General features: G+C 52.7%; 54 protein-coding genes, 2 pseudogenes and 1 riboswitch (1 of these 57 running past the window's edge). Of the genes and pseudogenes, 29 read left to right on the top strand and 27 right to left on the bottom strand.

Annotated features, from left to right (window positions below; genetic code table 11):
- Positions 1-46: 46 nt before the first annotated feature.
- Genes OGV38_RS21565 through ttdA form a run of 3 tightly spaced genes read right to left on the bottom strand, consistent with a single transcriptional unit; the run spans position 47 to position 3,069 of the window.
- On the bottom strand, positions 47-1,510 hold the full coding sequence (locus OGV38_RS21565; protein ID WP_049283285.1) for an anion permease: 1,464 nt from the start codon (positions 1,508-1,510) through the stop codon (positions 47-49).
- 48 nt (positions 1,511-1,558) lie between these two features.
- Entirely contained in the window at positions 1,559-2,164 is a 606-nt protein-coding gene (ttdB, locus tag OGV38_RS21560) for a L(+)-tartrate dehydratase subunit beta (protein WP_016154539.1), read from the bottom strand.
- Positions 2,161-3,069, bottom strand: coding sequence for a L(+)-tartrate dehydratase subunit alpha (gene ttdA, locus OGV38_RS21555; RefSeq protein WP_047358656.1), 909 nt, complete (start codon positions 3,067-3,069; stop codon positions 2,161-2,163). The genes ttdB and ttdA overlap by 4 nt, the downstream gene beginning before the upstream one ends.
- A gap of 212 nt (positions 3,070-3,281) precedes the next feature.
- On the opposite strand from ttdA, the gene ttdR reads away from it, so the two are divergent.
- Positions 3,282-4,223, top strand: coding sequence for an L-tartrate utilization transcriptional activator TtdR (gene ttdR / locus OGV38_RS21550; protein ID WP_016157496.1), 942 nt, complete (start codon positions 3,282-3,284; stop codon positions 4,221-4,223).
- A 31-nt stretch (positions 4,224-4,254) separates the two neighbouring features.
- Here ttdR and plsY read toward each other — a convergent pair whose 3' ends face one another.
- Entirely contained in the window at positions 4,255-4,872 is a 618-nt protein-coding gene (plsY, locus tag OGV38_RS21545) for a glycerol-3-phosphate 1-O-acyltransferase PlsY (protein ID WP_016154536.1), read from the bottom strand.
- 106 nt (positions 4,873-4,978) lie between these two features.
- On the opposite strand from plsY, the gene folB reads away from it, so the two are divergent.
- Both folB and bacA read left to right on the top strand, forming a co-directional pair.
- Entirely contained in the window at positions 4,979-5,347 is a 369-nt protein-coding gene (gene folB, locus OGV38_RS21540) for a bifunctional dihydroneopterin aldolase/7,8-dihydroneopterin epimerase (protein ID WP_003828442.1), read from the top strand.
- 86 nt (positions 5,348-5,433) lie between these two features.
- The gene (gene bacA / locus OGV38_RS21535; protein ID WP_016154535.1) at positions 5,434-6,252 is read left to right on the top strand and encodes an undecaprenyl-diphosphate phosphatase; all 819 of its coding nucleotides are present in this window, start codon (positions 5,434-5,436) and stop codon (positions 6,250-6,252) included.
- Positions 6,253-6,304: 52 nt separating this feature from the next.
- Here bacA and OGV38_RS21530 read toward each other — a convergent pair whose 3' ends face one another.
- The gene (locus OGV38_RS21530; protein ID WP_047414044.1) at positions 6,305-7,540 is read right to left on the bottom strand and encodes a multifunctional CCA addition/repair protein; all 1,236 of its coding nucleotides are present in this window, start codon (positions 7,538-7,540) and stop codon (positions 6,305-6,307) included.
- Positions 7,541-7,601: 61 nt separating this feature from the next.
- Positions 7,602-8,222 carry a TIGR04211 family SH3 domain-containing protein gene (locus tag OGV38_RS21525; protein WP_016154533.1) on the bottom strand — a complete coding sequence of 207 codons (621 nt, stop codon included), beginning with the start codon at positions 8,220-8,222 and terminating at the stop codon, positions 7,602-7,604.
- Positions 8,223-8,463: 241 nt separating this feature from the next.
- Between OGV38_RS21525 and OGV38_RS21520 the strand changes: the two genes are divergently transcribed.
- The 4 genes from OGV38_RS21520 to glgS all read left to right on the top strand — a co-directional run bounded on the left by OGV38_RS21520 (position 8,464) and on the right by glgS (position 14,738).
- Positions 8,464-9,765, top strand: a complete 1,302-nt coding sequence (locus tag OGV38_RS21520; protein ID WP_049268736.1) for a CYTH domain-containing protein — start codon at positions 8,464-8,466, stop codon at positions 9,763-9,765.
- Between the two features lie 125 nt (positions 9,766-9,890).
- The gene (glnE, locus tag OGV38_RS21515; protein ID WP_286474878.1) at positions 9,891-12,731 is read left to right on the top strand and encodes a bifunctional [glutamate--ammonia ligase]-adenylyl-L-tyrosine phosphorylase/[glutamate--ammonia-ligase] adenylyltransferase; all 2,841 of its coding nucleotides are present in this window, start codon (positions 9,891-9,893) and stop codon (positions 12,729-12,731) included.
- A 59-nt stretch (positions 12,732-12,790) separates the two neighbouring features.
- Positions 12,791-14,224: a bifunctional D-glycero-beta-D-manno-heptose-7-phosphate kinase/D-glycero-beta-D-manno-heptose 1-phosphate adenylyltransferase HldE gene (gene hldE, locus OGV38_RS21510; RefSeq protein ID WP_016157492.1), complete on the top strand. Its 1,434-nt coding sequence runs from the start codon at positions 12,791-12,793 to the stop codon at positions 14,222-14,224.
- Between the two features lie 307 nt (positions 14,225-14,531).
- Positions 14,532-14,738 carry a cell surface composition regulator GlgS gene (gene glgS / locus OGV38_RS21505; RefSeq protein ID WP_019077704.1) on the top strand — a complete coding sequence of 69 codons (207 nt, stop codon included), beginning with the start codon at positions 14,532-14,534 and terminating at the stop codon, positions 14,736-14,738.
- A 34-nt stretch (positions 14,739-14,772) separates the two neighbouring features.
- Here glgS and ubiK read toward each other — a convergent pair whose 3' ends face one another.
- Entirely contained in the window at positions 14,773-15,069 is a 297-nt protein-coding gene (ubiK, locus tag OGV38_RS21500) for a ubiquinone biosynthesis accessory factor UbiK (protein WP_003024618.1), read from the bottom strand.
- Positions 15,070-15,201: 132 nt separating this feature from the next.
- Positions 15,202-15,351: riboswitch (FMN riboswitch) on the top strand.
- 106 nt (positions 15,352-15,457) lie between these two features.
- Here ubiK and ribB point away from each other — a divergent pair.
- Positions 15,458-16,111 carry a 3,4-dihydroxy-2-butanone-4-phosphate synthase gene (gene ribB / locus OGV38_RS21495; RefSeq protein WP_016154529.1) on the top strand — a complete coding sequence of 218 codons (654 nt, stop codon included), beginning with the start codon at positions 15,458-15,460 and terminating at the stop codon, positions 16,109-16,111.
- A gap of 83 nt (positions 16,112-16,194) precedes the next feature.
- On the opposite strand, the gene dsbI is transcribed toward ribB, so the two are convergent.
- The 3 genes from dsbI to assT are packed head-to-tail and all read right to left on the bottom strand — an operon-like array spanning position 16,195 to position 19,375.
- Complete coding sequence (gene dsbI, locus OGV38_RS21490) at positions 16,195-16,872, bottom strand: protein-disulfide oxidoreductase DsbI (RefSeq protein WP_104651865.1); 678 nt, start codon at positions 16,870-16,872, stop codon at positions 16,195-16,197.
- Between the two features lie 14 nt (positions 16,873-16,886).
- Positions 16,887-17,555 carry a thiol:disulfide interchange protein DsbA/DsbL gene (locus OGV38_RS21485; protein WP_019077701.1) on the bottom strand — a complete coding sequence of 223 codons (669 nt, stop codon included), beginning with the start codon at positions 17,553-17,555 and terminating at the stop codon, positions 16,887-16,889.
- A 23-nt stretch (positions 17,556-17,578) separates the two neighbouring features.
- Positions 17,579-19,375, bottom strand: a complete 1,797-nt coding sequence (gene assT, locus OGV38_RS21480; protein WP_286474877.1) for an arylsulfate sulfotransferase AssT — start codon at positions 19,373-19,375, stop codon at positions 17,579-17,581.
- Between the two features lie 397 nt (positions 19,376-19,772).
- On the opposite strand from assT, the gene OGV38_RS21475 reads away from it, so the two are divergent.
- On the top strand, positions 19,773-19,949 hold the full coding sequence (locus OGV38_RS21475) for a hypothetical protein (RefSeq protein ID WP_016154525.1): 177 nt from the start codon (positions 19,773-19,775) through the stop codon (positions 19,947-19,949).
- 65 nt (positions 19,950-20,014) lie between these two features.
- Here the strand turns inward: OGV38_RS21475 and zupT are convergent, their stop codons facing one another.
- Positions 20,015-20,788: a zinc transporter ZupT gene (gene zupT, locus OGV38_RS21470; protein ID WP_016157488.1), complete on the bottom strand. Its 774-nt coding sequence runs from the start codon at positions 20,786-20,788 to the stop codon at positions 20,015-20,017.
- Between the two features lie 147 nt (positions 20,789-20,935).
- Between zupT and ygiD the strand changes: the two genes are divergently transcribed.
- On the top strand, positions 20,936-21,724 hold the full coding sequence (ygiD, locus tag OGV38_RS21465) for a 4,5-DOPA-extradiol-dioxygenase (RefSeq protein WP_016154523.1): 789 nt from the start codon (positions 20,936-20,938) through the stop codon (positions 21,722-21,724).
- An 87-nt stretch (positions 21,725-21,811) separates the two neighbouring features.
- On the opposite strand, the gene OGV38_RS21460 is transcribed toward ygiD, so the two are convergent.
- The 3 genes from OGV38_RS21460 to tolC form a co-directional block, all read right to left on the bottom strand.
- Positions 21,812-22,972, bottom strand: coding sequence for a glutathionylspermidine synthase family protein (locus tag OGV38_RS21460; RefSeq protein ID WP_104651866.1), 1,161 nt, complete (start codon positions 22,970-22,972; stop codon positions 21,812-21,814).
- A 5-nt stretch (positions 22,973-22,977) separates the two neighbouring features.
- Positions 22,978-23,655 (bottom strand): DUF1190 family protein, encoded by a 678-nt coding sequence (locus OGV38_RS21455; RefSeq protein WP_016154521.1) that lies wholly within the window; start codon positions 23,653-23,655, stop codon positions 22,978-22,980.
- Positions 23,656-23,802: 147 nt separating this feature from the next.
- Positions 23,803-25,281, bottom strand: coding sequence for an outer membrane channel protein TolC (gene tolC / locus OGV38_RS21450; protein WP_286474871.1), 1,479 nt, complete (start codon positions 25,279-25,281; stop codon positions 23,803-23,805).
- A 199-nt stretch (positions 25,282-25,480) separates the two neighbouring features.
- Between tolC and nudF the strand changes: the two genes are divergently transcribed.
- The 5 genes from nudF to parE are packed head-to-tail and all read left to right on the top strand — an operon-like array spanning position 25,481 to position 29,886.
- Positions 25,481-26,113 carry an ADP-ribose diphosphatase gene (nudF, locus tag OGV38_RS21445; RefSeq protein ID WP_016154519.1) on the top strand — a complete coding sequence of 211 codons (633 nt, stop codon included), beginning with the start codon at positions 25,481-25,483 and terminating at the stop codon, positions 26,111-26,113.
- Entirely contained in the window at positions 26,110-26,532 is a 423-nt protein-coding gene (locus OGV38_RS21440; RefSeq protein ID WP_016154518.1) for a DUF1249 family protein, read from the top strand. The genes nudF and OGV38_RS21440 overlap by 4 nt, the downstream gene beginning before the upstream one ends.
- A 24-nt stretch (positions 26,533-26,556) precedes the next feature.
- Positions 26,557-27,384 (top strand): 3',5'-cyclic-AMP phosphodiesterase, encoded by an 828-nt coding sequence (gene cpdA / locus OGV38_RS21435; protein WP_016154517.1) that lies wholly within the window; start codon positions 26,557-26,559, stop codon positions 27,382-27,384.
- Positions 27,384-27,965, top strand: a complete 582-nt coding sequence (yqiA, locus tag OGV38_RS21430) for an esterase YqiA (RefSeq protein ID WP_019077695.1) — start codon at positions 27,384-27,386, stop codon at positions 27,963-27,965. The genes cpdA and yqiA overlap by 1 nt, the downstream gene beginning before the upstream one ends.
- 28 nt (positions 27,966-27,993) lie before the next feature.
- Positions 27,994-29,886, top strand: a complete 1,893-nt coding sequence (gene parE / locus OGV38_RS21425; RefSeq protein ID WP_003024571.1) for a DNA topoisomerase IV subunit B — start codon at positions 27,994-27,996, stop codon at positions 29,884-29,886.
- A 100-nt stretch (positions 29,887-29,986) separates the two neighbouring features.
- Here parE and OGV38_RS21420 read toward each other — a convergent pair whose 3' ends face one another.
- The 4 genes from OGV38_RS21420 to qseB form a co-directional block, all read right to left on the bottom strand.
- Entirely contained in the window at positions 29,987-30,301 is a 315-nt protein-coding gene (locus OGV38_RS21420) for a putative quinol monooxygenase (RefSeq protein ID WP_016154515.1), read from the bottom strand.
- A gap of 30 nt (positions 30,302-30,331) precedes the next feature.
- Positions 30,332-30,913, bottom strand: a complete 582-nt coding sequence (locus OGV38_RS21415; RefSeq protein ID WP_049041413.1) for an NAD(P)H-dependent oxidoreductase — start codon at positions 30,911-30,913, stop codon at positions 30,332-30,334.
- Between the two features lie 109 nt (positions 30,914-31,022).
- Complete coding sequence (gene qseC / locus OGV38_RS21410) at positions 31,023-32,372, bottom strand: quorum sensing histidine kinase QseC (protein ID WP_053388755.1); 1,350 nt, start codon at positions 32,370-32,372, stop codon at positions 31,023-31,025.
- Positions 32,369-33,028, bottom strand: a complete 660-nt coding sequence (gene qseB, locus OGV38_RS21405; RefSeq protein ID WP_047358644.1) for a quorum sensing response regulator transcription factor QseB — start codon at positions 33,026-33,028, stop codon at positions 32,369-32,371. The genes qseC and qseB overlap by 4 nt, the downstream gene beginning before the upstream one ends.
- Positions 33,029-33,180: 152 nt before the next feature.
- On the opposite strand from qseB, the gene OGV38_RS21400 reads away from it, so the two are divergent.
- The 4 genes from OGV38_RS21400 (at position 33,181) to ftsP (ending at position 38,370) form a co-directional block, all read left to right on the top strand.
- The gene (locus tag OGV38_RS21400) at positions 33,181-33,576 is read left to right on the top strand and encodes a YgiW/YdeI family stress tolerance OB fold protein (protein WP_016154511.1); all 396 of its coding nucleotides are present in this window, start codon (positions 33,181-33,183) and stop codon (positions 33,574-33,576) included.
- Positions 33,577-33,694: 118 nt separating this feature from the next.
- On the top strand, positions 33,695-35,953 hold the full coding sequence (gene parC, locus OGV38_RS21395; protein ID WP_016157479.1) for a DNA topoisomerase IV subunit A: 2,259 nt from the start codon (positions 33,695-33,697) through the stop codon (positions 35,951-35,953).
- 195 nt (positions 35,954-36,148) lie between these two features.
- Entirely contained in the window at positions 36,149-36,886 is a 738-nt protein-coding gene (gene plsC, locus OGV38_RS21390; protein WP_016154509.1) for a 1-acylglycerol-3-phosphate O-acyltransferase, read from the top strand.
- Positions 36,887-36,957: 71 nt separating this feature from the next.
- Positions 36,958-38,370: a cell division protein FtsP gene (ftsP, locus tag OGV38_RS21385; protein ID WP_286474864.1), complete on the top strand. Its 1,413-nt coding sequence runs from the start codon at positions 36,958-36,960 to the stop codon at positions 38,368-38,370.
- A 16-nt stretch (positions 38,371-38,386) separates the two neighbouring features.
- Here the strand turns inward: ftsP and OGV38_RS21380 are convergent, their stop codons facing one another.
- Entirely contained in the window at positions 38,387-39,862 is a 1,476-nt protein-coding gene (locus OGV38_RS21380) for a TrkH family potassium uptake protein (RefSeq protein WP_286474861.1), read from the bottom strand.
- Between the two features lie 199 nt (positions 39,863-40,061).
- On the opposite strand from OGV38_RS21380, the gene OGV38_RS21375 reads away from it, so the two are divergent.
- Entirely contained in the window at positions 40,062-42,233 is a 2,172-nt protein-coding gene (locus OGV38_RS21375) for a YgiQ family radical SAM protein (protein WP_286474859.1), read from the top strand.
- Positions 42,234-42,318: 85 nt separating this feature from the next.
- Here the strand turns inward: OGV38_RS21375 and OGV38_RS21370 are convergent.
- The 3 genes and pseudogenes from OGV38_RS21370 to yqhD form a co-directional block, all read right to left on the bottom strand.
- Positions 42,319-42,459: pseudogene (locus OGV38_RS21370) on the bottom strand (hypothetical protein); the annotation flags it as partial.
- A gap of 88 nt (positions 42,460-42,547) precedes the next feature.
- Positions 42,548-43,375: pseudogene (gene dkgA, locus OGV38_RS21365) on the bottom strand (2,5-didehydrogluconate reductase DkgA).
- 306 nt (positions 43,376-43,681) lie between these two features.
- On the bottom strand, positions 43,682-44,845 hold the full coding sequence (gene yqhD, locus OGV38_RS21360; RefSeq protein WP_003838168.1) for an alcohol dehydrogenase: 1,164 nt from the start codon (positions 44,843-44,845) through the stop codon (positions 43,682-43,684).
- Positions 44,846-45,039: 194 nt separating this feature from the next.
- Between yqhD and OGV38_RS21355 the strand changes: the two genes are divergently transcribed.
- Entirely contained in the window at positions 45,040-45,939 is a 900-nt protein-coding gene (locus OGV38_RS21355) for an AraC family transcriptional regulator (protein ID WP_029139662.1), read from the top strand.
- A gap of 77 nt (positions 45,940-46,016) precedes the next feature.
- Here OGV38_RS21355 and yghB read toward each other — a convergent pair whose 3' ends face one another.
- Both yghB and metC read right to left on the bottom strand, forming a co-directional pair.
- Positions 46,017-46,676, bottom strand: coding sequence for a DedA family general envelope maintenance protein YghB (yghB, locus tag OGV38_RS21350; RefSeq protein ID WP_016154504.1), 660 nt, complete (start codon positions 46,674-46,676; stop codon positions 46,017-46,019).
- A 131-nt stretch (positions 46,677-46,807) separates the two neighbouring features.
- Complete coding sequence (gene metC / locus OGV38_RS21345; protein WP_016157474.1) at positions 46,808-47,995, bottom strand: cystathionine beta-lyase; 1,188 nt, start codon at positions 47,993-47,995, stop codon at positions 46,808-46,810.
- Between the two features lie 250 nt (positions 47,996-48,245).
- Here metC and exbB point away from each other — a divergent pair, with 250 nt between their 5' ends.
- Positions 48,246-48,980 (top strand): tol-pal system-associated acyl-CoA thioesterase, encoded by a 735-nt coding sequence (gene exbB, locus OGV38_RS21340; RefSeq protein WP_016154502.1) that lies wholly within the window; start codon positions 48,246-48,248, stop codon positions 48,978-48,980.
- 6 nt (positions 48,981-48,986) lie between these two features.
- Positions 48,987-49,412: a TonB system transport protein ExbD gene (gene exbD / locus OGV38_RS21335; RefSeq protein ID WP_016154501.1), complete on the top strand. Its 426-nt coding sequence runs from the start codon at positions 48,987-48,989 to the stop codon at positions 49,410-49,412.
- 71 nt (positions 49,413-49,483) lie between these two features.
- Here exbD and OGV38_RS21330 read toward each other — a convergent pair whose 3' ends face one another.
- Positions 49,484-49,891 carry a hypothetical protein gene (locus OGV38_RS21330; RefSeq protein ID WP_016154500.1) on the bottom strand — a complete coding sequence of 136 codons (408 nt, stop codon included), beginning with the start codon at positions 49,889-49,891 and terminating at the stop codon, positions 49,484-49,486.
- A gap of 1 nt (position 49,892) precedes the next feature.
- The gene (locus tag OGV38_RS21325) at positions 49,893-50,297 is read right to left on the bottom strand and encodes a hypothetical protein (protein WP_286474856.1); all 405 of its coding nucleotides are present in this window, start codon (positions 50,295-50,297) and stop codon (positions 49,893-49,895) included.
- A 104-nt stretch (positions 50,298-50,401) separates the two neighbouring features.
- On the opposite strand from OGV38_RS21325, the gene OGV38_RS21320 reads away from it, so the two are divergent.
- Positions 50,402-50,905, top strand: a complete 504-nt coding sequence (locus OGV38_RS21320; protein ID WP_016154498.1) for an ESA_00282 family adhesion-associated protein — start codon at positions 50,402-50,404, stop codon at positions 50,903-50,905.
- Positions 50,906-50,973: 68 nt separating this feature from the next.
- Here OGV38_RS21320 and OGV38_RS21315 read toward each other — a convergent pair whose 3' ends face one another.
- Entirely contained in the window at positions 50,974-52,014 is a 1,041-nt protein-coding gene (locus OGV38_RS21315; RefSeq protein ID WP_286474851.1) for an aldo/keto reductase, read from the bottom strand.
- A gap of 155 nt (positions 52,015-52,169) precedes the next feature.
- Between OGV38_RS21315 and yghX the strand changes: the two genes are divergently transcribed.
- The 5 genes from yghX to hybA all read left to right on the top strand — a co-directional run.
- On the top strand, positions 52,170-53,057 hold the full coding sequence (gene yghX / locus OGV38_RS21310) for a YghX family hydrolase (protein ID WP_286475043.1): 888 nt from the start codon (positions 52,170-52,172) through the stop codon (positions 53,055-53,057).
- Positions 53,058-53,271: 214 nt separating this feature from the next.
- On the top strand, positions 53,272-54,912 hold the full coding sequence (locus tag OGV38_RS21305) for a methyl-accepting chemotaxis protein (RefSeq protein ID WP_047499232.1): 1,641 nt from the start codon (positions 53,272-53,274) through the stop codon (positions 54,910-54,912).
- A gap of 85 nt (positions 54,913-54,997) precedes the next feature.
- Positions 54,998-55,285: a DUF2623 family protein gene (locus tag OGV38_RS21300; protein ID WP_016154494.1), complete on the top strand. Its 288-nt coding sequence runs from the start codon at positions 54,998-55,000 to the stop codon at positions 55,283-55,285.
- 189 nt (positions 55,286-55,474) lie between these two features.
- A complete protein-coding gene (gene hybO, locus OGV38_RS21295) occupies positions 55,475-56,593 on the top strand; it encodes a hydrogenase 2 small subunit (RefSeq protein WP_016154493.1) in 1,119 nt (372 codons plus the stop codon).
- A gap of 2 nt (positions 56,594-56,595) precedes the next feature.
- Positions 56,596-57,142 carry the 5' portion of a hydrogenase 2 operon protein HybA gene (hybA, locus tag OGV38_RS21290; protein ID WP_003828357.1) on the top strand. It continues 440 nt past the right edge of the window, so the window shows 547 of its 987 coding nt (coding positions 1-547); its start codon is at positions 56,596-56,598; the stop codon falls past the right edge of the window.

The raw sequence follows: 57,142 nt of genomic DNA, 5'->3' as shown, positions 1-57,142 counted from the left end.
GAAGCTTATGGATGAAGGGGCGACAATATGCCGCCCCAATGGGGTTTTACAGTAAAACGAGGGGCATCCAGACCAGACCGGTAATCACCAGCAGCACAAGGAAAATCAGGCCAAAAATAGCACCGAGTCGCCAGTAATCTACCGTCGGCAAATAGCCGCTGCCGTAGTAGATAGGGCTAGGACCGGTGGCATACGGGGTCAGAATGCTGCCGAGACCAATGGCTGCGCCGACCATCAGGCAGAAGACCGGGAGTGGGATTTCCGGCATTGCCAGTGCGGCGGCAATCATCATCGGCGCCAGGGCGGAGGTATACGCCGTGGCGCTGGCAAAGAAGTAGCGCAGCAAATAGAACACCACAATGAGCGCCACCATCACCATCATCGGCGAATAGCCGCTCAACCCGTTTGCCAGCAGCTTGCCGAACCAGGTAATAAAACCGGTGTTATTGAGCCCGGTCGCCAGCGTTATCAGCGAGGCCAGCCAGAAAAAGACGTTCCACGCGGCTTTATTACTGACGATGTCATCCCAGCTAATGATGCGCAGTACCAGCATCAACGCCACTACGCTGTATCCGACCATCGCGGCGTCAATGTAATCGCCGCCGAAAATCCACAGCACCAGTGCGCCGACCATCAGCACCAACATCTTTTTCTCGCGTGCGCAGAGCGGTCCCATTGCTTTTAGCTCTGTATCCGCCCAGCGCGGAACCTGATCACCGGATTTCAGCACCGGTGGATACAACACGTACGCCAGCCAGGGCACAATCAGCACCAGTAAAATACTCAGCGGCAGCATGCCTAAGAACCAGTCGCCCCAGCTCAGCGCCGTGTGGGACGCGCCTTTCATCAGGCCGATTAACAGCAGGTTCGGCGCCATCGCCGTTAAGAAAATGGCGCTGGTGACGCAGTCGGCGACAATGCCCATCCACATAATGTACGAGCCAATGGAGCGAGAACTGGCGCTATTGGGCTGCGAGTTATACAGCGGCGGCAGGTTGCGGATAATCGGGTAGATTATTCCGGCCCCGCGCGCGGAGTTGGACGGCGTGACGGGAGCGAGGATAAGTTCAGAGAACATCACCGCATAGCCGAGAAACAGCGTCCGGTGCCCCATCTTTTTCACCAGCATCAGCGCGATACGTCGACCGAGCCCGGTTTTCTCATAGCCGGTACCAAACATAAAGGCCGCGAAGATAAGCCAGATTACCGAGTTTGAAAAACCTGATACCGCCCATGACAGCGATTTGGCGGTAAATTTAAAACCGTCCTGCGCGAGTTGCTCCGGGCTGAACAGCAGCCACGGTGAAAGGACGGCGATGATCGAAATGCCAATCATCGCTACCACCGCGCCCGGTACAGGTTCCAGAATGAGCCCCACAATCACACCGGTAAAAACGGCAAAATAGAGCCAGGTGTGGCTCTCAAGGCCGTTGGGGACGGGCAGTACAGCTATAATGGCGATGACCACCAGCGGAGCCAGGTATCGCCACCAACCAGCTAAAGGTGCCATTGTTGTATCCCTACGAAAAGGGAGAGGCGCAGCGCCTCTCCGGGAGGGTTATTTGATGTAGTGCACGTGCTCGCAGATTTCATCGACGATAGGATCGCGACGTTCAGCAAACAGTTTTTTGTTTTCGGCGATCAGGTTATTGCCGTGGGTATCGATGGAAACGATCAGCGGGCCGAACTCTTTAACCCGACATACCCACAGGGATTCCGGCATGCCAAGTTCGGTCCAGTGTACCTCTTCGATCTCTTCAACCTGGGTTGCCGCCACGACCGCACAGCCTGCCGGGAAGATTACGTGCAGCGCTTTAAACTGCTTGCAGCCTGCTTCCGTTAGCGGTCCCATGCCGCCCTTGCCGACCACCAGTTTGACGCCCGTCTGCTCGATAAAGTCTTTCTCAAACGCTTCCATACGCATGCTGGTGGTTGGGCCAACGGAGACCATCTCCCATTTTTCACCGTTCTTACGTACGATGGGCCCCGCGTGGAAAATGGCTTTGCCGTTCAGGTCATAAGGAATCGGGCGCTTCAGTTCGATCAGGCGGCGGTGACACACGTCACGGCAGGTCACCAGCGTACCGGTCAGGTAGATGACATCGCCAACGCGAATGTCGGCCAGATCTTCGGCTTTGATCGGGGTTGTGAGGATCTTTTTCATAACGCGCTCCGGGTGTGAGACAGGTTTTCGAAGGAGAGGTCAGCATGAACCAACAGCGTGCCGCGACGGTGTGCCCAGCAGCCGGTAGAAACGGCAACGCCGATAGTCGACGGATGGCGTGCGGCGGATTCGATATGCACGCCCATCACCGAGCTATTCCCGGTCAACCCTTGCGGGCCAATGCCCAGACGGTTCAGCCCTTCTTCCAGACGCAGTTCCAGTTCGGCCGCTTTTGGATTCGGATGACGTGATCCGATAGGACGTAGCACCGCTTTACGAGAAAGGACGGCGGCGGTTTCCACGGAGGTGGCAATACCTACGCCCACCAGCACTGGCGGGCAAGCGTTGACTGCCAACGTGGAGATATTTTCGAAGACAAATTTCACCACGCCCTCGTAGCCTTCAGAAGGCATTAACACTTTTGAACGTCCCGGCAGCGTACAACCGCCGCCTGCCATGTAGACTTCGATTTCCGCGTCGTCGTTATCAGGGATGATGTCCCAGGTGACCCACGGCACACCGGTACCGGTATTTTTGCCGGTATTCACTTCGTCAAAAATCTCGACCGCGTTATGGCGCAGCGGCGCTTTTACCGTGGCGTCTTCAACGGCCTGTTTCAGGATGCTTTGCAGTTCGCCCAGCAGCGGAAAACGGGAGCCGACCTTCACAAAGAACATAATCTCGCCGGTGTCCTGACAGGCCGGACGGTTCAGGTCGATAGCTTTCTGCATGTTGTCAAACATGGTGTGGTAGATGATTTTACCCATCGGCGAAGTTTCGCCTTCACGCAGCTGTGTTAATTTATCTACGACGTCGTCAGGCATGCGGGTAGAAATCATGGCGGTAAAATCGGCGACAATGTTTGTCAGCGTAGTTATCGCATTTTGGTTATTTTGATTGCTCATCTTGTTAACTCCAGTTCTTTTATTTATCTGGAAATAAATTCTCCGCCACAAACTACCACTAAAAATGTGGGTTTATATTATTTGCCACTGTGAATATCCAATTAACAGATCGTGAATGATGTTCAGATAAGCAATAAAAATTGCGCAAAGGCAGGGTTTAATACGCATGAGGGAATTACACTGCGGTTAACAACTTTACGGATATACCTATCATGCTGAACACGTATCCCCTCGCGAAAGACCTGCAGGTCCTGGTTGAAATTGTTCATAGCGGCAGCTTCAGTGCCGCCGCCGCGGCGCTGGGCCAAACACCCGCGTTTGTGACGAAACGCATTCAGATCCTTGAGTCCACGCTGGGGACGACGCTGCTAAGCCGCTCCGCGCGCGGCGTGATACTCACGGAGAGTGGTCAACGTTGTTATGAACATGCGCAGGCTATTCTTGCGGGCTATCAGCATCTGGTCGATGACGTCACGCAACTCAAAACGCGCCCGGCAGGGATGATTCGTATCGGCTGTAGCTTTGGCTTTGGGCGCAGTTATATTGCACCGGCTATTACCGAACTGATGCATAGCTATCCTGAATTACAGGTGCATTTTGAACTTTATGATCGGCAAATTGATTTGGCGCAGGATAATATCGATTTGGATATTCGTATTAATGACGAGATTCCGGATTATTATATTGCGCATTTGTTAACGAAAAATAGAAGAATATTATGTGCAGCGCCGACGTATTTACAAAAATACGGTGAGCCGACAACGCTGCAGGAATTAAGTCGTCATGATTGCCTGGTCACTAAAGAACGCGATATGACCCACGGGGTGTGGGAGCTGGATAACGGCCAGGAGAAAAAGTCGGTCAAGGTGGCGGGACATCTTTCCTCTAACAGCGGCGAGATTGTGTTGCAGTGGGCGCTACAGGGAAAAGGGATTATGCTGCGTTCCGAATGGGACCTGCAGCCGTTTCTGGCAAGCGGTGAACTGGTGCGCGTGCTACCGGACTATGCGCAAAGCGCCAATATCTGGGCGGTTTATCAGGAGCCGCTGTATCGCAGCGTGAAGCTTCGGGTGTGCGTGGAGTTTCTGGCGACGTGGTGCCAGCACCGATTAGGCAAACCGGTAGAGGGGTATCACATTCCCCACGCCGGATAAGACGCTGTTGCGTCGCTATCCGACATTAAAATCACTCTGGGTCTCTTTCGCGTTTTTTCTTCAGCTTGGTCCAGATCTTTGGCTCCTGACGACGCCACAGACGCTGAATGTTGTCATGGTGGCGTAACAGAATTAAGCACGACAGCATGGACACCGGGAAAGTGAACTGGGGATTGAACCACCAGACGTAAAAGGGGGCGATCAGCGCGCTGACGATAGCGCCTAGTGATGAATAGCCGCTTAATAAGACGGTCAGCAGCCAGGTTCCGGCCATCACGCCGGTTAAATCCCAACCAATCGGCGCAATTGCGCCAAAGGCGGTGGCAACGCCTTTCCCACCTTTAAAGCCGAAGAAGACCGGCCAAATGTGACCCAGACAGGCGGCGATCGCGATCAATCCCAGCCAGAAGGGGCTAATGCCTAGCGCATAGGCACCCCAGACGGGTAACATACCTTTCAGGACGTCGAAAATCAGCACTGCGACGGCGGCTCCTTTGCCACCGATGCGCAATACGTTTGTCGCGCCCGGATTCCCAGATCCGCTGTCACGCGGGTCCGGTAATCCAGCAAGGCGGCATACCAGAATAGCACTGGAAATTGAGCCACAGAGGTACGCGAAGATAATCATTCCAGGCGCGATTGCACTCATAAGCTGTTCCGTTTTGAAAATGTCGTGTAAAACGCTACTTCTGTGGATAATACGCATATTTCGCCGGAAGTGGTATCCGGGTTAGCCAAAAAGCAGGCAGGTCGTGATGGATATTGTATTTATAGAGCAACTTTCTGTAATCACCACTATTGGTGTTTACGACTGGGAACAAACGATCGAACAACAGTTGGTGTTCGATATCGAAATGGCGTGGGACAACCGTAAATCGGCTAAAAGCGATGATGTGGCTGATTGCCTGAGCTATGCTGATATTGCTCAAACGGTTGTTAATCATGTGGAAGGCGGGCGCTTTGCGCTGGTCGAACGCGTGGCGGAAGAGGTGGCGGATCTGCTTCTTAGCCGTTTTAATTCTCCATGGGTGCGGATCAAACTCAGTAAACCTGGCGCGGTAGCCCGTGCGGCGAACGTCGGGGTTATCATTGAGCGTGGCAATAATCTGAAAGAAAATAATTAAAATAATAATATCTAAACCAAACGGGTATAAAAGGGTCTTTATGTCGGCTCGTTTTCGCCGTGGTTTATCTATCTAGAGGTTCATTAATGAGTGATATGCACTCGCTGCTGGTGGCGGCAATTTTGGGTGTGGTCGAAGGATTGACGGAGTTTTTACCCGTTTCCAGTACCGGCCATATGATTATTGTTGGTCACTTGTTGGGTTTTGAGGGTGATACCGCAAAAACATTTGAGGTGGTTATCCAGTTGGGCTCTATCCTGGCGGTCGTGGTGATGTTCTGGCGACGCCTGTTTGGCCTGATTGGCATTCACTTCGGTAAGGTCCCACATGAAGGCACTGGCAAAGGTCGGCTGACGCTGGGCCATATCCTGTTGGGGATGGTTCCTGCCGTCGTACTGGGACTGATTTTCCACGACATCATCAAATCGCTGTTTAACCCGATCAACGTGATGTATGCGCTGGTGGTAGGGGGCGTGCTGCTGATTGCCGCAGAATGCCTGAAGCCGAAAGAGCCGCGTGCGCCGGGTTTGGATGATATGACCTATCGCCAGGCGTTTATGATTGGCTGTTTCCAGTGTCTGGCGCTGTGGCCGGGTTTTTCTCGCTCCGGGGCGACGATTTCTGGCGGTATGCTGATGGGAGTAAGCCGTTACGCGGCCTCCGAATTCTCCTTCCTGCTGGCCGTGCCGATGATGATGGGCGCAACGGCGCTGGATCTCTACAAAAGCTGGACGTTCCTCAGCGCATCAGATATTCCGATGTTTGCAGTTGGTTTCGTGACGGCGTTTATCGTGGCGTTGGTGGCGATCAAAACCTTCCTGCAGCTGATTAAGCGCATCTCGTTTATTCCGTTTGCGATTTACCGCTTTATTGTGGCGGCTGCCGTTTACGTCGTGTTCTTCTGATTTTACTAGCTTGCCGGATAGCGGCGTTAACGCTTATCCGGCAATGCACTGTCTACGCTTTCGGGCAACGTTGTTCTTTCCAGGCGGCCACCGCCGCGATCCGACGCCGGGTCAGTTCCTCGCGAATAGCCTGACCTTTGAATCCCGCCTCAACGACGTCTTTCGTTGGTACCGCCTGCGCAACCTGCCAGGCTTCACGCAACAGCCTGCCTTGCGGATAATCCGCCGCTTCAAAACCGGTTCGCCCACGCACGTCGGCCTCGCTGGTCAGGGCGATTTGCTCCACGCGCTGCGGTTTGCGCCAGGCATCGATGGAATCAAACAGCTTAACGATGGTTTTCGGCTGCAGGATCGGGAAGGTATGAATGAGGTCGTGGAACTCGGCTACCAGTTTGGCTAAATCACGGATGTCATTCGGCACGCGCAGGCGTTGGCACAGTTGCTCGACCAGCTTCACGCCAGCCGGACCGTGACCGTGGTGGCGTGGCCACAGCGCTTTTGGCGTCAATGCCTTGCCAAGATCGTGGCACAGCGTGGCGAAACGCACGTCGACCTCCGGACTTAACATGGCCGCCATCGACAGCGTCATCAGCGTGTGAATACCTGTATCAATTTCCGGATGCCATTGCGCGGGCGCGGGAACGCCAAACAGAGCATCTACTTCCGGAAACAGGACGTGCAGTGCGCCGCAGTCGCGCAGGACCTGAAAAAATACCTGTGGGTTGCGGGTGGTTAAAGCACCTTCTGTTTCTTTCCACACCCGCTCTGGCGTCAGGTGCTCCAGTTCCCCTGCGGCGTTCATATCGCGCATCAGCGTCATGGTTTCTTCAGCGATACGAAAACCGAGGTGCGCATAGCGGGCAGCAAAGCGCGCCACGCGCAGCACGCGCAATGGATCTTCGCTAAAGGCGGGGGACACATGGCGTAGCAGACGGTTTTCCAGATCGTCGCGTCCGTTATACGGATCGATAATCTCGCCGTCGTCATCGCGGGCCATTGCGTTGATGGTCAGATCGCGACGCTGAAGATCAGCCTCCAGCGTTACATCCGGCGCGGCGTAACAGGTGAATCCGGTATACCCCGAGCCTGATTTGCGTTCGGTACGCGCCAGCGCATACTCTTCCCGGGTTTGCGGATGCAGAAACACGGGAAAATCGCGGCCTACCTGCTGGTAGCCCGCGTCGAGCATCTCTTGCGGCGTGGCGCCGACAACAACCCAATCTTTATCTTTAATCGGTAGCCCTAATAACGCATCCCGAACAGCACCACCGACCAGATAAATCTTCACGCCACTTTCCTTTTGAAATTATGATCCCTTAATCATATGTCAGTGCGGCGGAGAAGGCGATTCAGTTCATCCAGCGATCTTTGCGTTTACGGCTGGGGATCATGTGTGGCAGAACCAGGCCGAGCAACAAACCAAGACCAAGCACGCCGCCGCCATACATAAACCACTGCATGATGATGGTGCGCTGTTTGTCATCAAGCTGAAGGTTGGCTGCGCTGACCTTCTTTTGCGCCACGATAAGCTCGTTCCTCAGCTTCTGGTTTTCTTGTTTCAGCCCGTCGATTACGCTGTCGCTTTGCGACACTTTTTGCTGCATATCGGCGGTGCGCTGATTCCACGTGGTGTCGATATTATTGAGCTTATCGGTCAAGGTCTTAACCTGGTTTTCCAGATCGGGAACGCGGGTACGCAGGCTCGGCGTACTATTCAGCTCTTTCAGTGGGATCCAGGCGGTACGTCCGGTGCTGTCTTTCACCTGGGCATAGTTAGTGTTGGCATCGGTCTGTAATAGCGTGACTTCCTCGCCGGCGTTAACCGTACCCACGAGGCGATAATTATCTCCCGGACCGCTGCGGACCCAGGTGTTCAGTTCGTCAGAAACATAGCGCTTTTCTTCGGCATGAGAGACTGCAGTGGCGCTAAGTGCGAGTAAAGTTAATCCAATCAGGCGTAATTTTGGCATCAGGCTGTCGTTATTGTCATAGAAAGTGGAACGATAGTAGTGGCATCAGTGTCTCTACGCAAAGCATTCGACATCAATCGGAATCATCTGTGTCCTTTTTGCCACCACTCGAAACTTTTACGCCCGTCAAATTGCTCGTTGCATGGCAATTTGGCGCAAAATACTATCTACTGACCATAAAGAACGAGCTTAGTTCGCAGTCAGTTTTCTCAACTGTGACATAACCCATAAGTACAAGACCATGGCCCAGGAAATCGAATTAAAATTTATCGTCAATAGTGACGCTGTAGATGCGCTACGTGAACGTCTGAATACGCTGGGGGGAGAGCATCATGCGCCCAGCCAGTTGCTGAATATCTACTACGAAACGCCGGATGCGTGGCTGCGTGGTCACGATATGGGGCTGCGTATTCGCGGTGAGAACGGTCATTACGAAATGACCATGAAAATTGCCGGACGAGTGACGGGTGGCCTGCATCAGCGGCCGGAGTTTAACGTTGCGCTGAACGCGCCAGAGTTGGATCTCTCCCTGTTTCCAACGGAAGTCTGGCCTGATGGCAAACTGCCCGCTGAACTTGCCTCTCAGGTACAGCCGCTCTTCAGCACCGATTTTTACCGTGAGAAATGGCACCTTGATATCGACGGTAGCCGCATTGAAATGGCCCTCGATCTCGGGGAAGTGAAAGCGGGCGAGTTGGCTGAACCTATCTGTGAGCTTGAACTGGAGCTGTTAAGCGGCGATACCCGTGCGGTATTGAAGCTGGCAAACCAGCTGGTATCGCAAACCGGTTTACGCCAGGGCAGCCTGAGTAAAGCGGCGCGCGGCTATCATCTGGCTCAGGGGAATGCACCGCGTGAACTCAAACCGACGCGCATTTTGAAGGTTCCGGCAAAAGCAAGTATTGAGCAAGGGCTGGAAGCGGCGCTGGAGCTGGCATTATCACAGTGGCAGTACCATGAAGAGCTGTGGGTGCGCGGCGTCAAAGGGGCGAAAGCCGAGGTGCTGGCTGCGATGGGCCTGGTGCGTCACATTCTGATGCTGTTTGGCGGTAATGTTCCACGAAAAGCGAGTGCTCACTTACGTGATTTGCTAACCCAGTCGGAAGCGATCATTGCGTCTGACGTTTCTGCCGTTTCCGCGGTTTACAGCACGCAAACGGCGATGGCCAAGCTGGCGCTGACCGAATGGCTGGTGACCAAAGGGTGGCAGCCGTTCCTTGATGCGAAGGCGCAGGGTAAAATAGCCGACTCCTTTAAGCGTTTCTCAGATACCCATCTCTCGCGCCATGCCGCTGAACTGAAAACAGCTTTTGCTCAGCCGCTGGGCGATCAGTACGCCGATCAGCTTCCGCGCCTGACGCGCAATATTGATAGCATGCTGATGCTGGCGGGATACTACGACGAAAATGTCGCATCGGAATGGATCGCCACCTGGCAGGGTTTACGTCACGCCATTGCGGCCAACCAATACATTGAAATTGAACACTTCCGCAACGAGGCGATAGCTTTGGAACCGTTCTGGCTGCACAGCGGAAAACGATAATCAGGGTGAGGCCGGGATGCCTGATGGCGCTGCGCTTATCAGGCCTACGCGATGGGCGGAAGCGGCATACAGGCTGGATAAGGCAACATGCCGCTGCCCGGTACTATTCAAAGGATAATCCATAAATGAAGCAGCTCTCTTCACCGTTACAGCAGTACTGGCCGACCGTTGTTGAGCGGCTGCCAGCAGCAATATCTGAGTCCTCGCTTAGTATTCAGGCGAAGTCAGTGCTTACATTCAGTGATTTTTTTCGCGACAGCATTATTGCCCATCCCGAATGGCTGGTCGAACTGGAAAGCACGCCACCCGGGGCGGATGAATGGCAACACTATGCTGATTGGTTACAGCAAGCATTGGTCGACGTTAGCGATGAAAACACGCTGATGCGTGAGCTGCGCCTGTTTCGCCGTCGCATCATGGTGCGTATCGCCTGGGCGCAGACGCTGTCGCTGGTGACGGAAGAGAGTATCTTACAGCAGCTAAGCCATTTGGCTGAAACGCTGATCGTCGCCGCGCGTGACTGGTTATACGCCGCCTGCTGTCGTGAATGGGGTACGCCCTGTAATCCACAAGGTGTTGCGCAACCGCTGCTGATTTTAGGTATGGGGAAACTGGGCGGCGGCGAACTGAATTTTTCCTCTGATATCGATCTGATTTTTGCCTGGCCGGAGCACGGTAGTACGCAGGGCGGACGTCGCGAGCTGGATAACGCCCAGTTCTTTACCCGTATGGGCCAGCGGCTCATCAAAGTGCTGGATCAGCCCACAATGGATGGATTTGTCTATCGGGTAGATATGCGTTTACGCCCGTTTGGCGACAGCGGCCCGCTGGTGCTGAGCTTCTCCGCGCTGGAGGATTATTACCAGGAACAAGGGCGCGACTGGGAACGCTATGCGATGGTCAAGGCCCGCATTATGGGCGATTGCGAGGGTACCTACGTCAGTGAGCTTCGCGCTATGCTGCGGCCTTTTGTTTTCCGCCGCTATATTGATTTCAGTGTGATCCAGTCTCTGCGTAACATGAAAGGAATGATTGCCCGCGAAGTGCGCCGCCGTGGTCTGAAAGACAACATTAAGTTGGGCGCGGGCGGTATTCGTGAAATCGAATTTATCGTGCAGGTATTCCAGCTTATTCGCGGTGGGCGCGAGCCGTCATTGCAATCCCGCTCGCTGTTACCCACGCTCAGCGCCATCAATGCGTTGCACCTGCTGTCAGACACCGACGCGGAACAACTGCGCGCAGCCTATCTCTATTTACGTCGTCTGGAGAACCTGCTGCAAAGTATCAATGATGAGCAGACCCAGACGTTGCCAGGCGATGAACTGAACCGCGCGCGGCTGGCGTGGGGGATGAACGTCGATGACTGGCAGCAGCTAACCGATGTGTTGGCCAGTCATATGGACAACGTGCGCCGGGTGTTTAACGAGTTGATTGGCGATGACGAAGCAGAAACCCAGGAAGAGTCGCTCTCAGAACAGTGGCGTGAACTGTGGCAGGACGCATTACAGGAAGATGACACCACGCCGGTGCTGACGCATCTGGCGGATGACGATCGCCGGCGCGTGCTGTCTCTGATTGCCGATTTTCGCAAAGAGCTGGATAAACGCACCATTGGCCCACGCGGACGCCAGGTGCTGGATCACTTAATGCCACATCTGCTGAGCGATGTCTGTTCGCGTGACGACGCCTCAGTCCCACTGTCGCGCATCACACCGCTGCTGGTAGGCATTGTGACCCGTACGACCTATCTGGAGCTGCTGAGCGAATTCCCCGGAGCGCTTAAGCATCTGATTTCGTTATGTGCCGCCTCGCCGATGATCGCCAGCCAGCTGGCGCGGTATCCGCTGTTGCTCGATGAACTGCTGGATCCGAACACCTTGTATCAACCCACTGCGACGGATGCCTACCGTGATGAACTGCGTCAGTATTTGCTGCGCGTGCCGGAAGATGACGAAGAGCAGCAGTTGGAAGCGCTGCGTCAGTTTAAGCAAACGCAGTTGCTGCGCATTGCCGCGGCAGATATCGCTGGTACGCTGCCGGTGATGAAGGTGAGCGACCACTTAACCTGGCTGGCGGAAGCTATTATTGATGCGGTAGTCCAGCAGGCGTGGATGCAGATGGTCGCTCGCTACGGGCAACCCACTCATCTTGACGAGCGCGAGGGGCGCGGTTTTGCCGTCGTCGGGTATGGCAAACTGGGCGGCTGGGAGCTGGGCTACAGTTCGGATCTTGATTTGATCTTCCTGCATGACTGTCCTATGGACGTGATGACGGATGGTGAGCGTGAGATTGACGGGCGACAGTTCTATTTGCGTCTGTCGCAGCGCATTATGCACCTTTTCAGCACCCGCACCTCATCCGGTATTTTGTATGAAGTGGATGCGCGGTTGCGTCCGTCCGGCGCGGCGGGAATGCTGGTGACCTCAACCGAGGCTTTCGCTGATTACCAGCGCAACGAAGCCTGGACGTGGGAGCATCAAGCGCTGGTGCGCGCTCGAGTGGTGTACGGCGACCCACGGTTGACCTCTCAGTTTGATGCGATTCGTCGCGATATCATGACCCTCGTCCGCGATGCGAAAACCTTGCAGACCGATGTTCGCGAAATGCGTGAGAAAATGCGGGCCCATTTGGGCAATAAGCATCGCGATCGTTTTGATATCAAAGCGGATGAAGGCGGCATCACCGACATTGAGTTTATTACGCAATACCTGGTGCTGCGCTATGCGCATGAAAAACCGAAGCTGACGCGCTGGTCGGATAACGTGCGCATTCTGGAGTTACTGGCGCAAAACGACATTATGGATGAGCAGGAAGCGCTGGCGCTTACCCGTGCTTATACGACGCTGCGCGATGAACTTCATCATCTTGCATTGCAGGAACTTCCGGGCCATGTGGCGCCGGAGCACTTCGACGCTGAACGTACGCTGGTGCGTGACAGCTGGCAGAAGTGGCTGGTTGCCGAGTGAAGTGTGCTATTATCGCGCGCAAATTTTAAGACCCTCAGAGAATCTCTCAGGAGACAGGAATGAAAGTAACGCTGCCAGAGTTTGAACGTGCAGGAGTCATGGTTGTCGGTGATGTGATGCTAGATCGCTACTGGTACGGTCCTACCAGCCGTATTTCACCTGAAGCGCCGGTTCCGGTGGTGAAGGTTGATACCATTGAAGAACGTCCCGGTGGCGCAGCAAACGTGGCGATGAACATTGCCTCTCTGGGAGCGAATTCGCGTCTGGTTGGCCTGACTGGGATTGACGACGCGGCGCGTGCGCTGAGCAAAACGCTGGCGGATGTGAACGTAAAATGTGACTTCGTTTCTGTGCCAACTCATCCGACGATCACCAAACTGCGCGTGCTTTCCCGCAACCAGCAACTGATTCGCCTGGATTTCGAAGAAGGTTTTGAAGGCGTGGATCCGCAGCCGCTGCATGAGCGTATTAACCAGGCTCTGGGCTCCATTGGCGCTTTGGTGCTCTCCGATTACGCCAAAGGCGCGCTGGCAAGCGTGCAGCAGATGATTGCTCTGGCGCGTAAGGCTGGGGTGCCGGTGCTTATCGATCCGAAAGGGACCGATTTTGAACGCTATCGTGGCGCAACGCTGCTGACGCCGAATTTGTCTGAATTTGAAGCGGTGGTCGGTAAGTGCAAAAGCGAAGATGAACTGGTTGAGCGCGGCATGAAAGTGATTGCAGATTTCGACCTTTCCGCGCTGCTGATCACGCGTTCCGAACAGGGTATGACGCTGCTGCAACCGGGCAAATCGCCACTGCATATGCCGACGCAGGCGCAGGAAGTGTATGACGTGACGGGGGCGGGCGATACGGTGATCGGCGTGCTGGCAGCGACGCTGGCGGCGGGGAACACTCTGGAAGAGGCGTGCTATTTTGCTAATGCCGCAGCGGGTGTTGTCGTCGGTAAACTGGGGACTTCCACCGTTTCCCCGATTGAACTGGAAAACGCCGTGCGCGGTCGGGCCGACACTGGCTTTGGCGTGATGAGCGAGTCTGAGCTGAAACAGGCCGTTGCCAGCGCCCGCAAGCGCGGTGAGAAAGTGGTGATGACCAACGGCGTGTTCGACATCCTACATGCTGGCCACGTTTCCTATCTGGCGAATGCGCGCAAGCTGGGCGATCGTCTGATCGTGGCGGTAAACAGCGATGCTTCGACCAAACGTCTGAAAGGCGAAACGCGTCCGGTCAACCCGCTGGAACAGCGCATGATCGTGCTGGGCGCGCTGGAAGCCGTCGACTGGGTGGTCTCTTTTGAAGAAGACACACCACAGCGTCTGATTGCCGGCATCCTGCCGGATCTGCTGGTAAAAGGCGGCGACTATAAGCCGGAAGATATTGCGGGCAGCAAAGAAGTGTGGGCGAACGGCGGTGAAGTGCTGGTGCTGAACTTTGAAGATGGCTGCTCAACGACCAATATCATCAAGAAGATCCAAAAAGACAGCGATAAATAACAAATGCTGGAAACGTATCGAACTTTTGGATGCGATACGTTTCTTGCTATTGATGCTGCTGTTTTCTTCAACCCAGAGTAAAGGAATAAGGGGAGAGGGGATTTCTCCCCCCGATTTACTTTTACATGACGTTACAATAAGCGTGCGTCACGCTGACCTTAAATCCGACCCCTCTTAGATTTCGTGGGAAACTGTGAACCAGCGCAGTGGTTTTGCGCACAATATGTACAGAATAACTTCGCATCCAGGGAAATACTGAAATTAGAAAAAGCATATGGCCTTAACAGATATTCAATAACTGGAGGGTATGCTCATGAACAGCAATATGTATTCAATGAACAATTTCGATTTCCTGGCCCGTAGTTTTGCCAGGATGCAAGCTGAGGGCCATCCCGTAGATATCCAGGCGATAACTGGGAATATGGATGAAGAACATCGTAGCTGGTTTTGCAAACGCTATGCGCTGTACTGCCAGCAGGCGACGGAGGCCAGGAAGCTAGAACTGGAACACTAACAGAAAAAACGGGCCTTGCGGCCCGTTGTCGTTTTTACTCTTGCGGATCGACTGACGGGATCGCGGGAGCAGGTTTAACTTCTGCCGTTTTTTCACGCGATTCCAGCTCAGTCAGACGTTGCTCAAGCAGCGCCAGCTTTTCACGGGTACGCAGCAAAACCTGAGTCTGTACATCAAACTCTTCACGGCTTACCAGATCCAGACGGGTCAGCTGTGACTGCAGCGTTTGACGAATTTTCTTCTCGACGTCTTCGCCAAACTCGCGGATCCCTTTCGGCATCGACTCGTGAACCTGACGAGCAATCTGCTCAATTTTTTTCGGGTCAATCATTGTGGTTTCCCTGAACTGGTACGTGTTGTTGCCTATTGTAGTGCGAACTGGCACAGGCATAAACCAGAATTGTGTGAAGCTAAGACGAGCAAAGGCGTTGATGAAGGTAATCAATAGCGTTATAGTTAACCCGCTTATTCTCAGGGCGGGGCGAAATTCCCCACCGGCGGTAAATCAACTCAGGTTGAAAGCCCGCGAGCGCTTTGGGTGCAAACTCAAAGGTCAGCAGATCCGGTGTAATTCCGGGGCCGACGGTTAGAGTCCGGATGGGAGAGAGTAACGATCCAGTCGGGCATGGACCCGCTCACGTTATTTTTTTGCCGCTTAGACGGTACTCCTAAGACTGCCCTGATTCTGGTAACCATAATTTTAGTGAGGTTTTTTTACCATGAATCAGACGCTACTTTCCTCTTTTGGTACGCCTTTCGAACGTGTTGAACTTGCGCTGTCTGCGCTGCGTGAAGGACGCGGTGTGATGGTGCTTGACGACGAAGATCGTGAAAACGAAGGCGATATGATTTTCCCGGCAGAAACCATGACCGTTGAACAGATGGCTCTGACCATTCGTCACGGCAGCGGTATTGTATGCCTGTGCATCACTGAAGACCGACGCAAACAGCTCGATCTGCCAATGATGGTGGAAAATAACACCAGCGCTTACGGTACCGGTTTTACCGTCACCATTGAAGCCGCAGAAGGCGTGACCACCGGCGTTTCCGCTGCGGACCGTGTTACTACGGTGCGTGCGGCAATTCAGGATGGCGCTAAACCTTCCGATCTTAACCGTCCGGGGCACGTTTTCCCGCTGCGTGCTCAGGCAGGTGGCGTGTTGACCCGCGGTGGTCACACTGAAGCAACCATCGACCTGATGACGCTGGCAGGGTTTAAACCGGCAGGCGTGCTGTGCGAACTGACCAATGACGATGGCACCATGGCGCGTGCGCCAGAATGTATCGAATTTGCCGGCAAGCATAATATGGCGGTAGTTACTATCGAAGACCTGGTGGCTTATCGTCAGGCGCATGAGCGCAAAGCCAGCTAATCGCAAATTACCACGTTAGTCGCGGTAAGTATAAAAAACCGAAGCCATCTTCCAGGCTTCGGTTTTTTTGTTTCTTGCTCCGATTATTTGGTTCTCACCCGCTTTAATGCCCATGCGGCGCTCATAATGACGAGCAACAGTAAGCACAAACTAAAGGCCAACAAACAGGCCTGCGCCATGTTCATAAAATGCCAAGGCGGGATCAGATACCAGCCTTCTGACTGCTGGTACAGATCGACAAACCACTTTTGCGTACTGCTGAGCGCCACGCCGTCGGGAACAATGGGAGCGTCATAGCCGCAATCTCCTGTGGGTTTAAACCACTCCGGTGCCCAGTTGGCCAGAGGCAAATTAAAAGGGAATGTCGGATCGGTGGAGCATCCCTGTACGCCAAACAGCGAATCCGGGTCCGGGTTATGTACAGCATAATGAATGCCGTTAAGTTTGATGGAGAACTTAATGCCCATGATGCTGCCGTAAAATGCCGCAATACAGCCGATGAGCTTCAGAACAACATTTTTGGGGTTGATTGCCGCAATCAATCCGCCAAAAACCATCACCAGCATGGCAAAACGAATGTAGACACATTGCTCGCAGGGGGCCATGTAGAGATAGATTTGGAAGAACGAGTGCGCCAGAATAATCAATCCACCCATTGCGCAAGCCATCAACAGCCACAGAAAGCGCTGTTCCTGCCATCTCACCAGGGTATCAACCGGTGTATTGCGTAAGTCTCGCCACGATCCTTTTATGAAAGCCATAGCCGGGTCCCTGTTTATTTTTTCGCGAGCTCTCTGACAAGCTCAGCCATGGAATCAATAGATTTGATATTTTTGGTGTAGATCAGGTATTTACCATTGACGACGTAAGCCGGAACGCCCTGGATTTTGGCGACATCATATGCTGCTTTCCATTTCTCCAGCGTTTGCTGGACGGCTGGATCCTTCAATGCCGCGTCAAAATCAGCCTGGCTCATGCCCGCTGCATCCAACCCTGTTTTGATGAATGAGGCGGGATCTTTACCCTCTGACCAGCGCTCTTTCTTATCGTGGTAGGCGGCGTAATAAGCGAACTTGGCTTTTTTAAACTGTGATTTGGCGTCAAACAATGAAATACCTGCAGCCATGTCCCTGGCAATCATTACGGCAAAGATTTCGCTGGCCTGTTTACCGTATTCCCCTTTGGTTTCCAGATGAAACGGAGTGAAAGTAACGACATCGGCGACTTTGTCTGACACGGGCCCTGTCACGGCTTTATCATATTTGTAGCAAAATGGGCAGGCGTAACTGAATACTTTGATCAACGTCTTATCAGCATTGGGAATTGGTTTTTCCAGAACCATATAATCAGTGCCTTCAGTAAACGCTGATGCTGCAAACGGTGAGGCAAGCGCGGCGGTTAATACCACACTTTTAAATAATGAAGTGATCCATTTAGATGACATAATTAATCCTTAATATAATGTAATTATTTAAACATTTGGCGTGGATGAACCAGCAATGCACGGTAGTGAGTTTGATTTGGCTTATCGGACAGGACATTAATTTCGACTTTGACTTCTTTTGTTTTGTAGTCAATTTCGTTGATTTTGCCGATGGTTGGCTGTCCAACGTCAAATAAATTAATCGAACCACCAAAGCCAAACATGGTGTCGCGATCTTTTTGATATTCGATAACCGAGGTGATAGGGCTATAAAAATCATAACCGCGCTCTTTTCCGTACTCCCAAATTTGCTGGACGGTCCCTTTTTTCTCGTCAATTTTATATTCGACGAAACGGGAGTATTTCATTGTTGGTAACGCCGGTTGTTCGAGTCCGCGGCCATCGCCGTTGTCAAAAATGGTAAGCGTTCCTTTGCTGGAGAGCCATGCGGTGTGTTGAGTGTAGGTAAAATCAAAATCGGTATTCTCGCACTTGCCATTTTCATCACATTTCAGTGCGTTGCCTTTATCATCAACCGGTTTTAACAGCTTGCTTGCCAGAGCCTTATTCCAGCCTTTAGACGGTGCAAGGATCCACTTCACCTGTTTATCGCGACCGATTTTGACAACCCCTTGATGGCGGGAAGAGATAATGATGGCGTCATCTTTGGCGTCAAAGGCGATGGAGTTAACGTGCGCCCAGTTACGACCAGCACCCACGCCGAGGGCGTCACCGTAGGGGGTATCTGGCTCCAGTTTTGCCTGCTGGCCGGCATGAGCGAGGTCCACGTTGACGCATACCGCGCCCGCATCCAACGCACCCAGCAGTGCATCACGCATCGGATCGAGAATTTTTGTCAGATCCCACACGTCAACAACACGACCGGATTTGTCGACTTCAATAATCTGGTCGCGGATAGTTTGTACGTGAATGCCATCTTCCTTACGATAATCACGTTTACCCACGCGAAGCAGTACGGTGCCGTTCACCGTTTCGACGGACTCATGCGATGCGTCGAGGAATCCGCGCGGCAGCTTATGGTCGGCCAGAATCTGGCCCATCATATCGAACTCATACCAGTGCTGGCCCTGTACGGCGGTGAAGGTGCCGCGCGGTGTCTCCCGTATCCCCATCAGGTAACCGCGCTTGTTGATATCCATGTCATGACCGTCATAGAAAGTGTCCTGATCCAGCCACCAACGATATTCGCCTTCCGTATCAACGACAAAGGTAAAGGGTGCGATATCAAAGGGTAATGCGCCACCGGCCAGACCAGCATCCAGGATACCGGCATTTTTATCTTTTTCACCATGCCAGTGGAATTCTGCGCCCTGCGCGGTAAAGGTGTGGGTATTCACCAGATAGAGACGGTCTTCAAAGCCAGGTGCGACCTTAATAACGTTTGTTTGCTGTAAATCGGAAATAGAACGGTTATCCATGTAGTGATTAACGATGGCAGATGTTTGCACCACGTAATCTTCCTTGATGGCCTTGCCATTTTCTTTATATTCAACAGTGACCTTATTAGCGAACTTTTGATAAAGGCCAAAAATAGGAACCCCATCGTAGGTGGCGAGGGATTCTTTGCCGACGGTATAGGTAATTGGGACTCCTTTTTCACCTTTACCATGAACGATAACTTTAACATCCGAAATAACGTGACTATCTAATTCAACCAGTGCGGTAAGAGGGGCGTTTCCGTATGGGTCAACGATTATCGCACCCAATTTTCCTGCGGGCTGGGCTGGTTGGAAACCAGCGGCAAATGAATTACCTGCGACAAAGCCAAACGTCAGTGCAAGCGTTCCGGCTAGAAGTGTTTTTCGGTACTGTGTAAACATGGATATATCTCCTTATATTATCTTTAGATATAACAGTGCTGAATATATTATGTTTTTACGATGTGAATATAATAAAAAATGGTATTGCCGATGCTACTTTTATGGTGAATATATTAATATTGATGTGGTGTATTATTTTGCAGGCGCTAATTTTTATTATTTTTTGGATGGTATGAGTGCGTTATTTTAAGGGCAATATTTATTATTGCGCAGTGTGATCTTGTCGACATTGTTTTATTTTTTATAACGGTGTTAACTATTTGCATAGCTGCTGGTTTATATGATCGAAATCATATATTTGTTTCTGGAATATGCCACTATAGGAGTATGTCAGAATAAGGTTGTGTAAAATTTTAACGTTAAATGTTTAATGATGTTAAATTTTAAGGGTAAAAGAATGTTTATCGCCTGGTACTGGATTGTATTAATTGCACTCGTTGCAGTTGGTTATTATTGCCATATGAAGCGTTATTGTCGGGCATTTCGGCAAGACCGGGATGCTTTACTCGAGGCGCGAAACAAACTCTTCCGTCGTTCTGGCGAAGATAACAGCGCGGTTAAGGAACAGGAATAGTCCTTCACGTTCTGCTATGGATGAGCGGATGCTGTAAATTAGCAGGGTGGCATCCGCCCTCTGAATTAGCCGATCCCCATGGACTGGAGGATGACAAGACTTAACCCCATCACCGACATTCCACAAAGTACCCCATAGCTGGGATTATTATTCGGGTCGATCTCTTTTGCCAACGGCATTAGCTCATCGACGGACAGCGCCACCATAATTCCTGCGACTGCTGCCATTATTGCCGCCATCACTACCGGTGAGATCAGGCTTCCCAGAATTAACCACGCCAGTACGCCGCCCAGGATTTCCGCCATGCCCGAGATCCCGGCCCAGAATATCGCCGTACGTTTGGAGCCCGTGGCTGCATAGACTGGACCCGCAACGGCTAATCCTTCAGGAATATTGTGTAATGCGACGGCAAGGGCAATACCAAAGCCCAGCTCGAGATTGCTGCTGGCGGTAACAAACGTCGCTATCCCTTCCGGGAAGTTGTGCAGGCTAATGCCGAGCGTTAATAAAATCGCGGTACGTTTAATGGAGCCGGGCAGAGGCCGCGTGGTTTTCTGTACCAGATCCTGAGGGTGCGCATGCGGCAATAGGCGGTCCAGGCCAAAGTATCCCAGTAAGCCAACGATAAACATTCCGTAGCCCAATACCGGCGACATACCTTCAGCAGCCAGTGCGGCTGGGAGCATCTCCATCAGTGAGATCAGTAACATAATCCCTGCGGCGAAGCCTAACGAAAAGGCGAGCACGCGGTTGGAGGGTTTTTGCCCTAACACGCCGAGAAATGCGCCGATAAACGTGGCGGCGCCTGCCAGTAAAGTCAGAAGTAAAGGTACTGACATCGACAAATAAAACTCCTTATCAATCTGCTGTCCGGGTCGGATCGTCAAAATAACTGATGATCTTCATCATGGTTATCTGAGTTCTTCATCAGCCGAATAAGCGTATTGTGGTGGTATCAAAATGACTCCCTCAGTAAGGATATCATCATGTCTTCAACTCGTATGCCAGCATTGTTTTTGGGTCACGGTAGCCCGATGAATGTTCTGGAAGATAACGTTTATACCCGCGCCTGGCAGCAACTGGGGGAAACGTTGCCGCGCCCGAAAGCCATTGTGGTGGTCTCGGCGCATTGGTTCACTCGTGGCACGGGCGTGACGGCGATGGAAGCGCCTAAAACAATCCACGATTTTGGCGGTTTTCCGCAGGCGCTGTATGACACCCATTACCCGGCTCCTGGATCACCGGAACTGGCGCAGCATCTGGTTGACTTGCTGGCCCCAGTGCCCGTTACCTTAGACAAAGAGGCGTGGGGTTTTGACCACGGTTCATGGGGCGTGCTGATCAAGATGTACCCGCATGCGGATATTCCGATGGTGCAGCTGAGCATTGACAGTACCAAACCTGCGGCCTGGCATTTTGAAATTGGCCGCAAGCTGGCGGCACTGCGTGATGAGGGCATTATGCTGGTAGCCAGCGGCAACGTGGTGCATAACCTGCGCACTGCGCGTTGGCACGGTGAGAACACGCCATATCCGTGGGCGACCTCATTCAACGAATATGTTAAAGCAAACCTGACATGGCAGGGACCGGTTGAACAGCACCCGCTGGTGAACTATCTCGATCATGAAGGGGGATCGTTATCGAATCCGACACCGGATCACTATCTGCCGCTGCTGTACGTATTAGGTGCCTGGGACGGCAAAGAGCCGGTGACTATTCCTGTTGACGGGATTGAGATGGGAAGTTTGAGTATGTTGTCGGTGCAGGTCGGATGATAAATGCGCCTGATGGCGCTGCGCTTATCGAGCCTACAGTTCGTGCTGTAGGCCGGGTAAGACGCAGCTACCACCCGGCACTCTCAGTCATTCGACAAAAATATGCGGATAGAAACGCGAGAGATCCTGCGTGATCAACGCGCGGTCTTCGCGAATGCCAATGCCAGCTGGTTGATCGTTGATTAGCCAGCTGCCGATCAACATATAGCTGTCGCCAAACTTCGGTAGCTGATGGAATTGCTGCACGATCATACCTTCTTCGCCGTACGGCCCTTCCACTGCTTCGATCGTTTTACCGTTTTCGATAATGGAAACGTTCGCGCCTTCACGTGAGAAGATCGGCTTTACGACGAATTTATCCATCTGAGGATAGTCATCTTCGGCGAAATACGCAGGCAGCAGATTCGGATGATCCGGGAACATTTCCCACAACAGCGGTAATAACGCTTTGTTGGAGATGATGCTCTTCCAGGCTGGTTCCAGCCAGCGAACGCCAGCGTCTTCCAGCTTGGTGGAGAACATTTCGCGCAGCATGAATTCCCACGGATAGAGCTTGAACAGGTTAGCAATGACCTGATCCTGCATATCCGTGAACTGACCTTTTTCACCAAGACCAATATCTTCGACATAGAGGAATTCAGTGGCGATTTCAGCTTCGGCAGCGCAATCCTGCAGATACTGGATCGTTCCGCGGTCTTCCACCGTATCGCGACAACAGGTCAGATGTAGCAACTGAAAACCATACTGCTCACGCAGCTCGGCGAAACGCTCGATCAGCTTTTCCTGCAGACTGTTGAATTGATCGCTGCCTTCCGGCAGGTTGCCTGCATTGAGTTGGTCTTCCAGCCAGATCCACTGGAAAAACGCAGCTTCGTACAGTGAGGTTGGCGTATCGGCGTTGTTTTCTAACAGCTTAGGCTCGCCCGTACCGTCCCACGCCAGATCGAGACGCGAATAGAGCGACGGTTGCTGTGTCTGCCAGGACTGGCGGACAAAGCCCCAGGTATGCTTCGGAATGCGAAACTTGGTCATCAGCTCATCGCTGGCGATGACCCTTTCCACCACTTTGAGGCACATTTGATGCAGCTCTGCGGTGACATCTTCCAGCTTTTCGACCTGAGCAAGCGTGAGCTTATAATACGCATCCTCACACCAGTACGGCTCGCCGTACATAGTGTGAAAGTTGAAACCGTATTCGGTGGCTTTATCGCGCCAGTCCGGGCGCTCAACAATACTGACTCTTTCCATGACGATCAGCCGCCCATTGAACGAGTGGTAGTACCGCTTGCGCTACGCTGCATGGTGCTCTGTTTAGCCACAGATTCGCCAAATCCGCCGCGGGTTACGGTAGAGGTGGTAGCCGGTTTCGGCGCCATGGCGGTTTTCGGTACGGTCATGGTGCGACCCGGCGTTGCGGCGCCGTAGTTTTTGCCGCCAGCATCCGTATATTTGCCGTATGCCGGGCTGGCCGGATTTTTCGAGCTGAACAGCGGCTGCTGAGCGCCCATACCGCCACCCATCATGCGGCCCATCATATAGCCTGCCATCAGCGGCATCCAGAAGCTGCCGCTGCTTTGATTCTGCGCCTGAGCCTGGCCTTCACCGGTCGGCGCCATGCCCGCTTGTGCAGGTGCCTGTTGGCACTGGCCTTCGCCGAATTCAGCGATACAGTCTTCGCGAGTGGCGTATTTTGGCGCGGTGCGTTCAGCTTCTTTCAGCGCATTGTTAAACGCGGTGGTACATTCGGCGCTTTTACCCGGATTAGCTGCAGAGCAGTCGTCCGCGTTCTGATAAAGCGAAACCGTTTCGTCACTCTTTTCACAGCCCGCGAGCATAAAAACAGCGGTAACTGCCAGAGCGACAGGAGTCAGGTGGCGCGCGCTCCAGCTTTTGCGGAACGAGGCGTGATGTATAGATTTTGTCCGTTTCATTTATGTCTTCCAGGACCCAGTGGTAACTCTGCTCAGAATAGAGGATGACTGGTCGAAATTGAAGCGGGAAGAGGCGAGAATGCGGAAGAAGGGGCGGATCTTTACGTTGCCTTACGTTCAGACGGGGCCGAAGCCCCGTCATCAGCATCAGTTACGGAACGGGTTGTTACCGTTGCTGCTGGTTGAACGTGCAGCCGTTGGTTGAGCCGCAGGCATATTGCCGTTGCTGTTAAAGTCATTCACAGCGGCATCTTGCTGCGGATTTTGCGGCGCGATGCTATCCGGAGAAGTCGGGATCGGTTTACCCAGCGTATTATTCAGCGCCACCAGATCCTGCTCGTTCAGCGTACCGAGCGCAGATTTGACGTTAAGCTGGTTGATAAGATAGGTATAACGCGCATTCGCCAGTTGCTGCTTGGCGTTGTACAGCGTGGTGGTGGCATCCAACACATCCACGATGGTACGGGTACCTACGGAATAGCCTGCTTCCATCGCATCTAAAGAGCTTTGGGCAGAGACAACCGCTTGTTTGTACGCGTTAATGCTACTGATAGAAGCATTAATGTTGTTGAACGAAGAACGCACGGTTTGCACCACGCTGCGGTGCGCGCTTTCCAGTTGCTCGCTCGCGCCAACAAAGTTGTACTGCGCTTGTTTCACCTTCGAGTTAACCATCCCACCCTGGTACAGCGGCAGCGAGAAGTTCAGACCGATTTTGTTCTGGCCCATGTTGCTGTCGTCATACTGGGAGGTGTTGGTTTTCGACCCGTTGTAGGAGGTGTCAGAAACGCCGGTAGAGGCGGTCAAACCCAGCGTCGGTAAGTGACCATCCTGCGCCAGACGAATCTGTTCACGCGCCAGATCCTGGCTCAAACGCGCCTGCAATAATGAGAGGTTGCGGTTTTCTGCTTCTTTCAGCAGCGCGTTCACCGCCTGCGGTTTGTTGGTTTTAAAGCCATCAACGTTCAGCGAAGCCAGTTCCGGGTAGTAGTTACCGGTCACCTGGCGCAGCTGTTCTACCGCGTTGTCGAGATTGTTACGCGCGGTAACTTCGTTCGCCAGTACGGTATCGTATTGTGAACGGGCGTTCTGTACGTCAGTGATGGCGACCAGGCCCACGTTAAAACGCTGTGTGGTCTGATCTAACTGACGATAGACCGCATCTTTCTGTGCCTGAGTGTAAGACAGCACGTCAATCGCGTTCAGTACGTTAAAATAAGCGGTAGCGGTATTCAGGATCAGCGTTTGCTGATCGGTCTGATACGTTACGTCCTGGATGCCTGCTGATTTTTCTTGCAGCGTCAGGGCACGCCATTTAGACATGTCGAACAGCGTCTGAGTCAATTGTAATGACGCGCTGGTTGCGTTGGAGTTGACGCCATTTGCATCACGGTAGCCATTGCTGTAGGTGTAATCGGCACCTAAACCTAGTTGCGGCAGTAATGGGCTACGCGCTTCGTTAATTTTTTCGAATGCAGCATCGCGATCGGCGGCGGATTTACGCAATTCCGGGTTGCTCAGGCGTGCTTGCTGATAAACCTGCATCAGGTTTTCTGCCTGGCTCAAAGTAGTGAACCCCGACAGGCTCAGGCCGATAAGGATGGGGAGCAATTTCTTCATTTGCATTCCTTGTTGTGAAGCAGTATTTAGCGCTGATCAAATTGTAAAAATATTTGCTGATTCTAGCAGAATCCGCCACTTCAAAAAGTTGGCGTTACGTGCCATACGGCGTTAATTTGCATCAATTTAACACAAGGGCGTTCAAACATCAGTCAAACGACCTTGAAATTCACATTTTAATCACTATTGGTTTCAGGACAGCACAATGCGTAAACCAGACAACTTGCCAATGACTTTCACTAAAAATGATGTAGAAATTATTGCACGAGAAACGCTATACCGCGGTTTTTTTTCACTGGATCTTTATCGGTTCCGCCATCGCCTGTTTAACGGTGGTATGAGCGGTGAGGTAAAGCGCGAAATTTTTGAGCGCGGACACGCGGCAGTCTTGCTACCCTTTGACCCTGAGCGGGACGAAGTTGTTCTGGTCGAGCAGATCCGTATCGCGGCGTTTGATACCAGCGAAAGCCCGTGGCTCCTGGAAATGGTGGCTGGAATGATTGAAGAGGGCGAAACCGTTGAGGATGTGGCTCGTCGTGAAGCGATGGAAGAGGCCGGGCTGGAAGTTAAACGTACCAAGCCCGTTCTGAGCTATCTGGCAAGCCCTGGCGGCACCAGTGAGCGCCTGTCTATTTTAGTTGGCGAAGTGGACGCCACGACCGCGAGCGGGATCCACGGTCTGGCTGATGAAAACGAAGATATTCGTGTTCATGTGGTGAGCCGGGAGCAGGCTTATCAATGGGTTGAAGAGGGGAAAATCGACAACGCGGCTTCTGTCATCGCCTTGCAATGGTTACAGCTGCACTATCAAGAGTTAAAAACTGAGTGGAAAAAATGAAGCGTTACACACCTGACTTCCCTGAAATGATGCGCCTGTGCGAAACCAACTATTCGCAATTGCGCCGTCTGCTGCCGCGTAATGACGCAGCCGATGAAACAGTGAGCTATCAGGTCGCAAACGCACAATATCGGTTAACGATCGTTGAATCGACCCGATACACTACGCTTGTCGCGATCGAACAAACGGCACCCGCGGTCACTTACTGGAGCCTGCCGTCATTGACAGTCCGCCTGTATCATGACGCGAGGGTGGCCGAAGTGTGTTCGAGTCAGCAGATCTTTCGCTTCAAAGCGCGGTATGATTATCCAAATAAAAAGTTGCATCAACGCGACGAAAAGCATCAAATTAATCAGTTTCTGGCCGACTGGTTACGGTACTGTTTAGCACATGGAGCGATGGCGATTCCGGTTTATTAGCGTCGTGAAACCTAAGGACACCATTTGGAAAGCCTGTTAACCCTTCCTTTGGCTGGTGAGGCCAGAGTCAGGATCTTACAAATTACAGACACTCACCTGTTTGCCGAAAAGCATGAAACGCTGCTGGGTGTAAACACCTGGGACAGCTATCAATCCGTACTGGATGCAATACATGCAGAGTCGCCTGAATACGATCTGATCGTCGCGACTGGTGATTTGGCGCAGGACCAATCCGCTGCGGCCTATCAGCATTTTGCTGAGGGCATCGCAAGCTTTCGTGCGCCCTGCGTTTGGCTACCGGGCAATCACGATTTTCAGCCGGCAATGTACAGCGCGCTACAGGACGCGGGGATCTCACCCGCTAAACGCGTCTTTATTGGTGAACAGTGGCAAATCCTGTTGCTGGACAGCCAGGTGTTCGGCGTTCCCCACGGTGAATTAAGCGAATTTCAGCTCGAATGGCTGGAACGTAAACTTGCCGATGCGCCTGAGCGCAATACTTTGCTGCTTCTGCATCATCATCCTCTGCCAGCAGGTTGTAGCTGGCTCGATCAGCATAGCCTGCGTAATGCCGCAGAGCTGGATAACGTGCTGGTGAATTATCCTCGTGCCAAGTATTTGTTGTGTGGGCATATTCATCAGGAACTGGATTTGGACTGGAACGGACGCCGCCTGCTGGCGACGCCGTCGACCTGTGTGCAGTTTAAGCCACACTGTTCCAACTTCACGTTAGATACCATCAGCCCAGGCTGGCGGACGCTGGAGCTTTTTGCTGACGGGACGTTGCAGACTCAGGTGCGCCGTCTGCAGGGTAATCGGTTCCACCCTGATACCGCTTCAGAAGGCTACTGATGTCTACGCTTCTTTATCTTCACGGATTTAATAGTTCTCCTCGTTCGGCGAAGGCATGTTTGCTGAAAAACTGGCTGGCGGAGCATCATCCGCACATTGAGATGATCGTACCCCAGTTGCCACCGTATCCGGCCCAGGCCGCAGAGATGCTGGAATCGATCATTCTTGAACATGGCGGAGAGTCGCTGGGAATTGTCGGTTCCTCGCTAGGAGGCTATTACGCCACCTGGCTGTCGCAATGTTTTATGCTGCCCGCGGTGGTGGTGAACCCTGCTGTCCGACCTTATGAACTGCTGGTCGACTATCTCGGTCAAAACGAGAACCCCTACACGGGGCAGCAATATGTGCTAGAGTCACGCCATATTTACGATCTTAAAGTCATGCAGATTGACCCGCTGGAAGCGCCGGATTTGATCTGGCTGCTTCAACAAACGGGCGATGAAGTGTTGGACTACCGCCAGGCGGTGGCGTATTACGCCTCCTGCCGCCAGACAGTTATTGAGGGCGGAAACCACGCATTCACGGGCTTCGAAGATTATTTCAACCCGATTGTCGATTTCCTTGGACTGCACAGTTTCTGACGATCAATTCGAATTGCTTATTTAAACCATGACGCAAACTTATAACGCTGATGCCATTGAGGTACTCACTGGGCTTGAGCCGGTACGCCGTCGCCCGGGGATGTACACCGATACAACCCGTCCGAACCATCTTGGACAGGAAGTGATTGATAACAGTGTGGATGAAGCACTGGCGGGCCACGCAAAACGCGTGGACGTGATTTTACATGCCGACCAGTCTCTGGAAGTTATTGATGATGGCCGCGGCATGCCGGTAGACATTCACCCTGAAGAGGGCGTTCCGGCGGTAGAGCTGATCCTCTGTCGTCTGCACGCAGGCGGTAAGTTCTCCAACAAAAACTATCAGTTCTCTGGTGGTTTACATGGGGTGGGGATCTCCGTGGTCAACGCCCTGTCGAAGCGTGTGGAAGTGAACGTGCGCCGCGACGGGCAGGTGTACAACATCGCGTTTGAGAACGGCGATAAGGTGCAAGATTTACAGGTTGTCGGTACCTGCGGTAAACGCAATACCGGAACCAGCGTGCACTTCTGGCCGGATGAAAGCTTCTTTGACAGCCCGCGTTTTTCCGTTTCGCGCTTAACGCACGTACTGAAAGCCAAAGCGGTGCTGTGCCCAGGCGTTGAGATCACCTTTAAGGATGAGGTCAATAACAGTGAACAGCGCTGGTGCTACCAGGATGGCCTGAATGACTATCTGAGCGAAGCGGTGAATGGCTTGCCGACGCTGCCGGAAAAACCGTTTATCGGTAATTTCAGCGGTGAAACAGAAACCGTGGACTGGGCGCTGCTCTGGCTGCCGGAAGGCGGCGAGCTGCTGACTGAAAGCTATGTTAACCTGATCCCAACCATGCAGGGCGGTACGCACGTTAACGGCCTGCGCCAGGGTCTGCTGGATGCAATGCGCGAGTTCTGTGAATACCGCAATATTCTGCCGCGCGGTGTGAAGCTGTCGGCGGAAGATATCTGGGATCGCTGTGCTTACGTGCTGTCGGTAAAAATGCAGGATCCGCAGTTTGCCGGACAAACCAAAGAGCGCCTCTCTTCGCGGCAGTGCGCGGCATTCGTCTCTGGCGTGGTGAAAGATGCTTTCAGCCTGTGGCTGAACCAGAACGTGCAATCAGCCGAACTGCTGGCTGAGATGGCGATTTCCAGCGCCCAGCGTCGTCTGCGGGCCGCGAAAAAAGTGGTGCGTAAAAAGTTGACCAGCGGTCCGGCGTTGCCGGGTAAACTGGCGGATTGTACCGCACAGGATCTTAATCGCACCGAACTGTTCCTCGTCGAAGGTGACTCGGCGGGCGGATCGGCTAAACAGGCGCGCGATCGTGAATATCAGGCGATCATGCCGCTGAAAGGTAAGATCCTCAACACCTGGGAAGTCTCTTCCGATGAAGTGTTGGCCTCGCAGGAAGTTCACGATATTTCGGTGGCGATCGGCATCGATCCGGACAGTGATGATCTGAGCCAGCTGCGCTACGGTAAGATCTGTATTCTGGCGGATGCGGATTCTGATGGTTTGCACATCGCCACGCTGCTGTGCGCGCTGTTTGTGAAACACTTCCGTACGCTGGTGAAACACGGTCACGTCTATGTGGCGCTGCCGCCGTTATACCGTATCGACCTCGGTAAAGAGGTGTATTACGCGCTGACGGAAGAAGAGAAAGCGGGCGTGCTGGAGCAGTTAAAACGCAAGAAAGGCAAGCCGAACGTGCAGCGCTTTAAAGGTCTGGGTGAAATGAACCCGATGCAGCTGCGTGAAACCACGCTGGATCCGAACACCCGCCGCCTGGTGCAGCTCATCATCGATGACGAAGACGATCAGCGTACCAACGCAATGATGGATATGCTGCTGGCCAAGAAGCGTTCTGAAGATCGCCGTAACTGGTTGCAGGAGAAAGGCGACCTGGCGGATCTCGAAGGGTAATTGACCGTGAATGCCTGGTGACGCTGGGCTTACCAGGCCTGAGGATTGCAATATAAGCCGGATACGTCTGTTTATGGCGTTATCCGGCAAATCGACAATCTTAAATGCCAGACTCCAGAATACGAATACTCATGTCCAGCACGTCGCCTTTCACGGCTTCGCTATAGGCTTTCATATGCGGTGTCTGCAAATGCGCTTCAAGATGCGCAATGCTTTCCCACTGTTCAACCATCACGATTGAGTCCGGGGCTGTGGTCTGAAAACTAACGCCAGCAGCATGATCGACCATCGGCGCGTAGCCGTGGCAGCCTTCTTCTTTCAATACGGTTGGAACGATTTTAGCGAATTGATCCAGTACCGCCTGGCGGTGATGTTGACCTGGACGTGTACGGATTTCTGCAATAACGGTAAGCATGGTTAACTCCTTCTAATTCCAGGTTACCAGTTAACCAAAAATTTCGCTCAGATGCTTGCGATATTCTGCGATATAACGCGGGACGTCCGGCATTTTAATCACGTCATTGGTGATAAAGGTCGGCAGCGCTTCCATTCCCAGGAACTGGTTTGCTTTATGGAACGGGAGATAAACGCCATCAACGCCAACGCCATGGAAGAACTGATCTTTTTCAGTGAAAGCTTCCATCGGTGCGTTCCAGGTCAGTGACAGCATGTATTTTTTGCCCTGAATCAGCCCACCGGAGCCGTATTTTTTAGACGCATCTGAACGCGTGCGACCATCGCTGGCGTACAGCGTACCGTGACCTTCGGTAAACACGTCATCAATGTATTTTTTCACGGTCCACGGCGCACCCATCCACCAGCCAGGCATTTGCCAGATAACCACATCGGCCCAGACGAAGTTCTGTACTTCATCAGGAATGTCATAGTCGCTGTCGGCGCGCACGACTTTAACATCATGCCCGAGGTCGCGCAGAAGGCCATCCGCGACCTCGGTCAGGGTGTCGTTTAACTGACCGTTGGAGTGGGCGAATTTTTTCGCACCATTGATAATCAGAATGTTGCTCATTTTGTGTCCTCAGGGAAATACGTTTGAAGACGATTTTACCCCTACCAGCGACGCGGTGAAATTAGCAAAATGTGCAAAGTCTTTTGCTATTTGAGCAATAATAACGCAATTACCAACTGACCTTCGCTTCAAAGCCACCTTGCGGAGCGTTGCCAAACGAGGCTGACATTCCATGCAATATTGCGATACGGCGGACGATCGATAGGCCGAGACCGCTGCCGGTCACGCTTTGTCCCGGTGGACGATAAAAGCGTTCCCCGATGTGCGTAAGGACCTCTGGCGCAACGCCAGGACCATTATCCTTGACGCTAAAATTACGGGCGTTGAGCGTCACTTCCACAATGCTACCCCGCGGGCTGTAGCGGATCGCATTATCCAGCAGATTTCGTACCATCAGGCTCAGTAACAGCGGCTGTCCTGTGCGCATGATGTTGTGCGCGTTAATCTGCAAACGCACGTCGATATGCGCCTGCTGGGCTGGATGGTAGATATCCATCACCGCGGATTGCAAAAGCTCCTCCAGCGAGATTTCCGCCACATCCTGAAGATTGTCGAGGGAGTCGAGGCGTGAAAGCGTCAGTAACTGATCGACCAGTCGGGTGGCGCGTTCAATTCCCGCATGCAACTGTACCAGCGCTTTTTCCCGCGTTTGCGGGTCGTCATCTGACAGTTGCACCACTTCCGTTTGTACTTTCAGCGCGGTCAACGGGCTGCGCAGCTCGTGGGCAGCATCAGAAGTGAAACGCCGTTCGCGAACCATCATGGAATGGGTGCGAGTAAACAACTGATTGAGCGATTCAACCAACGGGCGCACTTCGCTTGGCACACCTTTCGGGTCGAGCGGCTCCTCCGATTCCGGTGAGCGCCAGCGCAGAGCTTGCGCCAGTTTTTTTAGCGGCCTGAGTTCACGGCTAATCATGACCACCAGGATTAGCAACATCAGCGGCAGCGCAATCAACCACGGTGTTAACTGGGCGGTGACGATCGACAGCGCCATATCCTCTCGATACTCCCACTCCTGGCCTACCACAATGCGGTATTTGCCGTCAGCGGAATTCAGCCACAGAAAACGCCATGCGTCGTTGTCCCCCTTGAGTTGGCCATCGGTAAAGCCTTCGTGGGTGTAGCTGTAGGGAATATCTTGGCCGTTGTCGCCATCGTGCAATACCATTTTGCCGTCGATGGTGAAGATGGCAAACGTCAGCGCGTCGTCATCAATATGGCCGTGCTTGAGCTTCTTCGGCGTGCGAGCCATATTGCTTGAGGTGGTGACGTCGCTGATATCCAGCGTACTGAGCCGCTTGGCGAACAGCATCAGTTGGGTATCAAACAGCTCATCGACATTGTCGGTGGTCTGCTTCCAGGCTACAAAGCTGGAAACGGCCCAGGTTGCTGATGCCAGAATCAGAAAAATAAGCGTTAGCCTGACGCGCAGGCTGAGGCGTTGTGTGAGTTTCATGCGTCACCCAGGGTGTAGCCAATGCCATGCACGGTACGGATAAAGTCGCTGCCGAGCTTACGGCGTAAGTGATGGACGTGTACTTCAATCGCATTGCTGGAGACGTTTTCGTCCCAGGTATACAGTTTTTCTTGAATCAGTTTGCGGGGCAGGACGCGACCCTTATTGCGCATCAGCAGCTCCAGTAGAGCGAACTCTTTGGGTTTGAGAGACAAAGGCTCATCTGCCGACGTGGCAACCAGCGCGCCGGGATCAAGCGTCACCTGGCCATGGCGCAATATGTTGCTCGCCTGGCCGCTGGCACGGCGCACCAGCGCCTCCAGCCTGGCGGCAACTTCGATCAGCGCAAAGGGTTTGCACAGATAGTCATCCGCGCCGAGACGCAGACCCTCAACGCGTTCCGCCAGCGCGTCGCGAGCGGTCAGAATCAGCACTGGCTCCTGCTTCCCGTTGGCTCGCCATTCGCGCAAGATCTCCCGTCCGTCGATGCCTGGCAGCGTCAGGTCGAGGATCACCGCATCATAAGGGGCGCTGTAGAGCGCTTCTTTCCCCTGGCGACCCTCGGTAAACCAGTCGATGCTGAAACCCATTTTACTCAGACCTGTTTTCAGGCCGTCGCCGATCAACGTGTCATCTTCGATCAGTAAAATACGCATATGTTCTTCCCTGCAGCCGCTCTCATTAGCGTCAGTAAACCTTGTGACTACAGCCTCTGTACAGCAAAAAAAGTATCTTTTTTTGCCTTAAGAACTTGTTAAGGATTAACTTATTTAATAGTCGTAAACCAAAATGAAAGGGAGACATGACGATGAAAAAATTAGCTGCAATGGTTGCTGTAATGGCACTGTGTTCCGCACCTGTTCTGGCAGCGCAGCAGGGCGGTTTCTCTGGACCGACAACCACCACGCAAAGCCAAAATGGCGGATTTGTCGGCCCGAATGGTAGCAGCGCGACGGTAGAAAGCGCCAAATCACTGCGTGATGACACTTGGGTTACCCTGCGCGGGAACATCGTTGAGCGTATTTCCGACGACCTGTATGTGTTTAAAGATGCGACCGGCACGGTGAATGTGGATATCGACCACAAGCGCTGGAACGGCGTAACCGTCACACCACAGGATGTGGTTGAAATCCAGGGGGAAGTGGATAAAGACTGGAACTCCGTTGAAATCGACGTGAAACAGATTACCAAAGTTGCCAAATAATCCCCATCAGGGCCGCACTCGTGGCCCTTTTCTTTGTGACTCAACACGCCAGATAGGGTAGTATCTGCGGCAATATTGCCCTTCAATAGAGGGGTACAAAGTTGAGGAACCACGATTAATGAGCGATATGGCAGAGCGCCTGGCGCTGCATGAATTCACGGAAACCGCCTATCTGAACTACTCCATGTACGTCATCATGGACAGGGCGTTGCCGTTTATTGGCGATGGTTTGAAACCCGTTCAGCGTCGCATCGTGTACGCGATGTCCGAACTGGGGCTGAATGCCAGCGCCAAATTTAAAAAATCCGCCCGTACCGTCGGTGACGTACTGGGTAAATACCACCCACACGGCGACAGCGCTTGTTATGAAGCGATGGTACTGATGGCGCAGCCGTTCTCTTACCGTTATCCGTTGGTCGACGGGCAGGGGAACTGGGGGGCGCCGGACGATCCGAAATCCTTCGCGGCGATGCGTTATACCGAATCCCGCCTGTCTAAATATGCGGAAGTTCTGCTGGGTGAACTTGGCCAGGGAACGTCGGACTGGGTGCCAAACTTCGACGGCACCATGCAGGAGCCGAAGATGCTGCCTGCGCGTCTGCCAAATATTCTGTTGAACGGCACGACCGGTATTGCCGTTGGTATGGCGACGGACATTCCGCCACACAACCTGCGTGAAGTGGCGAAAGCGGCGATTACCCTGATTGAGCAGCCGAAAACGACGCTGGATCAGTTGCTGGACATCGTGCAGGGGCCGGACTACCCGACCGAAGCGGAGATCATTACCTCGCGGGCGGAGATTCGTAAGATTTACGAAAACGGACGTGGCTCCGTACGTATGCGTGCGGTATGGACGAAAGAAGACGGCGCGGTGGTGATTTCCGCACTGCCGCATCAGGTTTCCGGGGCAAAAGTGCTGGAGCAGATCGCCGCTCAAATGCGCAATAAAAAGCTGCCGATGGTAGACGACCTGCGCGACGAATCGGATCACGAAAACCCGACCCGTCTGGTGATTGTCCCGCGCTCCAATCGTGTGGATATGGAGCAGGTGATGAACCACCTGTTTGCCACCACCGATCTGGAAAAAAGCTACCGCATCAATCTGAATATGATCGGTCTTGATGGTCGTCCAGCGGTGAAAAATCTGCTGGAGATTCTCACCGAATGGCTGGCGTTTCGCCGCGATACCGTACGTCGTCGCCTGAACTATCGTCTGGAAAAAGTGCTTAAACGCCTGCATATCCTTGAAGGTTTGCTGGTGGCGTTCCTCAACATTGACGAAGTGATCGAAATTATTCGTCATGAGGATGAACCTAAGCCCGAGCTGATGTCGCGGTTTGGCATTTCTGAAACCCAGGCTGAAGCCATTCTTGAGCTGAAATTGCGCCACCTTGCCAAACTCGAAGAGATGAAAATCCGCGGCGAGCAGGATGAGCTGGCGAAAGAGCGCGATCAGCTGCAAGGCATTCTGGCTTCCGAGCGTAAAATGAGTAACCTGCTGAAGAAAGAGCTGCAGGCTGATGCCGAGGCCTATGGCGACGAACGCCGCTCTCCGCTGCAGGAACGTGAAGAAGCGAAGGCGATGAGCGAGCACGACATGCTGCCGTCAGAGCCAGTGACCATTGTGCTGTCCCAGAGTGGTTGGGTGCGTAGCGCGAAAGGCCACGACATTGATGCGCCGGGATTAAGCTATAAAGCGGGCGACAGCTTTAAGTCTGCGGTGAAGGGTAAGAGCAACCAGCCAGTGGTGTTCGTGGACTCGACCGGACGCAGCTACGCCATCGACCCGATTACGCTGCCGTCGGCGCGTGGACAGGGTGAACCGCTGACCGGGAAGCTCACGCTGCCGCCGGGCGCGACGGTTGAGCACATGCTGATGGAAGGCGACGATCAGAAACTGCTGATGGCATCCGATGCGGGTTACGGTTTTGTCTGCACCTTCAACGACCTGGTAGCTCGTAACCGTGCTGGTAAGGCATTGATTACGCTGCCAGAAAATTCGCGCGTTATGCCGCCGGTTGTGATTGAAGATGAAACCGATATGCTGCTGGCAATCACCCAAGCTGGTCGCATGTTGATGTTCCCGGTAAGCGATTTGCCGCAATTGTCAAAAGGCAAAGGGAACAAGATTATCAATATCCCTTCAGCGGAAGCGGCGAAAGGTGAAGATGGCCTGGCGCAGCTCTACGTGCTGCCGCCACAAAGCACGCTGACTATCCACGTTGGTAAGCGCAAAATTAAACTGCGTCCTGAAGAGTTGCAGAAAGTGACCGGCGAGCGTGGCCGTCGCGGTACGCTAATGCGTGGTCTGCAGCGTATCGATCGCATTGACATTGACTCGCCTCGACGCGCCAGTCACGGCGACAGCGAAGAATAACGCTACCGTCCGGCTCTCCCTGTTTTAGCCCGGGGAGAGCCAACGTTAAAAATTCCCGTGAAACCGTTGTTTATTCGTGCGTTGCGATTAACAATACGCTTTTCCAGAGAGCCGCCCTTAACAAAGCCCTAACCTGATACTGCGTGATGAATCAGGTGACGTAAAATGCCAGGCTCTTAGGCCTCAGAGGTTGTTATGCTATATATTTTTCGTTTAATCATTACTGTTATTTACTGCGTTCTGGTCTGTATTTTCGGTTGCATATACTGTCTGTTCAGCCCACGAAATCCAAAACACGTCGCAACGTTCGGTCATATGTTTGGCCGCCTGGCTCCCCTTTATGGCCTGAAGGTTGAGTGCCGCATGCCGGCAGACGCGCAGAACTATGGTAATGCTATCTATATTTGTAATCATCAGAACAACTATGACATGGTTACCGCTGCGAATATTGTTCAGCCGCCGACGGTGACGGTAGGTAAAAAAAGCCTGTTGTGGATCCCATTCTTCGGGCTGCTGTACTGGTTAACCGGCAACCTGCTGATTGACAGAAACAACCGTACCAAAGCGCACAGCACCATTGCGGCGGTGGTGAATCATTTCAAAAAACGTCGTATTTCTATCTGGATGTTCCCGGAAGGAACGCGCAGCCGTGGTCGCGGTCTGCTGCCGTTTAAAACCGGCGCGTTTCATGCGGCGATTGCGGCGGGTGTCCCGGTTATTCCGGTGTGCGTTTCAACCACCTCGAATAAGATAAAACTCAACCGACTCAATAATGGTCTGGCGATTGTAGAGATGTTGCCGCCGGTAGATATTAGCCACTTTGGGAAAGATCAGGTTCGTGAACTGGCAGCGCATTGCCGTACGCTGATGGAACAAAAAATCGCAGAACTCGATAAAGAAGTTGCTGAGCGGGAAGCCGCCGGTAAGGTTTAATCCGCGCAATTCGGGTTTGTTACAGGAAAAGATTTCCTGCGTGTTAATCGCCAGTTTTTCATGGAGTTTATATGTCATTCAGTCGGCGTCAGTTCATTCAGGCATCGGGGATCGCACTGTGTGCAGGTGCTGTTCCGCTGAAGGCTAATGCTGCCGGTCAGCAACAACCGTTACCCGTACCTCCGCTGCTGGAGTCCCGTCGGGGGCAGCCGTTATTTATGACGCTGCAACGCGCCCACTGGTCCTTCACGCAAGGCACGCGCGCACCTGTCTGGGGGATTAACGGTCGCTACCTGGGACCGACGATCCGCGTCTGGAAAGGGGATGACGTCAAGCTTATCTACAGCAACCGTCTGACTGAAAATGTCTCGATGACTGTCGCTGGATTACAGGTGCCAGGCCCGCTGATGGGCGGCCCGGCGCGCATGATGTCCCCTAATGCAGACTGGGCACCAGTGCTGCCGATTCGTCAGAATGCCGCTACGCTGTGGTATTACGCCAATACGCCAAATCGTACTGCCCAGCAGGTTTATAACGGTCTTGCCGGAATGTGGCTGATTGAAGATGAAGTGAGTAAATCACTGTCTATTCCCAACCACTACGGCGTGGATGATTTTCCGATCATTATCCAGGACAAGCGTCTGGACAACTTTGGTACGCCGGAATATAGCGAACCCGGCAGCGGTGGTTTTGTCGGTGATACCCTGCTGGTCAACGGGGCGCAAAGCCCGTATGTCGAAGTCTCTCGCGGCTGGGTGCGTTTGCGTTTGCTGAACGCTTCAAACTCACGTCGTTACCAGTTGCAAATGAGCGATGGCCGCGCGCTGCATGTGATTTCCAGCGATCAGGGCTTTTTACCTGCGCCCGTTTCGGTGAAGCAGCTCTCGCTGGCGCCTGGCGAGCGCCGTGAGATCCTGGTGGATATGACTAACGGAAATGAGGTCTCTATCACCTGTGGTGAGGCGGCCAGCATTGTCGACAGGATCCGCGGATTCTTTGAGCCTTCCAGTATTCTCATCTCCACGCTGGTATTGACGCTGCGCCCGACCGGTCTCCTGCCGCTGGTGACCGACAGTCTGCCAATGCGCCTGCTGCCAACGGAAATCCTCAGTGGTTCACCGATTCGCAGCCGTGATATCAGTCTGGATGACGATCCCGGCATCAACGGTCAGCTGTGGGACGTCAACCGCATGGATATTACCGCTCAGCAGGGCTCCTGGGAGCGCTGGACGGTACGAGCGGATATGCCTCAGTCTTTCCATATCGAAGGCGTCTCGTTCCTGATCCGTAATGTGAATGGCGCAATGCCGTTCCCGGAAGACCGGGGCTGGAAAGATACCGTCTGGGTCGACGGCCAGGTTGAATTACTGGTCTACTATGGACAACCTTCCTGGGCTCATTTCCCGTTCTACTTTAACAGTCAGACGCTGGAAATGGCGGATCGTGGTTCGATCGGACAGATATTGGTGAACCCGGCGCCGTAATGCGCCGGAGTTTCCGTTACGCCCGCCAGAACATGCGCGAGAACAGGATCAGTATGGGGTAAATCTCCAGACGCCCCATGATCATGGCCGCGCACATCAGAAGTTTTGCCTCCTCGTTTAAGGTGCCAAACGTCGTTGCGGTGATGCCAAATCCCAGCCCCATGTTATTGATGCAGGCGGCAACGGTGGCGAAAGAGGAGAAGAGATCGTAGCCCATCAGATTGAGCGCCCAGATAAAAAAGCTGGTAAATAAAACGTAGAGAAAGAAAAAGCTCCATACCGAACGCACTACTCGGTCGCTTACCACGTTATTGCCCACTTTGATATTCAGCAGGGCGCGAGGATGCGCGAGCTGATGTAACTCCTGACGGCATTGCTTGAACATAATCAAAAAACGCAGCACCTTAATCCCCCCGCAGGTCGAGCCGACACAACCGCCGAAGAAACTGGCGCTGAGCAGCATGAAGATCGTGTGCGAAGGCCACTGCGCATAATCCGCCGTCGACAGGCCATTATCTGTCAGCATGGGGCTGGCCAGAAAAAAGGCATGCACCAGGCTGTCCGTTATCCCGTACATACCCGCCCGCCAGACCTGCCAGGTGGCGATCAGGGTGACAACCAGCGCAATAAGCAGAAAGAAACGCAGCTCGGCATTACGACGAAAGGGCTTAAAGGTACGTTTCACAATAGCTACGTACCAGAGGGTGAAGTTAAACGCAGATAGCAGTGAAAACAGTCCGGCGACTAACTCAATAGCGTGGCTGTTATAAAACCCGATGCTCTCACTACGGGTGGAAAATCCGCCGAGAGAGACCGTCGACAGCCCGTGGCATAAGGCATCGAAAAACGACATCCCGGCAATCCAGTAGGCCAGAGTACAAATAAGGCCGAGAATGACGTAGGTCAGCCACAGCGTACGTGCGGTATCAGCAAGCCTTGGCGTGAGGCGTTCTTCTTTAAAGGGACCTGGCATTTCAGACTGATACAGCTTCATACCACCAATACCCAGCAGGGGTAATACCGCCACGGCAAGGACAATAACCCCCAGGCCGCCAATAAAATTGAGCTGAGCCCGATAATACAGATACGATTTCGGCAAGGCGCTGACGTCGTCAATTACCGTAGCGCCAGTGGTGGTTATCCCGGAAACCCCTTCGAACAGGGCATCGGCAAAGGAGAGATTTAAGCCATCGTCCATCCACATCGGCATGGCGCTGATAAACGAAAACAGCAGCCAGAACAGGACGATAATGACGAAGCCATCCCGGGTTCGTAGTTGAATTCCTGCATGTTTGGTTGCCAGCCACGCTCCACCGCCGAGGGTAAAGAACGTCATAAATGTGCTGAAAAAAGCGAAAAAGCTCCGCTCTTTATTTAACAGAGCAATGGTCATCGGCGGCAGCATGGAGAAGCTGTAGAGAAGAACCAGAAATCCGCACAGGTGAACAACTACCCGTAACTGGGAAATATGCAGTGAATCGTTGAGTCGCAATGAAAAATCCCCCGCCGAAAAAGAGTTATCTCAGCTGGCCGGCATGGTGTTAATTATGAATGATAAAAATGGGCGTCGTAAAATTTAACAATTTAAATCACTTTCTACTTGTCCGACTCAGACTCCACTTCATTTCTTGCCGACATACAGCGTATAATCCCCGGCCTTTGATTATTTTTTTACCATTTTTGGAAGCACTATGAGCGCAATATCCCTGATCCAGCCGGACAGAGACCTTTTCTCCTGGCCGCAATACTGGGCTGCCTGTTTTGGCCCGGCACCATTTTTGCCGATGTCACGCGACGAAATGGACCAACTTGGCTGGGATAGCTGCGACATCATTCTGGTTACCGGTGATGCATACGTCGATCATCCCAGCTTTGGCATGGCAATTTGCGGCCGTATGCTGGAAGCGCAGGGCTTTCGTGTTGGGATTATCGCCCAGCCGGAGTGGAACAACAAAGACGATTTTATGCGTTTGGGTAAACCGAACCTGTTCTTTGGTGTAACCGCGGGCAACATGGATTCGATGATCAACCGTTATATCGCCGATCGCCGACTGCGCCATGACGATGCTTATACGCCAGACAACGTGGCGGGCAAACGCCCGGACCGCGCGACGCTGGTCTATACCCAGCGCTGTAAGGAAGCATGGAAAGATGTGCCGGTTATTCTCGGCGGTATTGAGGCCAGCCTGCGCCGTACCGCGCACTACGACTACTGGTCTGATACCGTTCGTCGCTCCGTGCTGGTGGATTCAAAAGCCGACATGCTGATGTTCGGTAACGGCGAACGTCCGCTGGTGGAAGTGGCGCATCGTCTGGCGATGGGTGAAACTATCGATCAGATCCGCGACGTGCGTAACACCGCGATTATGGTTAAAGAAGCGCTGCCGGGCTGGAGTGGGGTGGATTCCACGCGTCTCGACACGCCGGGCAAAATTGACCCGATCCCGCATCCATACGGCGAGGATCTGCCGTGTGCCGACAACAAACCTGTCGCCCCGAAAAAGCAGGAAGCGAAAGCGGTAACCGTACAGCCGCCGCGCCCGAAACCGTGGGAAAAAACCTACGTGCTGCTGCCGTCCTTCGAAAAAGTGAAGGGCGATAAAGTGCTGTATGCACATGCGTCGCGTATCCTGCACCACGAAACCAACCCAGGCTGTGCGCGCGCGCTGATGCAAAAGCATGGCGATCGCTACATCTGGATCAACCCGCCAGCCATTCCGCTCTCTACCGAAGAAATGGACAGCGTCTTTGCGCTGCCGTACAAGCGCGTGCCGCATCCGGCGTATGGCGACAGCCGCATTCCGGCCTACGAGATGATCCGTTTCTCGATCAACATTATGCGTGGCTGTTTTGGCGGCTGCTCGTTCTGTTCGATCACCGAGCACGAAGGCCGCATTATCCAGAGCCGCTCTGAAGATTCGATCATCAATGAAATCGAAGCTATTCGCGACACCGTTCCGGGCTTTACCGGCGTGATTTCCGATCTCGGCGGCCCAACGGCGAACATGTATATGCTGCGCTGTAAGTCACCGCGTGCGGAGCAAACCTGCCGTCGTTTGTCATGCGCCTACCCGGATATTTGTCCGCATATGGATACCAACCACGAGCCGACGATTAACCTCTATCGCCGTGCGCGTGATTTGAAAGGCATTAAAAAGATCCTTATCGCTTCAGGTGTGCGCTATGACATCGCGGTTGAAGATCCGCGCTATATCAAAGAGCTGGCGACCCACCACGTGGGCGGCTATCTGAAGATTGCGCCAGAGCATACTGAAGAAGGCCCGCTGTCGAAGATGATGAAGCCGGGGATGGGCAGCTACGATCGCTTTAAGGAATTGTTCGACACCTACTCTAAACAGGCCGGTAAAGAGCAGTACCTGATCCCGTACTTTATTTCTGCGCATCCTGGGACGCGTGACGAGGATATGGTGAATCTGGCGCTGTGGCTGAAGCAACGTCGTTTCCGTCTGGATCAGGTGCAGAACTTCTATCCTTCACCATTGGCGAACTCCACAACCATGTATTACACCGGGAAAAACCCGCTGGGTAAAATTGGTTACAAGAGTGAAGACGTGGTGGTGCCGAAAGGTGATAAACAGCGTCGTCTGCATAAAGCGCTGCTGCGTTACCACGACCCAGCCAACTGGCCGTTAATCCGCCAGGCGCTGGAAGATATGGGGAAAAAGCATCTGATCGGTGGTCGTCGCGAATGTCTGGTTCCGGCGCCTACGCTGGAAGAGATGCGCGAAGCGCGTCGCCAGAACCGTCATACCCGTCCGGCGTTGACCAAGCACACGCCTGTGGCGCATCAGCGCCAGACGCCTGCCGCGAACAAAAAACGTGGGAAAGTAGCAGGGCGCTAATCTGTCTTGCCCGGGAGTGAAATGTTTACCGGGCCTGAAAGACCGTCGGCCGGATAAGGTGCCATCTGGCGGAAGTGTTCAGTAATTATGCCTCACGAATTCTGGCCGCTAATGCGGCCAGTTTTGCATCATCCGCCCGTTCATGATCGTGTGACGACAGATATCCTTCATACTGCTCGAAAAATTGGTTCTGCTGCGATTCAATCGGCTTCCAGTGGGGCAGATCGCATGGGACTCAATTAGCTGTGCACGTGGTCTACGTCGAAATTCAAATCAGTAAAGGCCCGACGAGAGGTCGGGCAGGAGAGAAGGGGTTAACCGCCGAACTGGTCCGGGTCTGGTCCCAGACGTTTGCCCTGATCGAGCTTTGCGATTTCGCCTAATTCATCTTTATCCAGGCGGAAGTCCCAGACGTTAAAGTTTTCTGCGATACGCGCAGGGGTGACTGATTTCGGAATAACCACCAGGCCGCTATCCAGATGCCAGCGGATGACAATCTGCGCCGGTGATTTGCCATATTTCTCCGCGAGATCGCGGATAATCTTTTGATCAAAGACGTCTTTGCCGCCCTGCGCCAGCGGGCTCCAGGATTCGGTCTGGATTTTATGCGTTGCGTTCCAGGCGTGCAGTTGGCGCTGTTGCATAAGCGGATGAAGTTCTATCTGGTTAATCACCGGTGGTACGCCGGTTTCATCCATCAGTCGCTGGAGATGATTGATCTGAAAGTTACACACGCCGATGCTCTTAATCAGCCCTTCTTTTTGCAGATCGATCATGCTTTCCCACGCTTCAACGTAGTGGTCGATCGCCGGCACTGGTCAGTGCATCAGATAAAGATCGAGGTAATCGAGCTGGAGTTTCTCCATGCTTTCGAGCAAGGCTTCCCGAGGGCGTTTCTGGTCATCATTCCACAGCTTGGTGGTGATGAATAACTCTTCCCGCGGTACGCCCGCATCGCGTATTGCTTTGCCGACACCTTCTTCGTTTTTGTACGCTGCAGCGGTATCAATTGAGCGATACCCCACTTCCAGCGCTTTATGAATGGCGGTGATGACCTCTTCGTTACTTGCCTTCCAGACCCCCAGGCCCAGCTGCGGCATGACGTTACCATCCTGTAGTTTAATAATGGTTGGACCGGTCATAATTCCTCCCCTGAATTGAGTTTACCGAGGCAAGCCCCGGTAAGTTAGGTGTGACTTAAGTCTGGCCTATCCTCGTCATACTTCAAGCTGCATATGCGTTGGCTTTATTACTCGACCCATCCATGGGCCTCGTCCTTTCAAGGCCGCTGCAAGCAGCGTTCAAATCTGCTCCCGGCAGGTTTGTCGTTTCACCCCCAGTCACTGACTTATGTAAGCTCCTAGGGATTCTCTCCTTTGCCGCCTTTATGCAACTCGAAATATTTAGAATATAAATACCCAAAAATGAAAGGCGGAGGTGAAAAAACCTTAGCGGGCAGCTTCGTAAATCCGACGGCTGACCTCGAGCGTAATGTCCTGATGTTCGCCCAGTTTCGTACCGCCGTGCGCTTGCAGTTTTTCCAGTAGCGCCGGGATGGAACTACCGTCCAGGCCGTAGTCAGACAGACGAGTCGGTACGCCCATTTGTTCGAAGAAAGCGCGGGTTGCGGCAATAGCGGCGTCGATGCGTTGGTCATCGGAACCTTCGGTGATATTCCAGATACGCTCTGCGTATTGCAGCAGTTTGGCACGTTTGGTATCGCGTTTTTCATTCCACAGCGCTGGCAGAACGATAGCCAATGTTTGAGCATGATCCAGACCGTGCATTGCGGTCAGTTCGTGGCCCAGCATATGCGTTGCCCAGTCTTGTGGTACGCCTGCGCCAATCAGACCGTTCAGCGCCTGGGTTGCCGCCCACATAACGTTCGCACGCACGTTGTAATTTTCCGGCTCCTGCAATGCTTTCGGGCCTTCTTCTACCAGCGTAAGCAGAATACCTTCGGCAAAGCGATCCTGAATTTTCCCGTCTACCGGATAAGTCACATACTGCTCAACGGTATGTACGAAGGCATCTACGACGCCGTTCGCAACCTGACGCGGCGGCAGGGTATAGGTGTAAACCGGATCCAGCACGGCGAATACCGGCTGCACAAATGGGGTCATAAAGGCCAGCTTATCGCCGGTGGTTTTACGCGAAATGACCGCGCCGGAGTTAGATTCAGAGCCGGTTGCTGGCAGGGTTAATACGGAGCCCATCGGGATAGCGCTTGTTACGTCGTTGCCGTGGGTTTCCAGAATGCGCCATGGATCGATGCCGTCAGCGTATTGTGCCGCAGCCGCGATGAATTTGGTGCCATCCAGCACCGAACCGCCGCCTACCGCCAGCAGGAACGTCACTTTCTCATCACGCACGATTTTTACCGCGTTCATCAGCGTTTCATAAGACGGGTTCGGCTCAATACCGCCAAACTCCAGCACGTCCAGGCCTTTCAGCGCATCCTGAACCTGTGCCAGGACACCGGTTTTTTTCACGCTACCGCCGCCATAGGTAACCAATACGCGAGCATCCTGAGGGATTTGATCGCGCAGCTCAGCAATCGCACCTTTACCAAACAGAATGCGGGTTGGGGTATGGAGATTAAAGTTGTTCATTGCTCGTTCCCTTATGTGGGTAAAAAAAGAGGGCAGGAGAGTGTCTGCCGGATGATGAACATTGTGGTCGTCAGCCGCGCTGCTCTCAATGCTCATTTCTGCCGATGTCTTGCCCATTTCTACAGACTGCTGGAGAAAACGGATAAATCTGCGCATTATGTCAGGGTTGCAAACCGATGATGAAATGGTGCTCTATGAACCGTGATGAGATCTGCCTTCTGCTGACAGATAAAATTAAGCAGCTGAAAAACAATGAAAATAAACTCAGCGAACTGCTGCCAGATGTCCGCCTGCTGCACGGCACTGAGCCGGCAGCGCGTACACCGGTAATGTATCAGCCAGGAATCATATTTCTCTTTTCGGGACATAAAATTGGTTATATCAATGAACGTGTATTTCGTTATGACGCCAACGAATACCTGTTGCTAACCGTACCGCTACCCTTTGAATGCGAAACGTATGCAACGCCGGAGGTTCCCCTGGCCGGTATCTACCTGAATGTCGATATTCTGCAATTGCAGGAGCTGTTGATGGACATTGGGGAAGATGAGCTGTTCCAGCCCGCCATGGCGGCCAGCGGGATCAACTCCGCGACGCTTTCTGACGAAATACTGTGCGCCGCTGAGCGCCTGCTGGATGTGATGGAGCGACCGCTGGATGCGCGTATTCTGGGGAAACAGATTATTCGCGAGATCCTCTACCATGTGCTGACCGGGCCGCGCGGCGGCGCATTACTGGCGCTGGTCAGTCGCCAGACGCATTTCAGTTTGATAAGCCGGGTGCTGAAGCGCATTGAAACCAAATACACCGAAAATCTCAATGTCGAACAGCTGGCGGCAGAAGCGAACATGAGCGTGTCGGCGTTTCATCATAATTTTAAAGCGGTGACCAGCACGTCGCCGCTGCAATACCTGAAGAGCTATCGTCTGCATAAAGCACGGATGATGATGATCCACGACGGGATGAAGGCCAGTGCGGCTGCCATGCGCGTCGGCTATGAGAGCGCATCGCAATTCAGTCGGGAATTCAAACGTTTCTTTGGCGTAACGCCGGGGGAGGATGCAGCCAGAATTCGAATGATGCAGGGGAGTTAAACTTGCTCAGCGCTGGCCTGATAAGCGAAACGTCATCAGGCGAAAATGCCGGGGGAACCCCGGCCTACGGTTAATACTCAGGCGCTACAGTATTTTTTTTTAATCACGACAAACAGGGTACCCAACAGACCCGCGGTTAACAGGGCAATCGGCAGGATCATTAAAAAGGTCATCACCTGATCTTCATGGCGTTTGACGAACGGGATCATGCTCAGCGCATAGCCAAAGCCGGTGACGACGGTGACCCACAGCAGACCGCTCAGCCAGTTAAAAAACTGGAACCGACGGTTTGGCAGACCCGAAATTCCCGCCATTGTTGGCAGCAAGGTACGAACGAATGCCAGGAAACGCCCAGCCAGGAGTGCCATCAGCCCGTGTTGGTCAAACATGCAGGTAGCGCGCTGATGATATTTATCAGGTAATTGCGCCAGCCAGCCTTTTACCGTCCGCGTGTTGCCCAGCCAGCGTCCCTGAATGTAGCTCAGCCAGCAGCCCAGACTGGCTGCGGCAGTCAGAATAGCTATGGTAGGTATAAAACTCATCACGTCCTGAGCGATCAGCGCCCCTGCCAGCAATAACAGGCTGTCTCCGGGTAAAAAGGAGGCAGGCAGCAGGCCATTTTCTAAAAACAGTGTGGCGAACATTACGAAGTACACCACGCTCACAACGTGCGGATCCGCCAACGCGGCAAAATCGTGTTGCCAAAGCGCGGAGACAATATCTTGAATGACTACCATGGACTTTCCTGTGGAACAGCGTTTATGTGTGGATTGTACTCCTGAATTGTCCGGGATGCCTTGATCCCGGACGCAACAATTGCAGACTTTTCCACCAGAAGTGTCTGCATATATGTCCATCTATGGCAATTTTACTCGATTCGGGCAAATCCTGCGGCCAAATCGGCAATCAGATCGTCAACATTCTCTAAACCGATATGCAAACGGATGAGCGTTCCACTGAAGTCCACCTCGCCTTGCGGACGGATTGCCGCAATGTGTTCCGGCTGATTAGCGAGAATCAGCGACTCAAAACCGCCCCAGGAGTAGGCCATGCTGAACAGGCTGAAGTGGTCCAGATACGCGGCCAGCTCTTCATGATTTAGTTTCTTATTCAATACAAATGAGAACAGTCCGCTGCTGCCGGTGAAATCACGCTTCCAGAATTCGTGGCCTTTACTGCCGGGCAGCGCGGGGTGGTTCACGCGGGCGACCTGCGGATGGCTGGCCAGCCACTCGGCGACCTTTAAGCTGCTTTCATGATGTTGGCGCAGGCGAACGCTTAGCGTACGCAGTCCGCGGCTGGTCATATAGGCGGTATCGGCGTCCAGCATTTGCCCCATCAGATAGGCATTTTCGCGCAGTTGATCCCAGCAACGGGCATTAGCTACCGCAGTGCCGACCATGGCGTCGGAATGGCCAATCAGATATTTGGTACCAGCCTGAATAGAAATGTCGATGCCAAAATCCAGCGCTTTGAACAGCACCCCGGCAGCCCAGGTGTTATCAATTATGATGATCGCATCCGGCGCGACGCTTCTGACGGCGGCAACAATAGCAGGGACATCATGTACTTCCATGGTGACAGAGCCGGGAGATTCCAGAAATACGACTTTAGTGTTCGGCTGTATGTGCTTCACAATATCGGCACCAACCAGCGGATCGAACCATCCGGTGGACACGCCGAGTTTGCCGAGAATTTTGGTGCAGAAATCCTGGCTGGGTTCATAGGCGGTGTTGGTCATCAGCACATGATCCCCTTGTTCCACAAAGGCGAGGATGGTGTTGGCAACGGCCGCCGCGCCGCAGGGGAACAACGCGCAACCCGCGCCGCCTTCCAGTTCACACATTGCCTCCTGCAGGGAAAAATGCGTCAGGGTTCCGCGACGTCCATAGAAAAGCGCACCGTTAGCACGGTTGTGCGTAGCCTGCTTTTTGGCCTCTACGGTGTCAAACACTAGCGAAGAAGCGCGCTGGATCACGCTATTTACCGCGCCCAGCGTGTACTTTTTACTGCGTCCTGCGTGAACGAGTTTGGTTTCAAGTTGCTTATCTGCCATGTCGTCTTACCTGTTTTTATACGTCTGGATGTCTAAACTACCATGAATCAAAGATGACGCATCCTGCAGAACGGTCATACAGTAGAAAATAATCTCAAAATGCTTCTGGTGACTTTTTTACTGCGTAAGCGCAAGGAAAAGAAACCAAAGGTGCGGCAATATGTAAATAGTAATGAGAACGACTATCAATTCGACGTCGTTTTGATATCATTACGCTCAGATTTTGTGATTTGCGTCCTGGAGATACAGAGTGGGTAATAATTTGATGCAGACGGATCTTTCCGTCTGGGGTATGTATCAGCACGCCGATATCGTGGTTAAGTGCGTGATGATTGGGCTGATTTTGGCATCAGTGGTCACCTGGGCTATCTTCTTTAGTAAGAGCCTTGAGTTCTTTACTCAGAAACGCCGCCTTAAGCGTGAACAGCAACTGCTGGCGGACGCCCGCTCTTTAGACCAGGCAAATGAGATTGCTGCAGGATTTGATGGCAAAAGCCTGGGCGCACAGTTGATTTACGAAGCGCAGAACGAACTGGAATTGTCAGAAGGCAGCGACGACAACGAAGGTATTAAAGAGCGTACCGGCTTCCGTCTGGAGCGTCGTGTGGCGGCGGTAGGTCGTCATATGGGACGTGGTAACGGCTACCTGGCCACCATCGGGGCTATCTCTCCATTTGTGGGTCTGTTCGGTACCGTATGGGGCATCATGAATAGCTTCATCGGGATTGCACAAACCCAAACGACCAACCTGGCCGTTGTTGCGCCGGGTATCGCAGAAGCACTGTTAGCGACGGCGATCGGTCTGGTCGCGGCAATTCCTGCGGTCGTTATCTACAACATTTTCGCACGTCAGATTGGCAGCTATAAAGCGATGCTGGGCGATGTCGCGGCACAGGTACTGTTGCTGCAAAGTCGCGATCTGGACCTGAACGCTAGCGCTTCTGCCCATCCGGTACGTGCTGCGCAGAAATTACGTGTAGGATAATGTTCCATGGCAATGAGCTTTAATGAAAACCTGGACGATAACGGTGAAATGCATGAAATCAACGTGACGCCGTTTATCGATGTTATGTTGGTTTTATTGATCATCTTTATGGTGGCCGCACCGTTGGCAACGGTGGATGTGAAGGTGAATCTCCCGGCTTCCACCAGCACGCCGCAGCCGCGTCCGGAAAAACCGGTTTACCTGTCTGTTAAAGCCGATAAGAGTATGTTTATTGGCAACAATCAGGTGACGGATGACACCATGATTAGCGAATTAAATACGCTGACCGATGGGAAGAAAGACACCACGATTTTCTTCCGTGCGGATAAAACCGTCGATTATGAAACCATGATGAAAGTTATGGATACGCTGCATCAGGCGGGTTTCCTGAAGATTGGTCTGGTCGGTGAAGAGACCGTGAAAGCGAAGTAATCCTGATTGCCGGGTAATGGTTGTTGCCTTACCCGGCCTTCCTCTCCTGATTCAGCTCTCCCCACACGCCCTTATCTGTCCTCATCCAGTGCGACTGCCGTTATCCTGGTGGGTTCGTAGTTCCCTTCAGACAGTTTACGCGTCAGGCGTAAGGTGGCTGTTTCTCGCTTGAGTATATGCTGGTATGTGCTCTCCAGCCGGGCCATGATTTTGTCCCGTAGTTCTGGTTGCTGCTCCATAATGGCTTCAATCGCGGCGCCATAGATCTCTTCTTTAGCCTGTAGCGCATAAATTTCGCGACGATTTTGCCATTTCATCCGCACCAGCGCGGCGGGAATAGAAACCATCTCCTGGGCAACGCTTTCCAACGTCGCATTTTTATTGGCAATCAATACGGCCAAATTTTGCTTTAAGACAAACTCATCGCTTTTATGGTCATCTAAAGCCAAATAAACATTATTATCCTCAACATCTTTCATTTTATTTCTCTTCCAGAGAATAAAAAATAGGATCGCTGGTCTCACGCGTAATTAAATTAAGCCAAATTTTATTGCCCTGTTCATTTACGCTGGCTGTTTTTGTCGATAAAATTTTACTTAATTCTTGAGCGTTAATGTCGCCTTCCGCTTGTAGTGAATTGAGCAGGCGAGTGAAGGACTCAATTTTTGCGGCACGAAACAGGCGCTCTTTTAAATGGCGAACGCACTCTTCAAATAACATATTGCGCGCCTGGCCGTTAGCGGTAGAGCTAATCAAAATATCGGGTTCATAATCACTTAATGTTCTCTTTCCCTGAGTCAAATTTTCACTATTATCTGTGGGACTGGTATTAGTAGATGAGCTGGATAAGTGAAAACGCGAGGGAACAAGATGCTCGGGAAGCATGTTGAAATATCCTTTGATGCCAATGATATGTTGTTCTAAATAAACCAGGCTGCGTTGACAATAGCATGGCGTAATTTTAAAATCAAAAAAAATGGAGCCAGTATATGAACAGTATATTTTATTCTGTTATTACCCTGCTATTGCTTACCTGCGGGGTACTTTTGTTGATGCGCAGTGCAAATAAAAACCGATATGCAGAAAATGGGCACTCTGAAAACCAGCCGGAAATGCTGAGTAAAGAAGAGGGGGAAGATCATTTTTCGGTACTGATGAATTCGATTACCCCAGTATGGTATTGGCGCGTTAATCACGAATATATCGATTTTATCCACTCAACGATCAAGCGGATGACAATGGTGGAGCTAAATGAGACGCCAGGGCTATTTGATGCACAGCGGCGTTGTAGCGATCTCAACTCTGCGGTGTATAAATATTACGACAATATAAAAAAGCGCTGTCTGAGCGGTGAGAAAGTCCCGCATGCCGATCTGGATGTGCTTAACTTACGCCAGTGCTTCAGGGAGTTCAGTCTGGAGGCTTATCCTGCGCTTGTCGCGCTGGTGTGGCCGGAATTTCAACGTCCAGAGATCAAAGCGGAAGAGGTGTGAAGGGATTGGCTGGCCCTGTTACGTGCCGGGGAGGCTAACGCCGCTTCCCGGCACAGAGTTACAAACGGCTATTTGTCAGATGAGGCCTGCCAAAGGTTCAGCTTACCATCCGCGACATGTTTATCGATCTGCGCCAGTTCTTCGGCGCTGAACGTCAGGTTAGACAACGCCTGAACGTTCTCCTCCAGTTGCTCCGGTCGGCTGGCGCCAATTAATACCGACGTCACCCGGTTGTCTTTCAGCAGCCAGCTTAAGGCCATTTGCGCCATCAACTGTCCGCGCTGTTGCGCCATCTCATTGAGCAAACGCAGGCTGTTAAGGTTTTCTTCCGTCAGCATATTTTCCGTCAGCCCACGAACTTTTTTCCCTTCACGCTGCATGCGTGAACCTTCCGGAATGCCGTTGAGGTATTTCCCCGTCAGCAGCCCCTGGGCCAGCGGCGTAAATGCGATGCAGCCCATGCCGTTGGATTCCAGCGTATCCAGCAGACCGCTGCTGTCTACCCAACGGTTAAGCAGGTTGTAAGAAGGCTGGTGGATCAGCAGCGGAATTTTCCATTCCCGCATCAGCTCGGCCATTTTCTGCGTACGCTCCGGGGAATAGGATGAGATGCCGACATACAGCGCTTTACCGCTTTGCACCGCATGGGCCAGCGCTGAGGCGGTCTCTTCCATTGGCGTATTTTCGTCAACGCGGTGCGAGTAGAAGATATCGACATAGTCGAGGCCCATGCGTTTCAGGCTCTGGTCGAGGCTGGCGAGCAGGTATTTGCGCGAACCGCCAGAACCGTATGGGCCTGGCCACATGTCATAGCCTGCTTTGGTGGAGATGATCAGTTCATCACGATAGTGTGCAAAATCCTCGCGCAGTAATCGGCCAAAATTCTCTTCTGCGCTGCCCGGAGGCGGCCCGTAGTTATTGGCTAAATCAAAATGCGTGATGCCTAAATCAAATGCTTTACGCAGCAGAGCGCGCTGTGAATCCAGCGCCTGAACGTGCCCAAAACTGTGCCACAAACCCAGCGATAGTGCGGGTAAACGTAAACCGCTGCGCCCGCAGTAGCGATAGAGCATCTGCTCGTAACGTTCAGGATTGGCAAACCAGTCCATGAGATCTCCTTAGTGCAGGTGAATTTCGAAACAACGTTTCTATTCTAGCGGGTTCATGATGAATATCCCGTTCACCAGGTCACACTGGAATGAAAAACTGGGCAAAAACAGACCACTGTGCTTTGCTTAAAAAAACATCGATCCGGAGTGCTGCCATGTCGCGTCTAACTGCCAAAGACTTTCCGCAAGAATTGCTCGACTGCTATGACTATTACGCTCATGGCAAAATAACGAAACGCGAGTTTCTCAATCTTGCTGCGAAATATGCAGTCGGTGGTATGACGGCGCTGGCTTTATTCAATGTATTGAAACCCAATTATGCCCTCGCAACGCAGGTGGAGTTCACCGATCCTAATATCCTGGCGGAATACATGACTTACCCTTCACCTGAAGGGCATGGTGATGTGCGTGGGTATCTGGTCAAACCTGCGAAAGCGACGGGGAAAGTTCCGGCGGTAGTGGTGGTGCATGAGAATCGTGGGCTGAATCCGTATATTGAGGATGTGGCACGGCGGGTGGCAAAGGCGGGCTATATTGCGCTCGCGCCTGATGGATTAAGTTCAGTAGGGGGCTATCCTGGCAATGATGATAAAGGTCGGGAGTTGCAGCAGCAGGTTGACCCGGTAAAGCTGATGAACGACTTCTTTGCCGCCATTGAATTTATGCAGCGTTATTCAGGCGCGACGGGAAAGGTGGGTATCACCGGATTTTGCTACGGTGGCGGCGTATCGAATGCCGCAGCCGTTGCTTTTCCTGAACTGGCCTGCGCAGTGCCTTTTTATGGGCGTCAGGTTCCTGCATCAGATGTCCCTAAAATAAAAGCGCCTTTATTACTGCACTATGCGCAATTAGATACCCGAATTAATGAGGGATGGCCTGCCTATGAAGCGGCGCTCAAAGCCAATAAGAAAGTCTATGAAGCATATATCTATCCCGGCGTGAATCATGGTTTTCATAATGACTCGACACCGCGTTATGATAATGCTGCCGCTGATTTGGCCTGGGAGCGTACTCTTGCATGGTTTAACAAATATTTACGATAGAAAACAAGGGATTATTTAATGCTTCAGGTTAATTATCTGAATAATAATGCTAGCTAATTTCATTAGCATTCATGTTGATATAGTGTAAATAATATTGGATGCACTTAAGAAAGTAAAAAAATAAAGAATGCATTATATCTTCTCTGTTGCCTGCCGATAACAAGGATAAGTATCGCCTGATGGCGAATTCCTCATCAACGGCAAGGAAATTATTATGCGTTTGCTGAAAAACTTCACTATTCGTATTGTCATGTTGGCAATACTGGGACTTTTTTGCCTGCTCTGGTCGGGCGTGGGTTTATTCAGTCTTCATTCTTTATCAAAAATATCTGAAGGCAATGATATTGACCGTCATCTTGTCCATCAGATGACGGTCCTCAGTCAGGGGAACGATCAGTATTTTCGCTTCGTAACGCGCTTAAGTCGCGCCATGGATGTCAAAATGAGCGGCGGAACGCCTGATTTTGCACCAGCGCAGCAGTCCCTGGAGAATATGAGCAAAAAACTCCAGGAGATGAAAACGTTGTCTCCGGGGCCTATGGATCCGGACGTTGCCGCGGCGGTACTGACGAAGTGGCAGGCGCTGCTGGATAACGGGGTGATTCCGCAAATGCAACTGGCGCAGCAGGGCACGCTTACGGCCTTTGCGGAGCATGCCAGCACCGTTACGCCAGCGCTGAGCCGTGAATTTGGCGCCAGTGCCGAACGTTTTAACGCCACGGCAGGTGAGCGGCTTGATACCACGCGTGTCATGGTCGATGGCAAAACGTCTATCATCCGGACGCTAATTATTACCGCCGTGGTCCTCGGTATTGCTCTCCTGTTCTTCACAGATCGTTACCTCGTCGCCATGATGGTGAAACCCCTGGGACGTATCCGCCAGCAGTTCCAGCAGATTGCTCAGGGCGATCTCAGCCATCCAATCGAAGATTTTGGCCGTAACTGCGTGGGCCAACTGGTGCCGTTATTGTGCGCGATGCAGGACAGCCTGCGCGAAGCCGTCAGTACAATTCGCTCAGGTAGTGACAACATCTGGCGAGGGGCTACGGAAATTTCCACCGGCAATAACGATCTCTCATCGCGTACTGAGGAGCAGGCTGCGGCGCTGGAAGAGACCGCTGCCAGCATGGAGCAACTGACCGCAACGGTAAAACTGAACGCCGAAAATGCGCGTGAAGCCAGCCAGCTTGCCGATACGGCGACAGAGACGGCAGGTAAAGGGAGCAGCCTGGTTTCAGAAGTGGTTGAGACGATGGACGGCATTGCCGCCAGCTCTAAACAGATCGCGGAAATTACGTCTGTTATTAATAGTATTGCCTTCCAGACCAATATTCTGGCGCTGAACGCGGCAGTTGAAGCTGCCAGAGCAGGTGAGCAGGGGCGTGGTTTTGCCGTTGTTGCCGGTGAGGTGCGTAACCTTGCCAGCCGTAGCGCTGGGGCGGCGAAAGAGATTGAGACGCTGATTGGCGAATCGTCGCGTCGCGTCGATCAGGGCGCTCGACTGGTTAAAGAGACGGGATTAACCATGGAGGCGATTCTGCGCGGAGCCACCGAAGTGACCGTTATCATGAAGCAAATTGCTTCTGCCTCAGAAGAACAGAATAAGGGCATTTCGCAGGTGAGCGTGGCGATCACGCAGATGGACAGCGTAACGCAACAGAACGCCGCGCTGGTAGAGCAAGTTTCCGCCGCAGCTGTGGCGCTTGAACGGCAAACGGAAGAGCTGCAACGCTCGGTACAACAGTTCCGCCTTTCAGCAAACGATGTGCAGTACGCCGCCGCCAGCACCGCTTCCCCTTCAGCAGACAGCAAAACGTCTGCGGCCGCTAAAAAGGATGAATGGGTGTCCTTTTAAGCGGGCATAAAAAAGTACGTGATACCTCTGGTCTTTGCTTAAAAAATCGCTATATAATTTATTATATAGCGATTGGAGGTTATGCATGGACAACCATTTTGGAAAAGGCTTGATGGCCGGATTAAACGCGTCAAGTGCGGATAGCGCACGCACGGCGGCCAATTTTTGTGCTGATTATAAACGCGGTTTTGTGCTGGGATTTTCTCATCGAATGTTTGAAAAAACGGGCGATCGACAGCTCAGCGCGTGGGAAGCGGGGATCCTCACGCGTCGCTATGGGCTGGATAAAGAGATGGTTATGGATTTCTTTAAAGAGAACCAGTCCAGTACAACAATTCGTTTTTTCATGGCTGGCTATCGTCTCGAAGCTTGATCCGAAAGGGGTATTATCTTGCTTTAATTAATTACACTATTGACCTACGCCTTCGTTTTGTTGCTCCGCCGAAGTATTATAATGCACATAACCATATAAAAAGTGTGGTAAATGGCGCGCCGATCGCAATATGCAACATGCGAAAGGTGCAAAATAAAAGCCAGGTCTTCGCAACGGAATAACTATAAAATGACTGGAGATAACTCTCTCATCAATTCGAACGGCATCAATCGCCGTGATTTCATGAAGCTTTGTGCAGCACTGGCCGCTACCATGGGGCTCAGTAGCAAAGCCGCCGCAGAAATGGCCGAATCAGTTTCTCGTCCTCAGCGTCCACCGGTTATCTGGATTGGTGCGCAGGAGTGTACGGGTTGTACTGAATCGCTACTTCGCGCGACACACCCTACAGTGGAAAACCTCGTTCTGGAGACAATCTCTCTGGAATACCATGAGGTACTCTCTGCCGCCTTCGGCCACCAGGTCGAAGAGAATAAACATAACGCTCTGGAGAAGTACAAAGGGCAATATGTTTTGGTTGTAGATGGTTCTATCCCACTGAAAGACAATGGTATTTACTGCATGGTTGCCGGTGAGCCGATCGTAGATCACATCCGCCGGGCCGCAGAAGGCGCTGCCGCTATCATTGCCATCGGCTCTTGTGCCGCGTGGGGTGGTGTTGCTGCTGCTGGCGTTAACCCAACGGGGGCCGTCGGCTTGCAGGAAGTTCTGCCAGGCAAAACCATCATCAACATCCCCGGCTGTCCTCCGAACCCGCACAACTTCCTTGCAACGGTCGCGCATATCATCACTTACGGTAAGCCGCCGAAGCTGGATACCAAAAACCGTCCTACATTTGCCTATGGTCGTTTGATTCACGAACACTGCGAACGTCGCCCGCACTTCGATGCAGGTCGTTTTGCTAAAGAGTTTGGCGATGAAGGTCACCGTGAAGGCTGGTGCCTCTACCATCTGGGCTGTAAAGGACCAGAAACCTACGGCAACTGCTCAACGCTGCAATTCTGCGATGTTGGCGGCGTGTGGCCGGTGGCTATCGGTCACCCTTGCTACGGCTGTAACGAAGAAGGTGTCGGTTTCCATAAAGGTATTCACCAGCTTGCTCATGTGGAAAACCAAACACCGCGTTCCGAGAAACCTGACGTCAATATGAAAGAAGGCGGCAATATTTCTGCCGGGGCGATTGGGCTACTTGGTGGCGTAGTAGGACTGGTTGCCGGTGTCAGCGTGATGGCGGTTCGTGAACTGGGGCGTCAGCAGAAGAAAGATAACGCTGACTCACGGGGAGAATAACCGTGAACAGACGTAACTTTATTAAAGCAGCCTCCAGCGGGGCATTGCTGTTGGGCGCTGCGCCGTCCATCAGCCATGCGGCTGCAGAAAACCGTCCGCCGATCCCTGGTTCTCTTGGGATGCTCTATGACTCGACGCTGTGCGTAGGCTGCCAGGCCTGTGTCACCAAGTGTCAGGATATCAACTTCCCGGCGCGTAACCCGGAAGGCGAGCAGACCTGGTCGAACAACGACAAACTGTCACCGTATACCAATAACATCATCCAGGTGTGGCGTAGCGGAACAGGCGTCAACAAAGACCAGGAAGAAAACGGCTACGCATACATTAAGAAGCAGTGCATGCACTGTGTCGATCCGAACTGCGTCTCCGTTTGCCCGGTCTCCGCGCTGAAGAAAGATCCGAAAACCGGCATCGTCCACTATGACAAAGATGTTTGCACGGGCTGTCGTTACTGCATGGTCGCCTGCCCGTACAATGTGCCTAAGTATGACTACAACAACCCGTTTGGTGCGCTTCACAAATGTGAACTGTGTAACCAGAAAGGTGTTG

Source organism: Citrobacter sp. Cb080 (genome assembly GCF_030334745.1).
Lineage (GTDB): Bacteria > Pseudomonadota > Gammaproteobacteria > Enterobacterales > Enterobacteriaceae > Citrobacter > Citrobacter braakii.
The sequence above is the reverse complement of the archived record's forward strand: the minus strand, read 5'-3'. Positions and strand labels throughout refer to the sequence as shown.

Coding starts and splice junctions, on each gene's coding strand:
- ttdB (WP_016154539.1), bottom strand. CDS start 2,164: ATGAAAAAGATCCTCACAACCCCGATCAAAGCCGAAGATCTGGCCGAC.
- zupT (WP_016157488.1), bottom strand. CDS start 20,788: ATGTCAGTACCTTTACTTCTGACTTTACTGGCAGGCGCCGCCACGTTT.
- yghB (WP_016154504.1), bottom strand. CDS start 46,676: ATGGTAGTCATTCAAGATATTGTCTCCGCGCTTTGGCAACACGATTTT.
- OGV38_RS21420 (WP_016154515.1), bottom strand. CDS start 30,301: ATGCTTACCGTTATTGCAGAAATCCGTACACGTCCAGGTCAACATCAC.
- exbD (WP_016154501.1), top strand. CDS start 48,987: ATGGCAATGAGCTTTAATGAAAACCTGGACGATAACGGTGAAATGCAT.
- qseB (WP_047358644.1), bottom strand. CDS start 33,028: ATGCGTATTTTACTGATCGAAGATGACACGTTGATCGGCGACGGCCTG.
- ftsP (WP_286474864.1), top strand. CDS start 36,958: ATGTCATTCAGTCGGCGTCAGTTCATTCAGGCATCGGGGATCGCACTG.
- OGV38_RS21525 (WP_016154533.1), bottom strand. CDS start 8,222: ATGCCAAAATTACGCCTGATTGGATTAACTTTACTCGCACTTAGCGCC.
- glnE (WP_286474878.1), top strand. CDS start 9,891: ATGAAGCAGCTCTCTTCACCGTTACAGCAGTACTGGCCGACCGTTGTT.
- OGV38_RS21305 (WP_047499232.1), top strand. CDS start 53,272: ATGCGTTTGCTGAAAAACTTCACTATTCGTATTGTCATGTTGGCAATA.
- tolC (WP_286474871.1), bottom strand. CDS start 25,281: ATGCAAATGAAGAAATTGCTCCCCATCCTTATCGGCCTGAGCCTGTCG.
- ribB (WP_016154529.1), top strand. CDS start 15,458: ATGAATCAGACGCTACTTTCCTCTTTTGGTACGCCTTTCGAACGTGTT.
- ttdA (WP_047358656.1), bottom strand. CDS start 3,069: ATGAGCAATCAAAATAACCAAAATGCGATAACTACGCTGACAAACATT.
- hldE (WP_016157492.1), top strand. CDS start 12,791: ATGAAAGTAACGCTGCCAGAGTTTGAACGTGCAGGAGTCATGGTTGTC.
- OGV38_RS21485 (WP_019077701.1), bottom strand. CDS start 17,555: ATGTCATCTAAATGGATCACTTCATTATTTAAAAGTGTGGTATTAACC.
- ygiD (WP_016154523.1), top strand. CDS start 20,936: ATGTCTTCAACTCGTATGCCAGCATTGTTTTTGGGTCACGGTAGCCCG.
- hybO (WP_016154493.1), top strand. CDS start 55,475: ATGACTGGAGATAACTCTCTCATCAATTCGAACGGCATCAATCGCCGT.
- OGV38_RS21355 (WP_029139662.1), top strand. CDS start 45,040: ATGAACCGTGATGAGATCTGCCTTCTGCTGACAGATAAAATTAAGCAG.
- qseC (WP_053388755.1), bottom strand. CDS start 32,372: ATGAAACTCACACAACGCCTCAGCCTGCGCGTCAGGCTAACGCTTATT.
- OGV38_RS21325 (WP_286474856.1), bottom strand. CDS start 50,297: ATGCTTCCCGAGCATCTTGTTCCCTCGCGTTTTCACTTATCCAGCTCA.
- OGV38_RS21440 (WP_016154518.1), top strand. CDS start 26,110: ATGAAGCGTTACACACCTGACTTCCCTGAAATGATGCGCCTGTGCGAA.
- yqhD (WP_003838168.1), bottom strand. CDS start 44,845: ATGAACAACTTTAATCTCCATACCCCAACCCGCATTCTGTTTGGTAAA.
- parE (WP_003024571.1), top strand. CDS start 27,994: ATGACGCAAACTTATAACGCTGATGCCATTGAGGTACTCACTGGGCTT.
- folB (WP_003828442.1), top strand. CDS start 4,979: ATGGATATTGTATTTATAGAGCAACTTTCTGTAATCACCACTATTGGT.
- dsbI (WP_104651865.1), bottom strand. CDS start 16,872: ATGGCTTTCATAAAAGGATCGTGGCGAGACTTACGCAATACACCGGTT.
- OGV38_RS21565 (WP_049283285.1), bottom strand. CDS start 1,510: ATGGCACCTTTAGCTGGTTGGTGGCGATACCTGGCTCCGCTGGTGGTC.
- OGV38_RS21300 (WP_016154494.1), top strand. CDS start 54,998: ATGGACAACCATTTTGGAAAAGGCTTGATGGCCGGATTAAACGCGTCA.
- OGV38_RS21415 (WP_049041413.1), bottom strand. CDS start 30,913: ATGAGCAACATTCTGATTATCAATGGTGCGAAAAAATTCGCCCACTCC.
- OGV38_RS21475 (WP_016154525.1), top strand. CDS start 19,773: ATGTTTATCGCCTGGTACTGGATTGTATTAATTGCACTCGTTGCAGTT.
- glgS (WP_019077704.1), top strand. CDS start 14,532: ATGCTCATGAACAGCAATATGTATTCAATGAACAATTTCGATTTCCTG.
- OGV38_RS21375 (WP_286474859.1), top strand. CDS start 40,062: ATGAGCGCAATATCCCTGATCCAGCCGGACAGAGACCTTTTCTCCTGG.
- yqiA (WP_019077695.1), top strand. CDS start 27,384: ATGTCTACGCTTCTTTATCTTCACGGATTTAATAGTTCTCCTCGTTCG.
- OGV38_RS21320 (WP_016154498.1), top strand. CDS start 50,402: ATGAACAGTATATTTTATTCTGTTATTACCCTGCTATTGCTTACCTGC.
- plsC (WP_016154509.1), top strand. CDS start 36,149: ATGCTATATATTTTTCGTTTAATCATTACTGTTATTTACTGCGTTCTG.
- metC (WP_016157474.1), bottom strand. CDS start 47,995: ATGGCAGATAAGCAACTTGAAACCAAACTCGTTCACGCAGGACGCAGT.
- OGV38_RS21455 (WP_016154521.1), bottom strand. CDS start 23,655: ATGAAACGGACAAAATCTATACATCACGCCTCGTTCCGCAAAAGCTGG.
- assT (WP_286474877.1), bottom strand. CDS start 19,375: ATGTTTACACAGTACCGAAAAACACTTCTAGCCGGAACGCTTGCACTG.
- OGV38_RS21330 (WP_016154500.1), bottom strand. CDS start 49,891: ATGAAAGATGTTGAGGATAATAATGTTTATTTGGCTTTAGATGACCAT.
- plsY (WP_016154536.1), bottom strand. CDS start 4,872: ATGAGTGCAATCGCGCCTGGAATGATTATCTTCGCGTACCTCTGTGGC.
- nudF (WP_016154519.1), top strand. CDS start 25,481: ATGCGTAAACCAGACAACTTGCCAATGACTTTCACTAAAAATGATGTA.
- yghX (WP_286475043.1), top strand. CDS start 52,170: ATGTCGCGTCTAACTGCCAAAGACTTTCCGCAAGAATTGCTCGACTGC.
- parC (WP_016157479.1), top strand. CDS start 33,695: ATGAGCGATATGGCAGAGCGCCTGGCGCTGCATGAATTCACGGAAACC.
- OGV38_RS21315 (WP_286474851.1), bottom strand. CDS start 52,014: ATGGACTGGTTTGCCAATCCTGAACGTTACGAGCAGATGCTCTATCGC.
- OGV38_RS21400 (WP_016154511.1), top strand. CDS start 33,181: ATGAAAAAATTAGCTGCAATGGTTGCTGTAATGGCACTGTGTTCCGCA.
- ubiK (WP_003024618.1), bottom strand. CDS start 15,069: ATGATTGACCCGAAAAAAATTGAGCAGATTGCTCGTCAGGTTCACGAG.
- OGV38_RS21520 (WP_049268736.1), top strand. CDS start 8,464: ATGGCCCAGGAAATCGAATTAAAATTTATCGTCAATAGTGACGCTGTA.
- ttdR (WP_016157496.1), top strand. CDS start 3,282: ATGCTGAACACGTATCCCCTCGCGAAAGACCTGCAGGTCCTGGTTGAA.
- bacA (WP_016154535.1), top strand. CDS start 5,434: ATGAGTGATATGCACTCGCTGCTGGTGGCGGCAATTTTGGGTGTGGTC.
- OGV38_RS21460 (WP_104651866.1), bottom strand. CDS start 22,972: ATGGAAAGAGTCAGTATTGTTGAGCGCCCGGACTGGCGCGATAAAGCC.